Origin of the sequence: Hoeflea sp. (genome assembly GCF_039975035.1) — a bacterium.
In the GTDB taxonomy this organism is placed as follows: domain Bacteria; phylum Pseudomonadota; class Alphaproteobacteria; order Rhizobiales; family Rhizobiaceae; genus Hoeflea.
Genome location: NZ_JBDWHW010000151.1, coordinates 57,386 through 101,978, shown reverse-complemented (window position 1 = coordinate 101,978; position 44,593 = coordinate 57,386). Strand labels below are relative to the sequence as shown.

At 60.1% G+C, this 44,593-nt stretch carries 45 protein-coding genes (1 of these 45 only partly in view); 30 read left to right on the top strand and 15 right to left on the bottom strand.

What is annotated here, in order from left to right; genetic code table 11:
- Positions 1–227, top strand: a 227-nt coding sequence (locus ABJN75_RS13695) for a YbaK/EbsC family protein (protein WP_348440144.1), incomplete at its 5' end; no start/stop codon positions are given.
- A gap of 79 nt (positions 228–306) precedes the next feature.
- On the opposite strand, the gene xseA is transcribed toward ABJN75_RS13695, so the two are convergent.
- Positions 307–1,893, bottom strand: a complete 1,587-nt coding sequence (gene xseA, locus ABJN75_RS13690; protein ID WP_348440143.1) for an exodeoxyribonuclease VII large subunit — start codon at positions 1,891–1,893, stop codon at positions 307–309.
- A gap of 177 nt (positions 1,894–2,070) precedes the next feature.
- On the opposite strand from xseA, the gene ABJN75_RS13685 reads away from it, so the two are divergent.
- The 3 genes from ABJN75_RS13685 (at position 2,071) to ABJN75_RS13675 (ending at position 5,990) form a co-directional block, all read left to right on the top strand.
- Positions 2,071–3,678, top strand: a complete 1,608-nt coding sequence (locus ABJN75_RS13685) for an NAD(P)/FAD-dependent oxidoreductase (RefSeq protein ID WP_348440142.1) — start codon at positions 2,071–2,073, stop codon at positions 3,676–3,678.
- Positions 3,679–3,749: 71 nt separating this feature from the next.
- A complete protein-coding gene (locus tag ABJN75_RS13680) occupies positions 3,750–4,808 on the top strand; it encodes a succinylglutamate desuccinylase/aspartoacylase family protein (protein ID WP_348440141.1) in 1,059 nt (352 codons plus the stop codon).
- 147 nt (positions 4,809–4,955) lie between these two features.
- Complete coding sequence (locus ABJN75_RS13675) at positions 4,956–5,990, top strand: TAXI family TRAP transporter solute-binding subunit (RefSeq protein ID WP_348440140.1); 1,035 nt, start codon at positions 4,956–4,958, stop codon at positions 5,988–5,990.
- 12 nt (positions 5,991–6,002) lie between these two features.
- On the opposite strand, the gene ABJN75_RS13670 is transcribed toward ABJN75_RS13675, so the two are convergent.
- From ABJN75_RS13670 to ABJN75_RS13650, 5 genes are all read right to left on the bottom strand, one after another.
- Positions 6,003–6,914, bottom strand: a complete 912-nt coding sequence (locus ABJN75_RS13670) for a DmsC/YnfH family molybdoenzyme membrane anchor subunit (RefSeq protein ID WP_348440139.1) — start codon at positions 6,912–6,914, stop codon at positions 6,003–6,005.
- Between the two features lie 4 nt (positions 6,915–6,918).
- Entirely contained in the window at positions 6,919–7,665 is a 747-nt protein-coding gene (locus ABJN75_RS13665; protein ID WP_348440138.1) for a 4Fe-4S dicluster domain-containing protein, read from the bottom strand.
- Positions 7,662–10,502 carry a molybdopterin oxidoreductase family protein gene (locus ABJN75_RS13660; RefSeq protein ID WP_348440137.1) on the bottom strand — a complete coding sequence of 947 codons (2,841 nt, stop codon included), beginning with the start codon at positions 10,500–10,502 and terminating at the stop codon, positions 7,662–7,664. The genes ABJN75_RS13665 and ABJN75_RS13660 overlap by 4 nt, the downstream gene beginning before the upstream one ends.
- Positions 10,503–10,728: 226 nt before the next feature.
- Positions 10,729–11,055 carry a metalloregulator ArsR/SmtB family transcription factor gene (locus tag ABJN75_RS13655; RefSeq protein ID WP_348440136.1) on the bottom strand — a complete coding sequence of 109 codons (327 nt, stop codon included), beginning with the start codon at positions 11,053–11,055 and terminating at the stop codon, positions 10,729–10,731.
- A 61-nt stretch (positions 11,056–11,116) separates the two neighbouring features.
- Positions 11,117–12,142 (bottom strand): LacI family DNA-binding transcriptional regulator, encoded by a 1,026-nt coding sequence (locus ABJN75_RS13650; RefSeq protein WP_348440135.1) that lies wholly within the window; start codon positions 12,140–12,142, stop codon positions 11,117–11,119.
- Positions 12,143–12,364: 222 nt separating this feature from the next.
- Between ABJN75_RS13650 and ABJN75_RS13645 the strand changes: the two genes are divergently transcribed.
- From ABJN75_RS13645 to ABJN75_RS13605, 9 genes are all read left to right on the top strand, one after another.
- On the top strand, positions 12,365–13,597 hold the full coding sequence (locus ABJN75_RS13645; RefSeq protein WP_348440134.1) for an ABC transporter substrate-binding protein: 1,233 nt from the start codon (positions 12,365–12,367) through the stop codon (positions 13,595–13,597).
- Positions 13,598–13,681: 84 nt separating this feature from the next.
- On the top strand, positions 13,682–14,587 hold the full coding sequence (locus tag ABJN75_RS13640) for a sugar ABC transporter permease (protein ID WP_348440152.1): 906 nt from the start codon (positions 13,682–13,684) through the stop codon (positions 14,585–14,587).
- Between the two features lie 13 nt (positions 14,588–14,600).
- The gene (locus ABJN75_RS13635) at positions 14,601–15,521 is read left to right on the top strand and encodes a carbohydrate ABC transporter permease (RefSeq protein ID WP_348440151.1); all 921 of its coding nucleotides are present in this window, start codon (positions 14,601–14,603) and stop codon (positions 15,519–15,521) included.
- Positions 15,522–15,525: 4 nt separating this feature from the next.
- A complete protein-coding gene (locus tag ABJN75_RS13630; RefSeq protein ID WP_348440133.1) occupies positions 15,526–16,608 on the top strand; it encodes an ABC transporter ATP-binding protein in 1,083 nt (360 codons plus the stop codon).
- A gap of 23 nt (positions 16,609–16,631) precedes the next feature.
- Complete coding sequence (locus ABJN75_RS13625; protein WP_348440132.1) at positions 16,632–17,384, top strand: sugar phosphate isomerase/epimerase; 753 nt, start codon at positions 16,632–16,634, stop codon at positions 17,382–17,384.
- Positions 17,385–17,389: 5 nt separating this feature from the next.
- Positions 17,390–18,535, top strand: coding sequence for a Gfo/Idh/MocA family oxidoreductase (locus ABJN75_RS13620; protein ID WP_348440131.1), 1,146 nt, complete (start codon positions 17,390–17,392; stop codon positions 18,533–18,535).
- A gap of 2 nt (positions 18,536–18,537) precedes the next feature.
- Positions 18,538–19,581: an L-glyceraldehyde 3-phosphate reductase gene (mgrA, locus tag ABJN75_RS13615; protein WP_348440130.1), complete on the top strand. Its 1,044-nt coding sequence runs from the start codon at positions 18,538–18,540 to the stop codon at positions 19,579–19,581.
- Positions 19,578–21,188: a glycoside hydrolase family 43 protein gene (locus tag ABJN75_RS13610; protein ID WP_348440129.1), complete on the top strand. Its 1,611-nt coding sequence runs from the start codon at positions 19,578–19,580 to the stop codon at positions 21,186–21,188. The genes mgrA and ABJN75_RS13610 overlap by 4 nt, the downstream gene beginning before the upstream one ends.
- Positions 21,188–22,018: a hypothetical protein gene (locus tag ABJN75_RS13605; RefSeq protein ID WP_348440128.1), complete on the top strand. Its 831-nt coding sequence runs from the start codon at positions 21,188–21,190 to the stop codon at positions 22,016–22,018. The genes ABJN75_RS13610 and ABJN75_RS13605 overlap by 1 nt, the downstream gene beginning before the upstream one ends.
- Positions 22,019–22,057: 39 nt before the next feature.
- On the opposite strand, the gene ABJN75_RS13600 is transcribed toward ABJN75_RS13605, so the two are convergent.
- Entirely contained in the window at positions 22,058–22,288 is a 231-nt protein-coding gene (locus tag ABJN75_RS13600) for a SlyX family protein (protein WP_348440127.1), read from the bottom strand.
- Positions 22,285–22,719, bottom strand: a complete 435-nt coding sequence (locus tag ABJN75_RS13595) for a thioesterase family protein (RefSeq protein WP_348440126.1) — start codon at positions 22,717–22,719, stop codon at positions 22,285–22,287. Before ABJN75_RS13595 ends, ABJN75_RS13600 begins: the two co-directional genes overlap by 4 nt.
- Positions 22,720–22,936: 217 nt before the next feature.
- Here ABJN75_RS13595 and ABJN75_RS13590 point away from each other — a divergent pair, with 217 nt between their 5' ends.
- The 7 genes from ABJN75_RS13590 to deoA are packed head-to-tail and all read left to right on the top strand — an operon-like array spanning position 22,937 to position 29,866.
- Positions 22,937–24,472: an ABC transporter ATP-binding protein gene (locus ABJN75_RS13590; RefSeq protein WP_348440125.1), complete on the top strand. Its 1,536-nt coding sequence runs from the start codon at positions 22,937–22,939 to the stop codon at positions 24,470–24,472.
- Positions 24,469–25,602, top strand: a complete 1,134-nt coding sequence (locus ABJN75_RS13585; RefSeq protein ID WP_348440124.1) for an ABC transporter permease — start codon at positions 24,469–24,471, stop codon at positions 25,600–25,602. Before ABJN75_RS13590 ends, ABJN75_RS13585 begins: the two co-directional genes overlap by 4 nt.
- Positions 25,603–25,606: 4 nt before the next feature.
- Positions 25,607–26,578 carry an ABC transporter permease gene (locus ABJN75_RS13580; RefSeq protein WP_348440123.1) on the top strand — a complete coding sequence of 324 codons (972 nt, stop codon included), beginning with the start codon at positions 25,607–25,609 and terminating at the stop codon, positions 26,576–26,578.
- 1 nt (position 26,579) lies between these two features.
- Positions 26,580–26,972, top strand: coding sequence for a cytidine deaminase (locus tag ABJN75_RS13575; protein ID WP_348440122.1), 393 nt, complete (start codon positions 26,580–26,582; stop codon positions 26,970–26,972).
- Positions 26,969–27,778, top strand: a complete 810-nt coding sequence (locus ABJN75_RS13570; protein ID WP_348440121.1) for a purine-nucleoside phosphorylase — start codon at positions 26,969–26,971, stop codon at positions 27,776–27,778. The genes ABJN75_RS13575 and ABJN75_RS13570 overlap by 4 nt, the downstream gene beginning before the upstream one ends.
- A gap of 4 nt (positions 27,779–27,782) precedes the next feature.
- Positions 27,783–28,553, top strand: coding sequence for a deoxyribose-phosphate aldolase (gene deoC / locus ABJN75_RS13565; RefSeq protein WP_348440150.1), 771 nt, complete (start codon positions 27,783–27,785; stop codon positions 28,551–28,553).
- Positions 28,554–28,555: 2 nt separating this feature from the next.
- A complete protein-coding gene (gene deoA, locus ABJN75_RS13560; RefSeq protein WP_348440120.1) occupies positions 28,556–29,866 on the top strand; it encodes a thymidine phosphorylase in 1,311 nt (436 codons plus the stop codon).
- Positions 29,867–29,868: 2 nt separating this feature from the next.
- Here the strand turns inward: deoA and ABJN75_RS13555 are convergent, their stop codons facing one another.
- The 4 genes from ABJN75_RS13555 to ABJN75_RS13540 form a co-directional block, all read right to left on the bottom strand.
- A complete protein-coding gene (locus ABJN75_RS13555) occupies positions 29,869–30,435 on the bottom strand; it encodes a TIGR02281 family clan AA aspartic protease (protein WP_348440119.1) in 567 nt (188 codons plus the stop codon).
- Between the two features lie 173 nt (positions 30,436–30,608).
- On the bottom strand, positions 30,609–31,238 hold the full coding sequence (upp, locus tag ABJN75_RS13550) for a uracil phosphoribosyltransferase (RefSeq protein WP_348440118.1): 630 nt from the start codon (positions 31,236–31,238) through the stop codon (positions 30,609–30,611).
- A 182-nt stretch (positions 31,239–31,420) separates the two neighbouring features.
- Entirely contained in the window at positions 31,421–32,392 is a 972-nt protein-coding gene (locus ABJN75_RS13545; RefSeq protein WP_348440117.1) for an adenosine deaminase, read from the bottom strand.
- The gene (locus ABJN75_RS13540; protein ID WP_348440116.1) at positions 32,389–33,609 is read right to left on the bottom strand and encodes a phosphopentomutase; all 1,221 of its coding nucleotides are present in this window, start codon (positions 33,607–33,609) and stop codon (positions 32,389–32,391) included. Before ABJN75_RS13540 ends, ABJN75_RS13545 begins: the two co-directional genes overlap by 4 nt.
- Before the next feature lie 131 nt (positions 33,610–33,740).
- On the opposite strand from ABJN75_RS13540, the gene ABJN75_RS13535 reads away from it, so the two are divergent.
- On the top strand, positions 33,741–34,685 hold the full coding sequence (locus ABJN75_RS13535) for a PhnD/SsuA/transferrin family substrate-binding protein (RefSeq protein ID WP_348440115.1): 945 nt from the start codon (positions 33,741–33,743) through the stop codon (positions 34,683–34,685).
- 24 nt (positions 34,686–34,709) lie between these two features.
- On the opposite strand, the gene ABJN75_RS13530 is transcribed toward ABJN75_RS13535, so the two are convergent.
- From ABJN75_RS13530 to ABJN75_RS13520, 3 genes are all read right to left on the bottom strand, one after another.
- Entirely contained in the window at positions 34,710–35,282 is a 573-nt protein-coding gene (locus tag ABJN75_RS13530; protein ID WP_348440114.1) for a TadE/TadG family type IV pilus assembly protein, read from the bottom strand.
- 49 nt (positions 35,283–35,331) lie between these two features.
- Positions 35,332–35,961, bottom strand: coding sequence for a TadE/TadG family type IV pilus assembly protein (locus ABJN75_RS13525; RefSeq protein ID WP_348440113.1), 630 nt, complete (start codon positions 35,959–35,961; stop codon positions 35,332–35,334).
- Positions 35,962–36,095: 134 nt separating this feature from the next.
- Positions 36,096–36,509 (bottom strand): pilus assembly protein N-terminal domain-containing protein, encoded by a 414-nt coding sequence (locus ABJN75_RS13520; RefSeq protein ID WP_348440112.1) that lies wholly within the window; start codon positions 36,507–36,509, stop codon positions 36,096–36,098.
- A gap of 370 nt (positions 36,510–36,879) precedes the next feature.
- Here ABJN75_RS13520 and ABJN75_RS13515 point away from each other — a divergent pair, with 370 nt between their 5' ends.
- From ABJN75_RS13515 to ABJN75_RS13475, 9 genes are all read left to right on the top strand, one after another.
- Positions 36,880–37,065 (top strand): Flp family type IVb pilin, encoded by a 186-nt coding sequence (locus tag ABJN75_RS13515; protein WP_348440111.1) that lies wholly within the window; start codon positions 36,880–36,882, stop codon positions 37,063–37,065.
- Positions 37,066–37,327: 262 nt separating this feature from the next.
- On the top strand, positions 37,328–37,513 hold the full coding sequence (locus tag ABJN75_RS13510) for a Flp family type IVb pilin (protein ID WP_348440110.1): 186 nt from the start codon (positions 37,328–37,330) through the stop codon (positions 37,511–37,513).
- Positions 37,514–37,633: 120 nt separating this feature from the next.
- Positions 37,634–38,149, top strand: a complete 516-nt coding sequence (locus ABJN75_RS13505) for a prepilin peptidase (protein WP_348440109.1) — start codon at positions 37,634–37,636, stop codon at positions 38,147–38,149.
- Positions 38,150–38,444: 295 nt separating this feature from the next.
- The gene (cpaB, locus tag ABJN75_RS13500) at positions 38,445–39,254 is read left to right on the top strand and encodes a Flp pilus assembly protein CpaB (protein WP_348440108.1); all 810 of its coding nucleotides are present in this window, start codon (positions 38,445–38,447) and stop codon (positions 39,252–39,254) included.
- 8 nt (positions 39,255–39,262) lie between these two features.
- Complete coding sequence (locus ABJN75_RS13495) at positions 39,263–40,804, top strand: type II and III secretion system protein family protein (RefSeq protein WP_348440107.1); 1,542 nt, start codon at positions 39,263–39,265, stop codon at positions 40,802–40,804.
- Positions 40,805–40,818: 14 nt separating this feature from the next.
- The gene (locus tag ABJN75_RS13490) at positions 40,819–41,520 is read left to right on the top strand and encodes a CpaD family pilus assembly lipoprotein (protein ID WP_348440106.1); all 702 of its coding nucleotides are present in this window, start codon (positions 40,819–40,821) and stop codon (positions 41,518–41,520) included.
- Positions 41,521–41,563: 43 nt separating this feature from the next.
- Positions 41,564–42,850, top strand: coding sequence for a CpaE family protein (locus ABJN75_RS13485; RefSeq protein ID WP_348440105.1), 1,287 nt, complete (start codon positions 41,564–41,566; stop codon positions 42,848–42,850).
- A gap of 26 nt (positions 42,851–42,876) precedes the next feature.
- Positions 42,877–44,376 (top strand): CpaF family protein, encoded by a 1,500-nt coding sequence (locus tag ABJN75_RS13480; RefSeq protein WP_348440104.1) that lies wholly within the window; start codon positions 42,877–42,879, stop codon positions 44,374–44,376.
- Between the two features lie 12 nt (positions 44,377–44,388).
- A protein-coding gene (locus ABJN75_RS13475) for a type II secretion system F family protein (RefSeq protein ID WP_348440103.1) crosses the window boundary here: on the top strand, positions 44,389–44,593 show its beginning. It continues 806 nt past the right edge of the window; only the first 205 of its 1,011 coding nucleotides appear in the window; the start codon lies at positions 44,389–44,391; its stop codon lies off the right edge, out of view.

The window sequence follows — 44,593 nt, the reverse complement described above, 5'->3', positions numbered from 1 at the left end:
CGGCGGCCATGATGAAGCCAGCCGATGCGGAGCGGCTCACCGGATATCATGTCGGCGGCATCAGCCCGTTTGGTCAGAAGAAGCAGGTAGCTGTCGCCATCGAGGAAGCCGCTCTCCTTGAACCCTATGTCTTCATCAATGCCGGTCAGCGCGGGCTGCAACTGCGGCTGGATCCCGCGGATGCACAGCGCGCGCTCAAGGCGGTCGCAGCCAGTATCGTCGTCTGAACTGCCAAGGGCAGGAATGACGCGTTGATACACAGCCACGCCCCAGCGTTTCGGCCCGGATTTCCCGCCGGCTTCAGTTTCAGAACAGGCTGCCCTGACCCGGTTCCGGCGGTTTGGCGGATTTGCTCCGGGTTTGCTTTTTGGGTTTGGACATCGGTTGATCGGCGCTGCTTGCAAATACTGCGACTTCGCCATCGGCGAACTCGATGGCCAGCATGCTTCCGGCATCAATCCCGGCGGCGCGCGACACGACAGTGCGCTCCTGATCGCGAATCACCGCAAAACCCCGGCCCAGAACACTGTGATAAGACAGGGATTGCAGCATCCTGGCTTGTGCGCCCAGCCCCTGCCGTCTTTGGCTGAGCATCTGGGTCACGGCGACGTCGGCCCGGTGATGCAGGCCGGCGAGGCGGTCCCGCTCACGGGTTTGCGCTTCCGCGATCCGGCGCGGAACCGCGCCAAGCACCAGCGCGTAGCGGTCCAGACGGGATCGCCAGGCCTCAAGCCGGCGCTCCTGCGCCCTGTCGGCGCGAACGGTCTTGTCGCGCACCAATTGCCGTTTGTCGCGAATTGCCGAGACCAGCGCCACTGGCGTCACCCGCCCGGCCTGGCGCTCGAAGCTTTGGCGGCGGTTGGCGGTGTTGAGTTGCAATGCCTGGCCCAGCCCCTGACCCGACCGGTCGAGCCGCTGCCGGGGCAGTGCCAGCACGCTGTCGAGCGTCGGCAGCGCCCGCGCCAGTGCCCGGACGGCTTCGCGCCGGCGGTCGAGCCCGCGCGATTGCGCGGATTTGAGCCGTGCCGCCAAACCGGCAACTTGCGCCACCAGATCGGCTTTCACCGGCACCGCCATTTCCGCCGCACCCGTCGGCGTTGGCGCCCGGCGGTCGCTGGCATGGTCGATCAGTGTCCAGTCGGTTTCATGGCCGACCGCCGAAACCAGCGGGATATCCGATTGGGCCGCCGCGCGCACCACCGCCTCATCGTTGAAACCCCAGAGATCCTCGAGACTGCCACCGCCGCGGGCGACGATGATCAGGTCCGGCCGGGCAATGGGTCCGTTGACAGTGAAGGAATTGAACCCTTCGATCGCCCGCGCCACTTCCTGGCCGGATGTTTCGCCCTGCACCCGCACCGGCCAGACGATCACATGGACCGGAAACCGGTCTTCAAGCCGGTGGAGAATGTCGCGAATCACCGCGCCTGTGGGTGACGTCACAACCCCGATCACACTTGGCATGAAGGGCAGCAATTGCTTGCGGGCCTCGTCAAACAGGCCTTCAGCCGCAAGCCTGCGCCGCCGTTCCTCCAGCAGCGCCATCAGCGCGCCGGCGCCTGCGGGCTCGATCGCTTCAATGACGATCTGGTATTTGGACGATCCCGGATAGGTGGTGATCTTGCCGGTGGCGATCACTTCCAGCCCCTCTTCGGGACGGTGCTTGAGCCGCGAGAACACGCCTTTCCAGATTACCGCCTCGATGCGAGCCTTGTCGTCCTTGAGTGAGAAATATGCGTGACCCGATGAATGGGGTCCGCGATAACCGGAAATTTCGCCACGCACCCGCACGAAACCGAAGGCGTCCTCAACAGTCCTGCGGATCGAGCCGGACAGTTCGCTGACGGTAAATTCCGTGGCGTTTGTCGGCGAATCATCGAGTTGATCAGGCATGAGCTATTGCGCACCATGGGATGGCCGCAGTCAAGTGTGACAGGCTGCTTGCAATGCCCGCAATTGCAGTCAAAGCCAACCTTTGGCTGATCTCCCTGCGTCTGCTTGCCGCGCACCATTGCGCCTGTCCCGGCTCCCGGTGCAGGATGAGACCCGTATAGCGCGGGGATAGTCTACATGAAGCAAATTGTCGTGATCGGCGGCGGCCATAACGGCCTGGTCTGCGCCTGGTACCTGGCCGCGGCCGGACACAAGGTCACGGTTCTGGAAAAACGCCAGATTGTCGGCGGGGCCGCGGTGACAGAGGAATTCCATCCGGGTTTTCGCAACTCCCTGGCCTCCTACACGGTTTCGCTGCTCAATCCCAAGGTGATCGCCGATCTCGATCTTTGCCGTCACGGACTGGAAATTGTCGAGCGGCGCATGGGAAACTTCCTGCCGCTGGCTGATGGCCGGGCGCTCGAAGCGGGACCCGGGCGCACCAGAGCATCGGTGGCGCAATTCTCTGAGCGTGACGCCGAAGCGCTCGATGGCTATGACCGGATGCTCGAAAATGCCGCCTCCGTGCTGCGCGATCTGCTGCTGCGCACGCCGCCCAATGTGACCGAGGGAAACTGGCTTTCGGCCATCCCTGACCTTCTCAAAACGGTGTCGCTTGGCAGACGTTTTGCCGATCTCTCGCTGGAAGCACGCCGGGATGTGCTAGATCTCTTCACCTGCTCTGCCGCCGAGATTCTCGATCGCTGGTTCGAAAGCGATCCGGTCAAGGCCCTGTTCGGATTCGATGGCATTGTCGGCGCCTGGGTCAGTCCCCATACTCCGGGTACGGGTTATGTGCTGCTTCATCATTGCTTTGGCGAGGTCAACGGCAAGCGCGGCGCCTGGGGCCATGCCATCGGCGGAATGGGCGCGATAACCGCAGCGATGCAGCGTGCCTGCGAGGAAAAGGGCGTGGTTGTGAAAACCGGTGCTGCTGTGGCGACAATCGAAACCCGCAAGGGCCGGGTCAGCACCGTTGTCAGCGAGAATGGTGACCGGTACGACGCGGATCTTGTCGCCTCCAACATTCACCCGCAACTGCTGGTCGGCAATCTTCTCTCGGAAGCACCGCTGCCAGAGGATTTTCGCCGCCGGATCGGCCATTGGCAAAGCGGCTCAGGCACGTTCCGGATGAATGTGGCGCTCGACCGCCTGCCGAGTTTCACCGCGCGGCCCGGACCTGGCGATCACCTCACCGCAGGCATCATCATTGCGCCCTCGCTTGACTACATGGACCGCGCCTACATCGATTCCCGCGCCCATGGCTGGTCGCGCCAGCCAATTGTCGAGATGTTGATTCCGTCGACGCTCGACACCACCCTTGCGCCCGAAGGCAAGCATGTCGCCAGCCTGTTCTGTCAGCATGTCGCCCCGGTCCTGCCCGACGGGTTTCCCGGCGGGTCATCCTGGGACGATCACCGCGGGGCCGTCGCGGATCTGATGATTGGCACGGTGGACCGGCATGCCCCCGGGTTCAAGGACAGCGTGATTGCCCGTCAGGTGCTTTCGCCGCTCGATCTCGAGCGGGTGCTGTCGCTTGTCGGCGGCGACATCTTTCATGGCAAGCTCAGCCTCAACCAGTTGTTTTCAGCGCGGCCGGTATTGGGCCATGGCGCCTATCGCGCGCCTTTGCCGGGTCTTTACATGTGCGGGTCATCCACCCATCCCGGCGGCGGCGTCACCGGCGTTCCGGGACACAATGCGGCGCGCGAAATTCTAAACGACATCCGCGCCCGGCGGGTGTAAGCGTGAGCCGCAGGGCGGCTGGCGCTGGATGCAAAGACCGGAATCCATTCTTCTTTTCAAGGTGACACGCAATGAAAACCGAGATCGAAAATCTTGCAGGCGAAACCCCTGGCATTGCCTATGAACTGGTTGTTCACCGGCTGGCCGGTCTGGATAGTTCAGCGCCCGACGCCTACATTCAGTCTGCCCTGCACGCCGATGAACGGCCGGGGCCCGCGGCACTGCATTACCTGATCCCTGAACTCGTCAAGGCCGAAGCCGAAGGCCGGTTGCTCGGATCGGTGACGCTGGTTCCCCAGGCCAACCCAGTCGGTGCGGCGCAGCACCTGTTCAGCCAGCACATGGGACGGTTTTCCTCGGGAAACCGAACCAACTTCAACCGCGATTTTCCGATACCCGATGAGCGCGGCGTACGCACCCTTGATCAACCGTCGTCCGCCGTGTTTGCTGACCGCAGGCTCAAAAGCCGGCTTCTGGAACTGGCCGACAACCATCCGATTGTTCTTGATCTGCATTGCGATGACGAAGGCGTGCAGTATCTCTACGTTCCCGAACCACTCTGGCCCGAAATGTCCGATCTGGCGGCGTGCCTGGATGCGCAAGCAGCCGTGCTCTGGAGTGTCGGGTCTGATTGTGCGTTTGAGGAAGCGGCATTCGCGCAGATGCGCGCCAGGGCAGGCGACGGCAACTTCGCAGGGCTTTGCGCCACCACGGTCGAACTTCGTGGCCAGCTTGATGTCGACCCTGTTCTGGCGCGCAAGGACGCGCAGGGGCTGTACCGGTTTCTGGTGATGCGCGGCGTAATCGCCGCGGACGGCTCGGCGCCGGCACAACTCAGTCCTGAGTTCGTCGCCAGGCCGATAGCCAATGTGGAAATGGTGCGTGCGCCTGTTGGCGGCACCATCCTCTATCACGTTGCGCCCGGCGAGCGGGTTGAGACGGGCCAGCTGGTGGCTGAAATCATCGTGCGTCCGGGTGAACCAGATGGGGCAATTGCCGTGCATGCGCCACAATCGGGTTTTGTTCTGACCAGACGGATGCGCCGTTTCATCCGAATGGGAGATGATCTGCTCAAACTTGTCGGCGATGCTGCTTCACCCTCCGCACGTATCGGCGCGCTGGAAGACTGAACCTTAGTCGTCTCTGTCCACCCGATGCTGGTTTTCGAAGATGTCCCCGCTTTGACTTTGGCGTATGAAACCGCGACTTTGACGGCAACATCAGGATGCTGGCGGACGATCCGTGAACGCCTCCGCGACAACAAAAGGGAGAGGCAAATGAGAATTCGGACAACAGTGCTGCTGCGTGCCGTGAAGGTTGTTGTGCTGGCAGCATCCATGGCTTCCAGCCCGGCCATGGCGCAGGATCATGTTGAGGCTCAGGACGTGACCTATTTCAGCATCGGCACAGCCGGGATTGGCGGAACCTATTTCCCACTTGCCAGCGCAATCGCCAGCTCGATTTCCAATCCGCCCGGCTCGCGGGGGTGCGATGAAGGCGGTTCCTGCGGCGTTCCCGATCTGGTTGCGGTCGCACAGTTCTCCCATGGCTCGATTGCCAATGTCAGCGCAATCACGTCAGGAACATTGAGCTCGGGATTCTCCCAGTCCGATGTCGCCTACTGGGCTTATTCGGGCACCGGTACGTTTGAAGGCCAGGAGCCGATGCGGGATCTGCGCGTTATCGCCGCACTGTATGCCGAACACATCCACCTGGTGGCTTCAAAGGCGTCGGGAATAAAATCCGTTGCCGATCTCAGGGGCAAACGGGTTTCACTCGATGAACCGGAGTCGGGCACCTATGCCGATGCGGCGTTGATCCTTGAGGCCTTTGGAGTCTCTGCGACCGACCTTGTCGCCGTTAACCTCAAGCCGGGTCCCGCATCAGACGCCATCCGCAACGGCGAACTGGATGCGTTGTTCTTTGTCGGCGGCTATCCGGCGCAAACACTTGCTGAGCTTGCCTCAAGCGCCGACGTCGTGCTGATCCCGGTCTCCGGTCCTGAAGTGGATGCGATGCTGATCGAATACTCGTTTTTCTCCAAGGACACAATACCGGACGGCGTCTATCAGGGTGTTGCAGGTGTCGATACCGTTGCCGTTGGTGCGCAATGGCTTACCAGCATCAAACAGGACGATGGTCTTATCTATGACATCACCAAAGCTCTGTGGAACGCCAACACCCGCAAACTGCTTGATGTCGGACACGCCAAGGGCAAATCGGTCACCACGCAATCCGCCTTGAATGGCATAGGCATTCCCCTGCATCCGGGCGCAGAAAAATATTACCGCGAAGCAGGCCTGATCAGATAGGACTGCGCCGGTTTACCGGTGCCCGTAGTAAAGCGATACGGCGTGTTCGGCTTCAGCGAAGAACAGCCAGCGCTCGGCCAGCAATCCGGTGAGCATCGACATGGCCGCCACGAGATTGAACAGGACCGGCGCATCGCTGAGCGCCATGATGATCAGAATCGCAATCGGCACACCGCCGCCGAGCACCAGCGCCAGCATGCGCAAGGTCCGCGCATGTTTGCGGCCGATGCGATGGACCATCTCCCTTGTGAGGTAATTCTCACCCGTGTGCGGGGATTCGAGCAGCCGCACCTTGCCGATAAAGCCAAGTCCCGTCGCTGTTTCGGGTGTCGACCCGGCATCTGACAGCCGAGCGCGGCCCGCACGGACCCACCAGGCCCATTTAATTGCCCAGGCGAGACCGACAAAGGCAATTCCCCAAGGTTCGGGTGCTGCATGATTGCCGAAGCCGGAGGCCAGCAGCCACCCGGAGCCGAGTGCGAAACCGAGATAAACCAGCGGCGTCAGCGGCGTTTTCCATTGCGGCACGGTTTTGAGCTGGGCATAGATCATCGATGTGGTGAACACGGTCATCACAGCGCCAAGCGAGACAAGCGCGCCGAGAAGCAGCGGCCTCGCGCCCGTCACCATCCAGACGAGCCCGTAGACCGCGAACAGGATGAGCGTCGCAATGGCCGCAATTCCTTCGCGGGACAACCAGCTTGAGCGCCACTGGCTGAGCGCTCGCCAGGCGCGTTCGGGATGTCCGAGATGGAACGTCGAGGCCAGCAGCCCGGCCACCGCAAGTCCACCGCCGGCAAGGCATATCAGCAATGCACGGCCCGCACCGCCGCCGACCGGAAAGCCCAGCCCGAGCAGAAAGATCAGTCCGAAGCCGGCTCCGGAACTGACGGTAAAAAAGATGACGGAAACAGCAGGGTGCATGGAATTATCCGAGTTTGTCGAGCGCCGCGTCCAGCCAGCCCAGGAAACCCTCGGGTTTTGGGTTGTCCAGACGGGCGGCAAATGCCGGTTGAGCAGGTGCCGGGCGCGTCTTTGGCCGCGGCGGCAGGTACTTGTTGACCGGACCTGTGCCCATCTCCGGCATCAAATCGATGCCGCCGCGTTCCACGACCAGTTGGGAAACGTTTGAATCGGGGTCATTGAAATCGCCGAAATGGCGAGCACTTGACGGGCAGGTGCGTACACAGGCCGGAATCCGGTCTTCCTCGGGCAGGCTATCGCTGTAGATCCGGTCAACGCACAAGGTGCATTTCTTCATCACATTCTCGACCGGGTCCATTTCACGCGCGCCATAGGGACAGGCCCAGGCGCACAGCCCGCAACCGATGCACATGTCTTCGGTGACCAGCACGATGCCGTCCTCGCTGCGCTTGTGGCTGGCGCCGGTCGGACACACGGTCACGCAGGGCGCATCATCGCAATGCAGGCAGGATTTTGGAAAATGCACAATTTGCGCAGGCGCGTCAGCAGGGGTTACTTCGAAGGTGTGGATCCGGTTGAGCCACGCGCCCGAGGTTTCCGCTCCATAGGCGTCGACATCCGACAGCGGCGAAGCACCGGCGCTGGTGTTCCATTCCTTGCAGTTGACGGCGCAGGCGTGACACCCGACACAGGTATCCAGATCAATGACAAGGCCAAGCCTTTTTTCGGTGGAGGCGGGAAGACTGGTCATTTTGAATGCCCCTTGCCGAAGCTCACTGCAAAAGGTGCCGCGCCCACCGGATTTTTCTGGGCGGTTTTGTGCGGCAGGCTTTGCCCGCTGGTCTGGTCGGGGTCCCTGCGGATAGCCACCCGCAGATCGAACCAGGCCGCCTGACCGGTGATCGGGTCGGAATTGGCCCAGCGCCGGCCATCGCCCTTTGGCGGCAGCAACTCGTCAATCAGGTGGTTGAGCAGGAAGCCGCGTGTTGCCTCCGGCGCATCCTTGTCCAGCGCCCAGGCTCCGGACCGCTTGCCGATGGCGTTCCAGGTCCACAATGTCGAGCTGTTGACAGCGTTCATGCGGGCAATCCTGACCCTGATCTCGCCCGATTGCGAGGAGACCAGCGCCCAATCACCATTTACCAATCCTTCCCGATCACAGACATCGCCCGGGACATACAGCGCGTTCTCACCGTGAATCTGTCGCAGCCAGGCATTTTGCGATCCCCAGGAATGGTACATCGCAGCAGGACGCTGGGTGATGGCATGCAGCGGATAGGCGTCTTCTTTCAATCCGTCGTCCGCAAAGGGCGGATACCAGGTTGGCAGCGGATCGAAACAAGACTTGATCCGCTCCCGGTGATGTTCCGGCGGCATCGGTTTGATCTTGCCTTCGGCAGCAAGCTGAAACTTGCGCAAGGGTTCGAGGTAAAGCTGGAAGATGTTTTCCACCGGCCCGTCCTGCAGGCCCTTTTCAATCGCCCAGTCGCTCCATGCCCGGTTGGCATGTTTGAAGTAATGTGCTTCCGTCGGCACATGCACCTGCGAGAAGCCGCCATTTTCGATGTAGCGCTTGAGCTGGTCCGGATTGGGCCCGCCGCGCCCGGTCTTGCCTCCTCTCTCGCCACGCCAGCCCGACAGCGGCCCGATGCCCGGCTTGCGCTGGTGATTGACGATATAGTCGGCGTAATCGGTGTAAACCGGCTTTCCATCCACATCGACCATGCCCGGAAGCTTCAGCCGGGCACCGAGATCGAGCAGCACGCTCTGGAAGCCGCGCACGTCGCGGTCAGGCTCAACCACCGGCCAGCGGATCGAATCGCACATCGCCTCGGGCTCGCTGATCGGCCGGTCCAGGAGCGATATGCAGTCGTGCCGCTCGAGATAGGTGGTGTCGGGCAGGATCAGATCGGCAAACGCCACCATTTCAGATGAATAGGCGTCCGAATAGATGATCTTCGGAATGACGTAGTCGCCGTTTTCATCCTTGTCGGTCAGCATATCCATCACCGACGACGAGTTCATCGATGAATTCCACGCCATGTTGGCCATGTACATGAACAACACATCAATGCCGTAGGGATCACGCGCGTGGGCGTTGGAAATCACCATGTGCATCATGCCGTGCGCCGACAGTGGCGCATCCCAGGAAAACGCCTTGTCGATGCGCTGCCCGGTCTCGCCATCTGCTTCCAGCAGCAGATCCTCCGGCCCGCGCGGATAGCCCAGATGCGGCCCGGCAAGCGCGGTGTCGGCGCAGGCGCCGCCATGCGGGCGCGGCTGACCGGCGACCGGACGCGGATAGGGCGGTTTGAACCGGAAGCCGCCGGGGCAATCGATCGATCCGACAAGGATCTGCAGCATGTGCAGCGCGCGGCAGGTCTGGAAACCGTTGGAATGCGCCGAGATGCCGCGCATGGCGTGAAACGCCACCGGACGCCCGATCATCCGCTCATGGCGTTCGCCTTTCATGTCGGTCCAGGGTTGTTCGATGATCACTTCGCGCTCGAAAGCCGCCTCGGCGATTTCGCCGGCAATGCGCACAATGGTCCCCGCTTCGATTCCGGTCCTGGCGGCCACGGCAGAAGGCGCATATTGCTCATCGAGATATTTTTGAGCGAGCAGTTCGAACACCGGTGTGGCGTGACGCCCGTCCGGCAATTCGAAGCGACCTTTGAGCGCCGGCCTGATCCCCGGTGTGGCAGACGATGTGGCCTTGCCGCTCTCCCGCTCGGCCACCAGGGCTATGCCTTCTTCATCGCGTGCAAACAGGCCATCGTCGGCGCCGCCGGGGTTGTCGATCACCAGCCAGGGTGCATTAGTATAACGGATCAGATAGTCGACATCGATCTTGCCGGTGCGCATCAATTCGTGCACCAGCGCCAGAATCAACAGCCCGTCAGTGCCCGGCGTGATGCCAAGCCATTCGTCGGCGATGGCATTGTAGCCGGTGCGCACCGGATTGACGCCGATCACCTTGACGCCGCGTTCCTTCAGTTTGCCAAGCCCCATCTTGATCGGGTTGGAATCATGATCCTCGGCCACGCCGAAAATCATGAACAATTCGGTCTTCTCCCAATCCGGTGCGCCGAATTCCCAGAACGCGCCGCCCATCGTGTAGATGCCGGCGCCCGCCATGTTGACCGAGCAAAAACCGCCATGAGCGGCATAGTTCGGCGTGCCGAATGCTTGCGCCCACCAGCCGGTCATCGACTGGCTCTGGTCGCGCCCGGTGAAAAAGGCCAGCTTGCGCGGATCGGTGCGCCGCACCTCGCCGAGCCAATCAGCGGCCAGATCCAGTGCCTCGTCCCATTCGATTTCCTTGAATTCGCCGGAGCCGCGTTCGCCGGTTCTCAGCAGCGGCTTTTTCAGCCGTGCCGGTGAGTAATGCTGCATGATGCCCGCCGAACCTTTGGCGCAGAGCACTCCCTTGTTGATCGGATGATTCCTGTTGCCTTCGATGTAGCGGACCTTGCCGTCGGTCAAATGGACATTGATGCCGCAGCGGCAGGCGCACATGTAACAGGTGGTTTTGCGAATTTCGGTCTTGTCGTCGGCGGCGTGTCGCACCGCGTTGGTCTGGCTCATTCATTCCCCCGAATACATGTGGCCCGATGCATTGGCCAGCACCCGGCCTGGTGCCGCGGTTCGGTGGCGAACCTCTGGCCGGTACGCATGCCAAGCGGACCCTCCGGCCAGCCAAATGTCAAGACCGGGGCATAGAACCAGGCTGTCTTATGGTAAGACCAGTTGGGAGAAAATCATGACACGGGGCATCGGCGCACAGGACGATTTCGCCGGTTCACGGAATTGGCTAGCAGACGGTTTTTCCGTTGGGTTTGCAATACAGACGGTGCAATACCTCAAGTACGGCTGAAACTTCCTTGCCTTTGAGCGAATAATAGATTGTCTGGGCGTCGCGCCGTGTATTGACCAGGTCGGCATCGCGCAGCTTGCGCAGGTGATGTGACATCGCCGGCTGTGACAGGCCCGCCATGTCGGCCAGCTTGAGAACGCTGTATTCGCCGTCGAGCAGAATGCACAGAATGCGCAAACGCACCGGCTGCGACAGCATTTCCATCAGCTTTGCCGCGTCGCTCATGCGCGGTTCCATTTCAAGCATATCCTGGGTGTCGAGCATGACCGGCGTTCCATTTCCTGAACATTTAATAACTCTTATATAAAGAGCCTACCTCAATTTTTCAACCATCGATGGCCCTTGTACTGTCGCGCACGATCAATTCCACCTCAAGCACAGTGGTTTCGATCGCCAGGCTGAAATTCGACTGGATATGGCCGATCAGCAATTCCGCAGCAAGGACTCCAAGGCGGGTGCGCGGTTGCCGCAGTGTAGTCAGCGCCGGAATGAAGCGGTCGGCGATATCGATGTCGTCGAATCCGACGACGGAAACATCGTCGGGAACGGAAACGCCATGCCGGACCAGCTCCGACACAAAACCGAACGCCATCTGGTCCGACTGGCAGAATACGCCGCTGGGTCGGTCCGTCAGCTTGAGCCACGCAAGCGCCGCCTGGGCACCGGCGTCGAGGCTGAAATCTCCCGGAAAGAGATGGGAAGGATCAAACTGCAACCCCAGTGCCGCGAGCCGCGCCATCGCGCCCCCGGTCCTGGCGCCGGTCAGCACGTTGTGCCGGGGTCCGGCGATCATGCCGATCTTGCGGTGACCAAGGCCGGCCAGATGGGATATCGCCAGCTCGGCGCCGCGGGCATTGTTGACGCGCACCGAAGGAAACCGCCCTTTCGGCGTCCATTCGCAGGCAAAAATCACCGGTGGGACGCCGGCGCCGGAGTTGGCCGCCGACAGGACCTCGTCGGGCAACGATCCATCGAGCGCGATAATGCCGTCGGCGCGGGTTGCGTGCAGGTACTCCCAGACCAGTTGCGGCTTGGTATGCGCCTGTCTCGTGTCGACGACGAGCATGTTGAAATCTGCATTTGACAGCGCCGTCTCGATGCCCGCCAGAATCTCCGAGAAAAACGGATTGCCCAGATTCGGCATCAGCACGACGATGGCGCCGGTGCGCTGGCGCCGGAGATTGCGGGCAGAGAGGTTGACCCGGTATCCGGTTTGCTCCGCCGCCGCCAGAACCATTAAACGTGTTGATTCAGCAACGGTTTCCGGCTTGCTCAGCGCCCGGCTGACCGTCGCGGTAGACACGCCTGCAAGTCTGGCAACATCGGTGATCCTCGGCGCTCTTGATTCCATGACAGTCGGTATTCCCAGTCTCCCGAAACAGCATTGAAGCGCCGTCGGCAAATATCACTTGACTCCAATTCGCTTCACGGTCAACCTTTATGTAATCGATTGCAGCGGCCTAGTCTCACTCGCAATGTAATCGATTGAAATGGTGTGAGGACACCAGCGAGCCCGGGCTGTTGCTGGAGCGCGACCGGACCGGGAGGAGGAATAATCCTGGGAGGGAAATCGATGAACACACTCAAGCTTTTTCTGGCTGGCGCCTCGACGCTGGTGCTTTCCACCGCGGCCAATGCCGTGGATCTTGAAGTCACCCACTGGTGGACATCCGGTGGTGAAGCCGCGGCCGTCGCAGAATTCGCCAAGGCGTTTGACGCCACTGGCAACAAATGGGTCGACGGCGCCATCGCCGGTTCCGGCGGCACTGCCCGCCCGATCATGATCAGCCGCATCACCGGTGGCGATCCGATGGGCGCCACCCAGTTCAACCACGGCCGTCAGGCCGAGGAGCTTGTCGAAGCCGGCCTGATGCTCGACCTCACCGATATTGCCGAAAAGGAAGGCTGGAAAGACATCGTCAATCCGCCAAGCCTGCTCGACAGCTGCACACTGGATGGCCGGATCTATTGCGTGCCGGTCAACATCCACTCGCAGCAGTGGTTGTGGTTGTCCAACGCGGCCTTCGAGAAGGCCGGTGTGCCGGTGCCCGGCAATTGGGACGAGTATGTCGCTGCCGCGCCGCAGCTTGAAGCTGCCGGTATTATTCCGCTCGCAGTCGGCCAGCAGCCCTGGCAGACCACGTTGGCCTTCCAGGTTCTGCTGGTAGCCCTCGCAGGTCCGGATGCCTACACCAAGATCTTCGGCGAAAAGGATGCCGAACTGGCCGCCGGTCCCGAACTGGCAAAGGTTTTCCAGGCTGCCGACAAGGCCCGGGCAATGTCGGCCGGCTCGAACGTTCAGGACTGGAACCAGGCCACCAATCTGGTGATCACCGGCAAGGCTGCCGGCCAGATCATGGGCGATTGGGCTCAGGGTGAATTCCAGGTTGCAGGCCAGGTCGCAGGCACCGACTATACCTGCCTGCCCGGCCTTGGCGTCAATGAGGTGATCCAGACCGGCGGGGATGCGTTCTACTTCCCGAAACTCGACGATGCAGCCCAGACTGAAGCACAAGGTGTGCTCGCATCGGTGATGCTGTCTCCGGAAACCCAGGTTGCCTTCAATCTGAAAAAGGGTTCCTTGCCGGTTCGCGGCGATGTCGATCTGACTGCCGCCAATGACTGCATGAAGAAGGGTCTCGAGATCCTTTCCAAGGGCAACATCATCCAGGCCCCCGACCAGCTGATGTCACCGGACTCGCTGCAGCAGATCAACGATCTGTTCGTGCAGTTCTTCAACGACACATCGATCACTGCCGAGGGTGCGCAAAAGACCTTTGCCGACCTCGTCGCGTCTGCTGACTGATCTTTAGCCGGATCATCCTTGAAGCTGGTCCCGTCATGGCGGGACCGGCGATTCTCGATATCAATTCATTTGATGAGCAGGAAAGTGGACGCGATGGCGCGAAGCAAACGCCCCTCAAATTGGTTCCGCAACGCCAATGCCAAGATCGCTGCAATCCCGATGATCTTGACCGTCCTGGTGGTTTTCGTTGGCGGTACGCTTTGGACCGTCCTCTATTCATTCACCAATTCGAAATTGCTGCCGCGTGAGAAGTTCGTCGGCTTCGATCAGTATGAGCGGTTGTGGTCGAGCAGCAAATGGCTCATTTCGATCGAAAATCTGGCGATTTACGGCGTGCTCTCATTGATTTTTGTCATGGTCGGCGGCTTCCTTCTGGCAGCGCTGCTTGATCAGAAGATCCGCTTTGAAAACACCTTCCGCACCATCTTTCTCTATCCCTTCGCCTTGAGCTTCATCGTCACCGGCCTTGCCTGGCAGTGGATTCTCAACCCGGATTTCGGCGTCCAGAATGTGGTCCGGTCTTTGGGCTGGACCAGTTTCGCCTTCGACCCGCTCTACAATTCCGACATTGTCATCTACGGCGTGTTGATAGCCGGGCTCTGGCATGAGACCGGGCTGATTATGTGCCTGATGCTTGCAGGCCTGCGCGGCATTGACGAGGATATCTGGAAGGCTTGCCGCATCGACGGCATCCCGACCTGGAAAACCTACATGTTCGTTGTCATTCCGATGATGCGCGGCATCTTTGTCACTGCCCTCGTGCTGGTCACCTCCGGCATCATCAAGGTCTACGATCTGATTGTAGCCCAGACCGGCGGGGGACCCGGCATCGCCTCGGAAGTGCCGGCCAAATATGTCTACGACACCATGTTCCTGTCGCAGAATCTTGGCCAGGGCTTTGCCGCCTCGACCATGATGCTGCTCACCGTGGTCATCGTTGTCGTGCCCTGGGCTTATCTCGAATTTGGAGGCAAGGGACGTCGTGTCTGATTCAATATTTACCATGCCGTCCGGAAACCCCATCAGCCAATCGGTGGTTCCGCTTGAGGGGCCGCGTGGCCGCAAGCCGCGCAAGCGCTTCACCCGGCGCAACATCATGCTTTATGGCACCCTGATCGTGGTGGCGCTGTATTATCTGCTGCCGCTGTATGTGATGGTTATCACCTCGCTCAAGGGCATGCCGGAAATCCGGCTCGGCAACATCTTCTCGCCGCCGGTGGAAATCACCTTTCAGCCATGGGTCAAGGCCTGGTCGGAGGCCTGCACCGGGCTCAATTGCGACGGACTGTCACGCGGTTTCTGGAACTCGGTTCAAATTCTCGTGCCCTCGGTGATCCTGTCGATCATCATCGCCTCGGTAAACGGTTATGCCATGGCCAACTGGCGCTTCAAGGGCGCCGAAACCTTCTTTGCAATCCTGATTGTCGGGGCCTTCATCCCCTATCAGGTGATGATCTACCCGATCGTCATAATCCTGCGCGAGATCGGCCTTTATGGCAGCCTCACCGGACTGGTGCTGGTGCACACCGTCTTCGGCATGCCGATCCTGACACTGCTGTTCCGCAATTACTTTTCGTCGATCCCGGAGGAATTGTTCCGCGCCGCGCGCATTGACGGGGCCGGCTTCTGGTCGATCTATTTCCGCATCATGCTACCGATGAGCCTGCCGATCTTCGTCGTCGCCATGATCCTGCAGGTCACCGGCATCTGGAACGACTTCCTGTTCGGCGTCATCTACACCAAGCCCGACCTCTATCCGATGACGGTGCAGCTCAACAACATCGTCAATTCGACCCAGGGCGTGAAGGAATACAACGTCAACATGGCGGCGACGATCCTCACCGGGATCGTGCCGCTTTTCGTCTATTTCGTTTCCGGAAAACTGTTTGTGCGCGGCATCGCGGCCGGTGCGGTGAAGGGATAACAACATGACCAGTGTATCGGTCCGCGACCTGACCCTGAAATTCGGCGTCCTCGAAGTGCTCAAATCTCTGAGCATCGATATCGATGAGGGCGAGTTCCTGGTGCTGCTCGGTCCATCGGGCTGTGGCAAGTCCACGCTGCTCAACTGCATCGCCGGCCTGCTTGATGTGTCCGATGGCCAGATCATCATCTCCGGCCGAAACGTTACCTGGGAAGAGCCGAGCAACCGCGGCATCGGCATGGTGTTCCAGTCCTACGCGCTCTATCCGCAGATGACGGTGGAGGGCAATCTTGGCTTCGGTCTCAAGAATGCCCGCATGCCGAAGGATGAGATAGCCAGCCGCATAGCACGCGCCGCTGAAGTGCTGCAGATCGAACCGCTGCTCAAGCGCAAGCCGGCGCAACTTTCCGGTGGTCAGCGCCAGCGCGTCGCAATCGGACGTGCTCTGGTCCGCGACGTCGAGGTGTTCCTGTTTGACGAACCACTGTCCAATCTTGATGCCAAACTGCGCGCCGAACTGCGCGTCGAGATCAAGCGGCTGCACCAGAAACTCAAGAACACGATGATCTACGTCACCCATGACCAGATCGAGGCGCTGACGCTCGCCGACCGCATTGCGGTGATGCGCGCCGGCACCATCCAGCAACTCGACAACCCGCACGAGATCTACAACCGCCCGGTCAATCTTTATGTTGCCGGCTTCATGGGATCGCCGGGCATGAATTTCATCGAAGGTGATCTCGATGCCGGCGCCAGCCCCGGCTTCCGCTTCGCCGGCCAGACCATCGATCTGTCGAGCTATCCGTTCTCCGGCCCGGCCAAATCCGGCCCCGGCATATTCGGCATCCGCCCCGAGCATATCGTTGCCGGCGACGCAGCCTCGTCCGAGCGCTATTCGGCTGAAGTCGAGGTCGATGTGGTGGAACCGATGGGCGCCGATACGCTGGTCTGGTCGATGCTTGATGGCTGTGAAGTCCGCTTTCGCGTCGACGGCCAGACCAGCATGCGCGTCGGCGATCATGTCCGCATCGGCTTCGATCCGGCGCGCGCCTGCGTATTTGATGCAGAATCCGAACTCCGTCTCTAATTCCCGTACAGAAAGACAACGCCATGACCTATTCGTTCCAGCTTTACAGTGCCCGCGACTTCCAGCCCTGGCAGGACGTCCTGAAGATGCTTGCCGAAGCCGGCTACACAATGGTTGAAGGTTTTGGCGGCATCTATGAAGATCCGGCAGGCTTCCGCGCGCTCATGGATGCCAATGGCTTGTCCATGCCGTCGGGCCATTTCTCCATCGATGCATTGGAGACCGATCTCGATGGCGTCTTCGCCAAGGCGAAGGTTTTGGGCATCAAGACCATCTATTGCCCGCATCTGGTCGAGGAATTGCGCCCTGTCGACCGCGCTGGTTGGGAGGATTTCGCTGCCCGGCTCGAGGCAGTCGGCGTCAAGGTTCGCGCCCATGGTTTAAACTTCGGCTGGCACAATCACGCCTTTGAATTCGTCGCCCTGGCCGACGGCACAGTGCCCATGCAGGTTATTCTCGACCTGGCGCCCGACATCGAATGGGAAGCCGACATCGCCTGGATCATCCGCGGCGGCGGCGACCCAGCCGACTGGATCAGGCGATATGACAGCCGCATCACTGCGGTTCACGTCAAAGACATCGCGCCGGAGGGCGAGTGCGAGGATGAAGACGGTTGGGCCGATGTCGGCCACGGCACCGTCGACTGGACTGCACTGCTCAGGCAGTTGCGCGCTTCGCCGGTGAAACGCCTCTATATCATGGAACACGACAAGCCGTCGGATACGACCCGTTTTGCCAAGCGCTCGATCGCCTGGCTTCAGGCCAAGGGAGAGTAACTGTCATGGCAAATGTTCTTGGCGTCGGCATCATCGGCTGCGGCAATATTTCAACCTCCTATCTCAAGCTCGCGCCATTGTTCAAAGGCATCGAGGTCCGTGCCTGCGCCGATATCAATGCTGACGCTGCAAAGACGCGGGCCGATGAATACGGTATCCGCGCCGAAAGCGTTGAGGGACTGCTCGCCGCGTCCGACATCGACATGGTCGTCAACCTGACCGTTCCGGCCGTGCACTACGCGGTGTCGGCCCAAGTGCTCGACGCCGGCAAACATGTCTATTCGGAAAAGCCATTCGTGCTCTCGGTTGAGGAAGGCCGGGATCTTGCCGAACGCGCTGCCAAACAGGGCGTCAGGGTCGGTTCTGCGCCTGATACGTTCCTGGGCGGCGCCCATCAGCTGGCGCGTCATCTGGTCGACACCGGTGCGGCCGGACGGATCACTGGCGGCACCTGCCATGTGCTCAGCCCGGGCATGGAGCACTGGCATCCCAACCCGGATTTCTTCTTCAAGCCCGGCGGCGGCCCGATTCTCGACCTTGGCCCCTATTACATTTCCAATCTGGTTCAGCTGATCGGCCCGGTCGTGCGCGTGGCCGCCATGACCTCGGTTCCCAGCCCGGAACGCAAGATCACCTCCGAGCCGCGGTTTGGTGAGATGATCAAGGTCGAGACGCCAACCACGGTGCACGCGGTTCTCGAATTCGCCAATGGTGCGCTTGTCACGCTTGGCGCCAGTTGGGACGTCAAGACCCATGGCCATCGCCCGATGGAACTCTACGGCACCGACGCCAGCCTGATCGTTCCGGATCCGAATTTTTTCGGCGGAAAGGTGGAGCTGATCGGGTCCGATGGCAAGGAGGGCGAGCTGCCCGCATGGGATCATCCCTTCAGCGTGCCCAATCAGGAACACAAACAGGGCATGATGGCCAATTATCGCACCGCCGGCCTGGCCGATATGGCTCTTGCCATTCTCGAAGACCGGCCGCACCGCTGTTCGCTGGAGTTTGCGCTGCACGTGGTGGACGTGATGACTGCGATCCTCCATTCTGGGGAAACCGGCGAATTCATTCGTCCCTCCACCAGCTGCGAGCAACCGGCACCTCTCGGTATTGAAGAGGCGGCGGCGCTCCTCAACAAGAAAGACGTCTGACCATGTGGACACCTGCTCCCGACCGCTATGACACCATGAGCTACCGACGTGTAGGCCGGTCCGGCCTGAAGCTGCCGGCGATCTCGCTTGGTCTGTGGCACAATTTCGGCGAGGATACCCCGCATCAACTCAAGCGAGATCTGTGCCGCACCGCCTTCGACCTCGGCATCACCCATTTCGATCTGGCCAACAATTACGGCCCGCCACCCGGTTCGGCCGAAACCGCCTTTGGCGAAATCCTCAGAACCGATTTCCACGGCCTGCGCGATGAGCTGGTGATCTCGTCGAAGGCTGGTTACGGCATGTGGCCCGGACCCTACGGCGAATGGGGCAGCCGCAAGTATCTGGTCTCGAGTTGCGACCAGAGCCTCAAGCGCATGGGTCTCGACTATGTCGATATCTTCTATTCGCACCGCTTCGATCCCGAGACGCCGCTTGAGGAAACCATGCTGGCGCTGGATCATATCGTGCGTTCAGGCCGGGCGCTCTATGCCGGGATTTCGAGCTACAACTCGAAGCGGACCAAGGAAGCCGCCGCGATCCTCAAGCAGCTTGGCACGCCGTGTCTGATTCATCAGCCTAGCTATTCGATGATCAATCGCTGGGTCGAGGATGATGGTCTGCTCGACACCCTCGAGGAAGAAGGCATCGGCTCGATTGTCTTCTCGCCGCTGGCCCAGGGCATGCTGACCGGCAAATATCTGGGCGGTATTCCCGAGGACAGCCGTGCCGCACAGCACAAGTCGCTCAATGCCGGTTTTCTCAACGAGCGCAATCTCGGCAACATTCGCGCGCTCAACGAGATCGCCAAGCGCCGCGGCCAGACGCTGGCGCAGATGGCGCTTGCCTGGGTGCTTCGCGGCGGTCGCGTCACCACGGCGCTGATCGGCGCCAGCAAGCCGCAGCAGATCATCGATTGCGTCGGCGCGCTGGCCAATCAGGATTTCACCGAGGCCGAGCTCGCTGAAATCGATACCTATGCCCGCGACGCCGACATCAACCTGTGGGCGGCATCCTCCGAGCGCAAGGGACCTGCGAGAAAATGATCATCAATCCGATCCTGCCCGGCTTCAATCCGGACCCTTCGATCTGCCGGGCAGGACCGGACTATTTTATCGCCACTTCCACCTTCGAATGGTATCCCGGCGTTCAGATCCATCACTCGACGGATCTGGTCAACTGGCGGCTTGTCAGCCGTCCGCTGACCCGCGCCAGCCAGCTCGACATGCGCGGCAACCCCGATTCCTGCGGCATCTGGGCGCCGTGCCTGTCTTATGCCGACGGTCTTTTCTGGCTGGTTTACACTGACGTCAAACGGCTCGACGGCAATTTCAAGGACGCGCACAATTACATTGTCACCGCCCCGGATATTGCCGGACCGTGGTCGGATTCGGTCTACGTCAACTCGTCGGGCTTCGACCCGTCGCTGTTTCACGATGATGACGGCCGCAAATGGTTCCTCAACATGGTCTGGAACCATCGCACCGATTCGGTTGGCGGAAACCCGAAGCACCCGGCTTTCGCCGGTATTCTGGCGCAGGAATACGATGGCAGTGCCGGCAAGCTGGTCGGCGAGCCGGTCAACATCTTTGCCGGCAGTCCGCACGGGCTGGTCGAGGGCGCGCATCTGTTCCGGCGAGACGGATGGTATTATCTGACTGTGGCTGAAGGCGGCACCGGTTATGATCATGCCGTCACCATGGCGCGCTCGCGCGCATTGGCCGGACCTTATGAACTGCATCCCGACATCTTTGTGATGACCTCCAAGGATGCGCCGGAGGCGGTTTTGCAGCGCGCCGGCCATGGCCAGATGGTCGAGACGCCTGATGGCGCGGTCTACCACACCCATCTCTGTTCGCGGCCCTTGCCGGGTCTCCACCGCTCTCCGCTGGGCCGCGAAACTGCCCTGCAGAAATGTGTCTGGGGCGAGGACGGCTGGTTGCGTCTGGCCCAGGGCGGTCTGATCCCTGCGGTCGAGGTTGCCGCCCCCGATCCCACGAGCCGCAAATTGCCCGACGAAGTCATCCACCGCGATTTCAACGGCGCCACGTTGCCGGAGGAATTCCAATGGCTCAGGACACCCTGTCCTGAGCGGATTTTCTCCATGACCGGGTCAGCCCTGCGCTTGCACGCGCGCGAATCGATCGGCAGCTGGTTCGAACAGGCACTGGTGGCGAGACGCCAGCAGCATCTGGGCTTCCGTGCCGAAACGTCGGTGTCCTTCTTGCCGCGCAACTTTCAGCAGGCCGCCGGACTGGTGCATTATTACAACCGGCACAAGTTCCATTTCCTGGCCGTGACCTGGCACGAAGATCTGGGCCGCGTTCTCACCATCCTGAGCTGCCCTGGCGACTGGCCGGATGGCAAGCTGGAGTTTCCGCTCGACAATCCGGTCACCTTGCCCGGGGATGGCCCGGTTGATCTGGCCATGAGCGTTGATGGCGCGGACCTGCAGTTCCACTGCCGGCTGTCTGGCGAGGACTGGAAACCTGTCGGACCCGTCCTCGACGCCAGCGTGATCTCGGATGAAGGCGGGCGTGGCGAACATGCATCCTTTACCGGAGCCTTCACCGGCATGGCTGCCTTTGACACCTCCGGCAGTGTGATCACGGCTGATTTCAAGCAGTTCACCTATATCCCCGGGGACGCGTGATGCGCAGCCAGTTGTGCATCTATGAGCTCGCCAGCGGCGCGGTGGAACAGGTGCTGGCAACCGACCAATTGATCGAGGCGCCCAACTGGACGCCGGATGGCGCGGAGTTGATTGTCAATGGCGATGGCCGCATGTTCCGTGTTCCGCTGGATGCGCCGGAGCTTGTTTTGATCGACACCGGCCCCGCGGTTCGCTGCAACAATGATCACGGCGTCTCCCCGGATGGAACGCGGCTGGTGATCAGCGATTCCACCGGCACCGGTCAGTCCTGTATCTGGGTTCTGCCGATCACCGGCGGCATTCCGCGCCGCATCACCGCTGAGGTTCCCTCCTGGTGGCATGGCTGGGCGCCCGACGGCAGCGTGCTCGTCTATGTCGGTCGCCGCGATGGCAGCTTCGGCATCTATACAATCGGCGTTGATGGCGGCCCCGAGCGGCAGCTTATCAGCGGCGGAGGGCATTATGACGGTCCGGATTATTCCCCGGACGGCGTCTGGGTCTGGTTCAATTCCGACCGTGGCGGCAGCATGGATCTGTGGCGGATCCGATCGACAGGAGGTGCACCGGAGCAAATGACTGCCGACAGCCGGGTCAACTGGTTTCCCCATCCCGCACCCGATGGCCGGTCGGTGCTCTATCTCAGCTACGAGCCGGGAACCGAAGGCCATCCGCGCGATTGCGAGGTCGAATTGCGCCTGGTGGATATGGTGGATGGTTCTGTGCGCACATTGCTGGCGCTGTTTGGCGGCCAGGGGACGATCAACGTGCCGTGTTGGTCGCCCGATGGCGGCCGCTTCGCCTTTGTCCGCTACCGGCGGAACGGTGCATAAAGGCTTTGTGTAAGCCTCGAGGTCTTTCGTGTGGCCGGCTTACCAGTGCGGCGGCGGCTGATTGGCCGGAGGGCTTCCGGTCTGGTCTTCCATATCCTGAAAGCGGTCATTGAGCCGCGCCAGTTCGACCCGGAGTTTCTCGCTCTGCTTCCAGCCTTCCGTCAATTGACGTGACAAATCCTCGATTGCCGCCTGTTGATGCGCCACCAGTTCTTCAAGCCGCACCAGCCGGGATTCAACATCCATGTCTGCACCATCTTTCCGGGTCATTGGCTGATCTCTCCCAGTTTCGCGCGCCAGGGTTCGGGCAATTGCACCGGCCGCCGCGTCGCGCGGTCAACATAGACATGAACGAACTTGCCATCGGCGAACGCGGTATCTTCATCATTGCGAAACAGCGCGATAGTGTAGGTTACCGACGATCCGCCAAGCCGGAACACAGCAATACCGGCGACGATCCGGTCCGGAAACATCGCTTCGGCGTGGTAGCGGCAACCGGTTTCGACCACCAGTCCGACAATACTCCCGTTCAGTGGATCTAGCAGGCCGGCTTCAATCAGCCATTCATTGATGGCGGTATCAAACAGCTGATAATGCACCACATTGTTCATGTGGCCATAAATATCATTGTCAGCCCAGCGGGTCTGAAGGCTTCGAAAAAGCTTGAAACCGGTTCGAACGGGAGGTGGAGTGCGTGTCATTGACGGCATTCACCACGAAGAATCGCGGTTGGCAAGCCCCTCGGTCACCGCCGTGCCGCCATCATCAAGCAGCCTTGCGATTATGTTGAAAACAAGGGGCTGTACAGTTCTCTTCCCAAATGATTCTGGACTTTGCATCCAGAACTGTCGAGACTACGCCAAAGGTCGCGACCGTGAGAGGGGCGGCGATGGCCAACCTTGAAAATGACGAGGTGACATGAACGACATTGCCATTGAACTCAAGGGGATCGACAAGAAGTTCGGCCTCGTTCACGCCAACAAAAACATCAATCTGAGCGTCCGCAAGGGCACCATTCACGGCATTATCGGCGAGAACGGCGCTGGCAAATCAACCTTGATGTCGATTCTCTATGGCTTCTACCAGGCCGACAGCGGCGACGTTTTCGTCAATGGCAAGAAAATCGTGATCAAGGATCCCGATGCCGCTATCGGTGCCGGCATCGGCATGGTCCATCAGCACTTCATGCTGGTGGAGAACTTTACCGTGCTCGAGAATATCATGCTTGGCGCCGAGGGCAGCCAGATCCTCAATGCAGGCATTGCCAAGGCGCGCCATGAACTCAAACGGCTCGAGCATGAATATGAACTCGAGGTCGATCCGGAGGCGATCATTGAAGAACTCCCGGTCGGCCTGCAGCAGCGGGTCGAGATCCTCAAGGCGCTGTATCGCGGCGCGGAAATCCTGATTCTCGACGAACCCACCGGTGTGCTGACCCCGGCTGAAGCCGATCACCTGTTTCGTATTCTCGAGCAGCTCAAGGCCCAGGGCAAGACCATCTTGCTGATCACCCACAAATTGCGCGAGATCATGGCGGTTACCGACGAGGTATCGGTGATGCGGCGCGGCGAAATGGTGGCGACCCGGACAACATCGGAAACTTCCGTGGAGGAACTGGCCGAACTCATGGTCGGCCGCCGTGTGCTGCTGCAGGTCGACAAGAGGCCCGCTTCGCCCGGCGAGGTGCTGTTTTCGGTTGATAACCTGACCGTGCGCGACAGCCGCGGCGTCGACATGGTCAAGGATGTGTCCTTCCAGGTGCGCGCCGGCGAGATCGTCGGCATAGCAGGCGTTGCGGGCAATGGCCAGTCCGAACTGCTGCAGGCCATTTCCGGTATTCGCCGTGCGGTCAAGGGCAAGGTGTTGCTGAAGGGCGAGCCGATCAATGTCACCGGAAAAGCCGATGCAGCAGAGTTGCGGCAACGGGGTTTGGCCCATGTCCCGGAAGACCGCCAGCATATGGGCCTGGTGCTGAAGTTCGATGAAAGCGAAAACTCGATCCTCGGCTATCACGACGATCCGAAATATCTCAACGGCGTGTTCCTCGACATCGACGCGATCCGCAAGGATGCCGTCGAGAAGATCGAAAAATATGACATTCGCCCGCCCAACCCGCGATTGAAGACGGCGAATTTCTCCGGCGGCAACCAGCAGAAGATTGTGCTGGCCCGCGAAATGGAGCGCGATCCAGCTGTTCTCATCATTGGCCAGCCGACTCGCGGCGTTGATGTCGGCGCCATTGAATTCATCCACAAGCGGATCATCGAGATGCGTGACGCCGGCAAGGCGGTGCTGCTGGTCTCGGTCGAGCTTGACGAGATCCGCTCATTGTCGGACCGGGTTCTGGTGATGTTTGACGGCCGCATTGTCGGCGAGCGCTTGCCCGAGACGGGCGAGGCTGAACTGGGCCTTCTGATGGCCGGAGTGGAAGACGCCAAGGAGGCGGCGGAATGAGTGCACCCTACGCAAAACTGCCCGCGTGGGTGGACTACGGCCTGATCCCGCTGATCAATCTGGCGGTGGCTTTCCTGGTCGCGGGCCTTGTGGTGCTGGCAGTTGGTCAGAGTCCGCTGCGCGCCGCAAGTCTAATGGTCGAAGGAGCGTTCGGTTACGGTGAAGGCATCGGTTTCACGCTCTATTACGCCACCAATTTCATCTTTACCGGCTTGGCCGTCGCGGTTGCGTTCCATTGCGGCCTGTTCAACATCGGTGGCGAGGGTCAGGCCTATGTCGCCGGTCTCGGCGTGGTGTTGCCCTGCCTCTGGCTCGACCAGTTTGCGCCCTGGTATGTGATTTTTCCGATCGCCATTCTCGGCTCCGCCCTGGCTGGCGGCGCCTGGGCCCTGATCCCGGGATGGCTGCAGGCCAAGCGCGGCAGCCATGTGGTGATCACCACGATCATGTTCAACTTCATCGCCTCAAGCCTGATGGTCTATGTGCTGGTCGATGTGCTCAAGCCGGCGGGCTCGATGGCGCCGCAAACGCGCAAATTTGCCGAAAACGGCCAATTGCCGCGAATGGATTGGCTGTTGTCACCCTTCGGTCTCGATATCGGTGGCGCACCGTTCAACCTGTCGTTCCTGCTGGCCCTGGTCGTGGCTTTCATCGTTTGGGTGGTGATCTGGCGCACCAAGCTTGGCTATGAAATCCGCACAATGGGTCATAGCCCGACGGCTGCGGTCTATGCGGGCATTCGCGAACACCGCATCATCATCATCACCATGATGATGTCCGGCGCGCTGGCAGGCATGATGGCGCTCAATCCGATCATGGGCGACCAGCACTCCATGCAGCTAGATTTCGTCGGCGGGGCCGGATTTGTCGGGATCGCCGTGGCGCTGATGGGCCGCTCGCATCCGGCCGGCATCATTCCTGCGGCCATTCTGTTCGGCATGCTCTATCAGGGCGGCGCCGAGATCTCGTTCGAGATGCCGGAGATTTCACGCGACATGATCACCATCATCCAGGGTCTGGTCATTTTGTTCGCCGGCGCGATGGAAAACATGTTCCGGCCTGCCATCACCACGTTTTTTGCAACCTTGGGGGCGGTTCGCGCCGACCGGCCCCAGCCGGCGGCGGAGTAAGCACATGGATTATTTCGATACGCTGATCGTCATTCTGCAATCCACCGTGCGGGTTTCCGCGCCATTGATACTGGCAGCACTTGCCGGGCTTTACTCCGAGCGCGCCGGAATCTTCGATATCGGGCTCGAGGGAAAAATGCTTGCCGCGGCCTTTGCCGGCGGCGCCGCCGCTTCGGTCACCGGATCGGCCTTCCTCGGACTCTGCGCCGCAATTCTGGTGTCGGTGTGCCTGGCGCTGGTGCATGGCTTTGCGTCCATCACCCAGCGCGGCAATCAGATCGTCTCGGGCGTGGCGATCAACTTCATCGCGCTTGGCGCCACGGTGATTCTCGGTCAGGCCTGGTTCCGGCAGGGCGGAAGAACCCCCCAGCTGGGCGCGGGCGAGCGGTTTACCACCGTTGAATTGCCCTTTGCCGCGGAAATTGCCGATATCCCTGTGTTCGGGCCGATCTACTCCAATCTCCTGTCAGGCCATTTTCTGCTGACCTATCTGGCCTTCGCACTGGTTCCGTTCACCTGGTGGGTGCTTTATCGGACCCGGTTCGGGCTTCGCCTGCGTGCGGTGGGCGAAAACCCCGGCGCGGTCGACACCGCCGGCATTTCGGTGATCTGGCTCAGATACCGGGCGGTGATCTGCTGCGGCATCCTGTGCGGCATTGCCGGAGCTTATCTATCGATGGCCATGACCGCCGGTTTTGTCAAAGGCATGACTGCCGGCAAGGGCTTCATTGCGCTTGCGGCGTTGATTTTCGCCAAGTGGAAGCCGGTCAACGTCATGTTTGCCTGCCTGTTGTTCGGCTTCCTCGACGCCATGTCGATCCGGATGCAGGGCAACGAGTTGCCGGTCATCGGGGTGGTGCCGGTCCAGTTCATGCAGGCGTTGCCCTACATGCTGACTGTGATCCTGCTGGCCGGCTTTATCGGCAAGGCCATCCCGCCGCGCGCTGGCGGCGTGCCTTATGTCAAGGAGCGATGATATGACCCGCGATCTGTTTGAAGCCGCCCGCGACGCCATGGCAAGGTGCCATGCTCCCTATTCGAAATTTCCGGTCGGCGCCGCCATTCGCGCCGATGACGGATCGATCCATGCCGGAGCCAATATAGAGGTGATTTCGTTTCCGGAGGGCTGGTGCGCAGAAACCACCGCAATCAGCCATATGGTCATGGCCGGCAGAACCCGGATCCGAGAAGTCGCGGTGATCGCCGAAAAGCTCGATCTCTGCACCCCGTGCGGCGGCTGCCGGCAGCGGTTGGCGGAATTCGCCGAACCCGGCACACTGGTGCATCTGTGCGATGCCGAAGGGATCAGGAAAACGCTCAGGATGGATGAATTGCTGCCTTACGCCTTCGAAACAGAGGTTATCGGATGAGTGCCGTCATGGATGTTCTGACAGACCGTTTGCGTGGCCGGATGCCGCGCCATGCGATTGTGCTGGGTTCCGGCCTGGGCTCGCTGGTCGAGACCGTGCAGGATCCGGTGCGGATCGCCTATGGCGATCTGCCGGGTTTTCCCCAAAGCGGTGTTTCCGGTCATGCGGGCGAGGTTGTCGCCGGACATATTGGCACCACTCCGGTGATCATGCTGTCAGGCCGGGTGCATTATTACGAGCATGGCAAGGCAGATGCCATGCGTGTGCCGCTCGAGGCCTTGCAGGGCATCGGTGTGACAAGCCTGATCCTGACAAATTCCGCCGGATCCCTGCGCCAGGACATTCCGCCCGGATCGGTCATGAGGATTACCGATCACATCAATTTTGCCAGTGCGAATCCGCTGTTTGGCGAACCCAGTGACCGGCGCTTTGTCGGCATGACCAACGCCTATGACGCCGATCTTGCCGAACGCATGAAAGCGGCGGCCCACGCCACCGGAACCCAGTTGCATGAAGGCGTCTATATGTGGTTCTCGGGCCCGAGCTTCGAAACACCGGCGGAAATCCGCATGGCGCGGACCTTGGGTGCGGACGCTGTCGGCATGTCGACGGTTCCCGAAGTCATTCTTGCCCGTTTTCTCGGCATGAAGGTGGCAGCGGCCTCCGTGATCACCAATTACGCTGCCGGAATGACTGGAGGCGAACTCAGCCACCAGGAAACCAAGGACATGGCCCCCATTGGCGGCAAGCGGCTCACGTCCATCCTGACTGCAATGCTGGACAAACCGGACCTTTCTCATGGCTGAAGCAATTGATCTGAACTCATCCAAATCCGTGGCTGCGGCAGCGCTGGCCTGCCTGGATCTGACCGAGCTTGGCGATACGGCGACCGAGGAGGCAACTCTGGCGCTGGTTGACCGGTCAACCAGTCAAGCGGGCTCAACCGCAGCTGTTTGCATATGGCCGAGATACGTTGCTGCGGCCCGCCTGAGACTTGGAGCGGGCTCGCCGGTCCGAATTGCGACGGTGGTCAATTTCCCCTCGGGTGATTTGCCGGTGGATGAGGTGGTGCGTGAGACCAGTTGCGCCATTGCAGACGGCGCCGATGAAATCGATCTTGTCATCCCCTGGAAGGCGTTTATCCGTGGCGATGAGCAGGCTGTGCGGGCGATGATCAGCGCGGTCCGTGCTGCGGTGCCGGCCAGACTCAAGACCATACTGGAAACGGGGGAACTCAAGGATCCCGGACTGATCGCCCGCGCTTCCGATATCGCACTGGAAGAAGGCGCGGACTTCATCAAGACATCGACCGGCAAGGTCGCCGTCAACGCAACGCTTGAGGCGGCCCGCATCATGCTCACGGCAATCCGCAGATCGGGCCGGAAAGCGGGTTTCAAACCGGCGGGCGGCATCCGCACCGTCGATGATGCCCGCGCCTATTTTGCGCTGTGCCAGGAGATCATGGGTCCTGGCTGGGTTTCGCCCGAGACCTTCCGTTTTGGCGCGTCCGGGTTGCTCGGCGATATTCTTTCCACGCTGGGGAATGGTTCACCCGCGTCGGATCAGGAAGCGGGGTACTGACGATGCTCACCCAGGAAATCATCCGGACCAAGCGCGACGGCGGCAAGCTGGAGCCCGCCGATATCGCCGCCTTTGTCCGCGGCCTCACCGATGGAAGCGTCACCGAGGGACAGGTCGCGGCGCTGGCCATGGCAATTTTCTTTCAGGGCATGAGCCGCGAAGAGGCAGTGGCCCTCACTCTCTCGATGCGCGATTCGGGTGAGGTTCTGTCCTGGCCCGAACTGGACCGGCCTGTGGTCGACAAGCATTCGACCGGCGGCGTCGGCGATAATGTTTCCCTGATGCTGGCTCCGATCGCGGCGGCTTGCGGGTTGGCCGTGCCCATGATCTCGGGCCGGGGACTTGGCCACACCGGCGGAACCCTCGACAAGATGGAATCCATCCCCGGTTACACCGCGATGCCGGACAATGCCCTTTTCCGAAGGGTTGTGGGTTCCGCGGGGTGCGCGATTATCGGCCAGACCGGAAACCTGGCGCCCGCCGACAAGCGTTTCTATGGCATTCGTGATGTAACCGCCACGGTCGAATCCGTCCCCTTGATCACCGCGTCCATTCTGTCGAAAAAGCTTGCCGCCGGACTTGGAGCCCTGGTGCTGGATGTCAAATGCGGCAACGGCGCGTTCATGGACAATCCCGATCGCGCGCTTGAACTGGCCCGGTCCCTGGTCGAGGTGGCCGTTGGCGCAGGCATGCCGACAACGGCTCTGGTGACCGATATGAACCAGCCGCTGGCGAGTGCGGCCGGCAATGCGGTCGAAGTTACGAATGCAGCCGACTTTCTCACCGGCGCCGCGCGCGACAGCCGCTTGCAGGAGGTCACGCTCGCCCTAGCCGCGGAGATGCTGGTATCGGGCGGGCTGGTTGCGGGTCCGGATGAAGGCAGGGCTCGCGCGCTCGCGGCGCTGGAAGATGGAAGTGCCGCCGAGACGTTCGACCGGATGGTTCGCGAGCTCGGCGGACCGAAGGACTTTCTTGCAGATCCCGGCAGGCATCTGGACTCTGCGCCGGTCGTCGCGGACTGCCTGGCCGGACGGGACGGATATGTTACCGGGTATGACACACGGGGCATCGGGCTTTGCGTCGTGGCGCTCGGGGGCGGCCGCACCCGTCCGGGAGATCCTGTCGATCACGCGGTGGGACTGACGGGGTTGCTGCCCATCGGCGCCAGGGTCGAAAAGGATACGGCGATCGCTCTGGTTCATGCCAGAGACGACAATCAGCTGGCGGCGGCGCGGGACCAATTGCGCCTGGCGGTGAGAATCGGGGACGCTCCGCCAAAACCGTCCCAGGTGATCCTGAGCCGTCAGGATTGATCCTAATTGACCAGCTCGAGCGTGTTGTTGGTGACCCGGTAGGATTGCAGCTTTGACATGAAGCTCATGCCGATCAGGGTCGCGGAAAGCGCCTCGTCGTCAAGCACGAAGGCCTGGACATTGTTGACCGAAATCGAACCGATTTCGATGCGGTCTATCGTGACAAGCGCGGCATTTGTCAGGCCGTTGGCGGTGCGGACCTGTTGATTGAAATCCGAATTGGCCAGCCCGATACCGAGATTGCGCGCGGTCGTCCGGTTGACGGCCACATAGGTAGCCCCGGTATCGATCAGCCCGCGCACATAACGGCCGTTGATATGGAAATCAGAGGTAAAATGGCCGTCACGGCTCATCGGTATGCTGGCCGCCCGGATTCCGGTTGCATAATGTGCCAGGGGCTTGGCGGGGACAGCTTGAACCGAAGCAGCCACTGGCTGCGGGGATACGGATTCCACTGGAGCGTGCCTGGGCGCATCCCTGGACAGAAACGCCGAAATATCCTGCGCATAATAGGGCAGGCCCGACACAACCAGCACCGTGCAGCAAATAAGGAACAGATTCTTGAACATGCCGGTACTCCCGAAACTACCGGCCCAATAAACAGGCATGGCGCTAACAGCGGATGAATCCCGCGCTTGCTCGCGCCGAAAATCGCGGGATTGGTTAAGGAGCTCCAAATCTCCGGGCTGCTGGGAGTCTGCCGCTCACATAGGTAGTAAAGCGGTCGATGGAACCAGCACTCCTACTTGGTGCCGTACATCCGATCCCCGGCATCACCCAGACCGGGAACGATATAGCCCAACTCATTGAGATGGCTGTCGATGGAGGCCGTAAAGATCGGCACATCGGGATGTGCCGTCTGGAAATTGCGGATCCCTTCCGGTGCCGCAAGCAGACACAGGAACCGGATGTTGCGCGCGCCGCGTTCCTTCAGCTTTTCAATCGAGGCGATGGAGGAATTGCCGGTGGCGAGCATGGGATCGACCACGATCACCAGCCGGTTGGCGATATCTTCAGGGGCCTTGAAGTAATACTCGATCGCTTCCAGCGTCTCGTGGTCACGGTAAACCCCGATATGGGCGACCCGTGCCGAGGGAACCAGATCCAGCATGCCTTCCAGCAGGCCGTTGCCGGCGCGCAGGATCGAGGCGAACACAAGCTTCTTGCCTTCGAGTACCGGAGCGTCGATTGCGGTCAGCGGCGTTTCGATCCGCTCCATCGTGAGTTCAAGATCGCGGGTGACCTCATAGCACAGCAGCGTGGAAATTTCCCTCAACAGCCGCCGGAAACCTGCCGTTGAGGTCTCCTTCTTGCGCATGATGGTGAGTTTGTGCTGCACCAGCGGATGATCGATAACTGTGACGCCGTCCATGTTGCCCTGCCTTCAAGCTATGACCGGACACCGCGTTGATCACCAGAACCAATGCACGGATAAAGTCCCGCCTGTAAAACCATCATCACCGGCTCCAACCTGGAAATTCTCCGGGAGCGCAATGCAAATTCATCCTGATTTAGACACCGATTGACTGGTTCCGGCAACCGCCCAAGCCCATTTCAGTCAAGCTGTCCCAAGAGAATTGCGCGTGTTGGTTCATCAACAAAGGCCGCTTCAATGGAAGTCCGGGTTATCGAGGTCAATTGTGCTGCGGTGTAACCCCAAGTCTCCGCCGCCATCCGGTACTCCCGGCCTATGGAAGATCCGAAATGAGGCGGGTCATCAGAGCTCAGCGTCACTTTCACGCCAGCGCGCAGCAACCGGTCAAACGGGTGCCGGGACATGTCGGGATAGAGGTTGAGCGCCAGATTGGACCCGGGACAGACTTCCAGAACAACGTTATCCGCAGCAATTCTCCTGACCAGCGCCTCGTCCTCGATGGCGCGAACCCCGTGACCGATCCGCGCCGGCCGGACTAGATCAAGCGCGTCGCGCACGCTTTCCGGACCGGCAAGTTCCCCGGCATGGATGGTGAGGCCAAGTCCCGCGTCCCGGGCAATATCAAAGGCGCGGGCAAAATCGGCGACCTTGCCGAAACGTTCTTCGCCGGCCATTCCGAATCCGGTAATCAGCGGGTGCGGCCGCGTGCTTGCCAACTGGGCTGCCGCTTCGACCTTTTCGGCACCCAGATGCCGTACCCCGACGATGATCATCCGGCACTCGATACCGGTTGATGCCTTGGCCTCGGCGATGCCTTCAGCCAAACCGTCAAAATAGGCAGAAGGGGACAATCCCCCGGCGATGGCATGATCCGGTGACACGAAGATCTCGGCGTAGATCGCATTTTCCGCGGCAATTCCCTCAAGGTAGCTGCGCGCCAGCAACGCATAATCCTTCTCGTCGCGAAACAGCGAAGCCGCACCGTCATAAGCGGCAAGAAATTCCGTGAAGTCGGACCAGATATAGCTGTCGCCGGAAATGAAACCGGACACATCGGCATTGTATTTCCGGGCTTGAGCCTTGACCAGCGCAGCGGAAGCCGCCCCTTCGATATGGCAATGCAACTCGGCCTTTTTGACTGCTCCGGTCACAGGAAACTCCGCCCGCTTGCGCCCGCGGCCAGGCCCAGATGCCGCGCCAGCGTTGCTCCGATATCGGCATATGTCGTGCGCACAGCTATGTTGCGCGCCGCCACTCCGGGACCGAAGCCCAGAATCGGCACGCGTTCACGAGTATGGTCCGTTCCGCGCCAGGTCGGGTCGCAGCCATGGTCCGCGGTCATCAGCACAAGGTCGCCAGGTTTCAGCAGTTTGGCAAAACGCGGCAACATGGCGTCGAACGCTTCCAGCGCCGCGGCATATCCGGCGACATCGCGGCGATGACCGTACAGCATGTCGAAATCGACAAAATTGGTGAATACGAGATCGCCATCCCCGGCGTCTTGCGTGGCTTTCAGTGTCGCCTCGAAAAGCGCGGCATTGCCGCTGGCCTTGCGGACGTCGGTGACGCCCTGATGAGCAAAAATATCGCTGATCTTGCCGACGCCAAAGACGCGATGACTGCTGTCCTTGACGTGGTCGAGCAATGTTGGCCCCGGTGGAGGTACGGAAAAATCCCGGCGGTTGCCGGTGCGGTCGAAGCCAGTTTCCGCCGACCCGACAAAAGGGCGCGCAATCACGCGGCCGATATTCAGCGGATCGACCAGCTTGCGCACGATCTGACACAGATCGAGCAACCGCTGCAGCCCGAAGCTGTCCTCGTGCGCGGCGATCTGAAACACCGAATCCGATGACGTGTAGCAAATCGGCTTGCCGGTCCTGATATGCTCGGCACCAAGCTTTGCGATGATTTCGGTGCCGGACGCGTGACAATTTCCCAAGATCCCCGGCAGGTTGCCCTCGGATATGACTGCGGCGACCAACTCATCGCTGAAAGCCGGCCCCTCATCGGGAAAATAGCCCCAGTCGAACATCACCGGTTGTCCGGCCATTTCCCAATGTCCCGATGGCGTATCCTTGCCATGGGAGACTTCGCTGGCCGCGCCGTATATGCCGCGCGGCCGGGCTGCAAGCGCCCATCCCGAAGGGATATTGCCTGATGCAGCCAGCGCCGCTTCGGCCAATCCGAGCGATTGCATATGCGGCAACGACAACGGTCCCTCGCGCAGGCCCGGGCGGTCGGCCAGGCCCCCGGCGCATTGCTCCGCGATATGGCCTAGCGTGTTGGCGCCGAGATCGCCGTAAGCCTCCGCGTCCGGCGCCCCGCCGATGCCAAAGGAATCAAGAACAAACAGGAATGCACGCGCCATGTGAGAATCTCCAGATCACCCGCAAGTTAGCCGGATTCGGCCGGCACCGGAAGGGTCAGGCCAATCCTGGCATGGTAACCTTGTTTTCACCATATCCGCGCAACTTGGCGCAGCCGTGATATGAGTTGACCATGATTGTGATGAAGCTTGCCGCCACGTCTTTGGGCTTTCTCCGGACGCTCTGCTGGGCGGCCATCGGAATGGCCATGTTCATGGTGTCTCCCGCGCGCGCGAATTACCGCGAATCTGTCCCGGTCTTGCGGATCGGCCTTGTCGAGGCTCATGTCGCCGCGGTTGACCCCGCCAAGCTCGAAGCGGTTCGTTCCGCGTTTGCTTCCGCGCTGGGAATTCCGGTGGAAATCATCAAGCTGGGCAGTTATGCAGCATTGATTGACGCGCATGCCAGCGGTCGTGTCGGTTACGCCATTCATTCAACCCGCTCATATGCCGCCACCGATGCGGTGTGCGGTTGCGTTGAGGCGTTTCGAAGTCCGGTTGCCGCCGATGGTTCGACCGGTTTCAGGTCCGTGCTCGTGGTTCGCGACAGCGTCAACAAGCCGGTTGCCGATCTCAAGGTGGCCTATTCCCGGGAAGATTCGTTTTCCGGCTGGCAGATACCGCAACAGGCAATTCGGTCTGGCGGACTTGACGCGCCGCAATTGGTTCGCGCCGGCAGCGTCGGGTCGGTGATCGCGCTGTATCAGGCTGGCGATATTGACGGGTTTTTTGCCTGGATACCTGACAGGCCCGGAGATGCTGGCCTGAACGTAAAGCTGCTTTATGGTGGCTGGAACCAGTCCGCGATCATGAGCTCCGATCCGCTCCGGATGCTCTGGTCGTCCCAGCGCATTCCCTATGGTCCGCACGCGGTGCTCCGGTCGCTGCCCGACGATCTGGTCGATGCCCTGGGGACGTTTCTGGATCAGATGCCGGCCACGGCTCCCGGTCTGCTGGACATTTTCGAACCCGTCTATGGCGGGGGGTATGCCACCCCTGGTCCGGAAGACTACCGCAATGTCAGGGGTCTCATCGAAGAACTGCCCGACAATGAGGCGGCGGTACTTTCCGGACGCTGATTGTTTTGACCCGGCAAGCGCTGCCTAACAGTCGGAACAACTCACGCTGCTACCGACACGCTGACGAAGGTGGTAGGTTTTCTTCATGTGGATCGTCCGCATGTCGATGTCCTGAATACCCGGCATGACCAGCAGCAGATCGTGATCGAATTCGATCTCCGTACGCACCAGAAACGTATCCGGGATCGCCAGATCGGCCGGCAGGGATTGCGTGGATCCGACAGTGTAGGGCCGCGTATTGTCTTCCTGCCACGACCATGAGGCCGTGCCGACACCGGCATTGTTGATCGAAATTCCGGTGATCTTCACCTTTATGCCATCCGAACGGAATGGCGTCATCACGCTTTGCGCCACATTGAACATGGATTTGAGAAAGGTCTTGTTGACGGTCTCGTCCTGGGTCACGAGGTCGGCGACGGTGCTGGTGGCGCGCGCCAGCTTCTTGTTGACCGACATTGCGACGGAAACTTCCAGCGACCCCATGTACAAAACGATCAAAACCGGCGCGATAAGTGCAAATTCGACCGCACCGACGCCTGACCGGTCTCCGCGAAGCTTCAAAGCTGCGTGTTTCAGTCCAATCAGTATTCCCGTCATGACCGTGTTCCCTTGTGTTTACCGCCGGCTTCCAAGTTCGGATCGTCTCTCACGGGTAGTTTTCGTTGCGGAATGCGGCGGTCGCGACCATCAGGTAGTCACGCGGCATTTCGCCATCCTTACGGATGTTCGTGATGAAAGGCCTGACCAGATCCGTCGTCACTTCCCAACGATAATAGGCCCGGACAATATTGATGGTCTTGGGCCCGCCGGGGCTGTAGGCGAAACCGGTAGGATCCAGATCCGAGAACTGGTCGTTGCTGGTTTTTGGAATGTAGTTTGGAATGGCCGCAAAGCTCGCGAATTGCCGGACGTCGAGATAAAGCTTCTGGTTATCAGGGTCTTCGGTGGCCGCGCAGGTGATCATCAGGCTGATCTCGCCGCAGAACTTGGTGCGGAACTGGTCCGCTGTCAGGTCCGTGGAGCGGCCCAGGCCGAAAGTGATCTGACCGGTCCGGACTTGCCGGCTCATGGTGTCGACGGCATTTTCCAGCAATTGCTCACCGGCAAAGGCAATGAACGCCTCGATGGTGGCGAAAATCAAAAGGAAAAACGGAAAAGCCAGCAAGCCGAATTCGATAGCGGCGGTTCCGTCCTTCGAACGCCGGAAATGGCCAAGTATTCGCCGCACCCGCCACCGGGACGGCTGCCTTCGATTTGCTTGATCGTCGAGATTCATCTTCGGACTCCCGGACATGGATTGCCAAGGATCGACGCTAGAACAAACTAGTTGAATTTTCGTAACGCGAACGCGGACAAGACGCGGTGCCTGGTTAATCAAACCTTAACCGGTAGCCGTCGCGCCAGCCGGATTCAGGGGCTGGCTGTGGTGGTCGTCACGTGCTCTTCGCAGGACGGAGAGCAGGAGTATACCGATCGGGCGGTCTGTTTGAAGACACGCAGCGTGTTGGCTTCATCAACAGACACCAGAATGCGCTCGTCAACGATAGCGTCACCGGCCTGGTCGAGGATCACAAGGTTTGTCGTACCGTAGGATTTTCCGGTGAGCACGATTGTCTGCGGATCCGATACGGTGACATCGGCGACATTGGCGTTGCCGATAATGACCTTGCTGACCATACGGTCGAGTTTGAGAATGCGCGCATGATCCATGAACACCCGGATGACATCTTCCGTGGCATGCACCGGAGTTGACGACACTGTCGCCAGAACCAGGCCGCATGCGACATGCAGAAGCCGGCGTCGAACAGGGATGGGGTAGGTCATGCCGTTTCCTCGGGATTGCGGATATGGCCCCTAAAATCGCGCGGATTGGTGAATGAAGCCTTAAGAAGAGCCGGATCGAGGGAAAATCCGCCGCAGCCGATTTGAAATTGCCCCCGGACGACCAATTTTTGTCGGCCAACTGGCCGCTGGGAAGGCCCGTCGGATATCGCCTATTATAAAGTCACGGGGGTCGGGACGCCCATCGCGAACGTTGATCTTGTTAACCAATCGGGCAACCGCGGCATGGCAAGATTTTGCTAACCACCTTCCTTAAGCAGATTGAAAAGACCTCGCTGTAGGTTGTCATCATCTGATCAACGGTAACGGTTGACGGAGTGCTGAAACCACTATGTGGATTAAGGAGTATCCCATGAAGAATATTATTGAACGTTTCGTCAAAGACGAATCCGGCGCCACCGCAATCGAGTACGGCCTCATTGCAGCTCTGATTTCGGTTGCCCTCATCACCGGCGCCACCACGCTGGGCAACACGCTGAACGACCAGTTCCAGAGCCTGTCGGACAAGATGAACACCGCCGGAACCATAAATCCATAAGCCCAGGCTTTATGGTCATTCGAATTTCGAAAGCCGCTCTTCGGGGCGGCTTTCTCTTTGCCGTTTTGCATCTATCGCGCGTCAGTCGTTCAGGCTTTCTGTTTACATCCCATTCACCAAAATCCTATCATCCGCCGCACAAGAGTTTGCTAACCTTGTTTTTTAAGCGGTTTGAAAAGGCCCTCTTTTACTCTTTTCGCATCCGACCAGCCGAACGAGCTGGCGGAATGCTGAAAACACGAGTGATTGAAGGAGCAAACCCGTGAAGACCCTTTTTGAACGTTTCGTCAAAGACGAATCCGGTGCCACCGCAATCGAGTATGGCCTCATTGCAGCTCTGATTTCGGTTGCCCTCATCACCGGCGCCACCACGCTGGGCAACACGCTGAACGACCAGTTCCAAAGCCTGTCGGACAAGATGAACACCGCCGGAACCATAAATCCATAAGCCCAGGCTTTATGGTCATGCGAATTTTGAAAGCCGCTCTTCGGGGCGGCTTTTCTTTTGACGCGTTGCTGTTTTTTAAGGACTTCCGGTTAATCTCGGATCAAATTCAGGAGCAAGCCCATGGTCGAGGCCGCAATTTTTGTCATTCTGCCGCTTTGCGTAGCCATGGCGGCGTTCTGCGACATCATTTCGATGAAAATCCCGAACCGCGTTTCGGTCATTCTGGCCGTGTCTTTCTTCGTGGTTGCTCCGTTCAGTGGCATGGATCTTGCCACATTCGGGTGGTCTCTGGTCGCGGCAGCGAGTGTTTTTGCCGGCTGTTTCGCCTTGTTCGCTCTCAATATAATGGGTGGTGGAGACGCCAAGATCCTCAGCGCCGCCGCACTCTGGTACGGCTTCAACATTGATCTGGTCGCACTGCTTGGCTTCACCGGAATATATGGCGGCTTTCTGGCGCTGTTCGTGTTGATGATCCGCGCCAATCAGAACGTGCTTTTGATCTCGCCCATTCCTATTCCAATGCATTTCTTCAAGGATCGCGCCGGGATTCCCTATGGCGTAGCAATCGGAGCGGCGGCATTCTCCACCTATCCCGACACCGCAATTTTCAAGCAGGCGCTCAGTCAGCTGTTGTAACGAGCGTGGCATGTGGCCGCCTCGGCTCGCCCACTCCACGATTTGTCCTTGTCTATGCCGCTCGCCAGCTTTGGTGGGCGGTTTTTGCGTTTTTGACGAAGCCGGGTCCGTGAATCATTTCCCGCGCCATGCCTCGATGCGAGATGGGCCGATCGGGGTCCACCCGGGCCCGTGTGCTGCCCCTGTCATGGCAATATTGCGTTAACCCTGTTTGCTTCCGGCTTATTAACCATAATTACACGATTGCACATGCATGCTGCGGCGAGCGTATCCAATACTCGTTTGAGGAAACAGCATGAAACCCGCCCGCGTCGTCATCATGGCAGTGGCTGTCCTGGCAGCAGGTCTAGCCGGGTATCTGGCCATGAACCTGACCTCTCCCACTGTGCAGGTCAATGAAATCTCCTCCGCGCCGGTCATCGAGAAGATGCCGACCATCGATGTGCTGGTGACAACCTCCAGCCTGCCGGTCGGCTCGCGCCTGAACGACGAGACGATGCAGTGGAAAGGCTGGCCCGAAGATGGTGTGATCGAAGGATTGATCCGTCGTGATACCCGCCCTGACGCGATAGCCGAACTCACCGGTTCGGTCGTTCGTCTGCCGATCTTTGCGGGTGAGCCGCTCCGGCGCGAAAAAATCGTCGACTCTTCCTCCCGGATCATGTCGTCGCTGCTTCCTGCCGGCAAGCGCGCTGTTGCCACCGAGATATCCGTCGCCACCAGCGCCGGTGGCTTCATCCTCCCCAACGACCGTGTGGATGTCATCATGGTTCGCCGTAAATCCGGAGCCGACGGCTTTCTCACCGAGGTCATTCTGTCCAATATCCGGATTCTGGCGATTGATCAGCGCATCGAGGAAGACGCGGACGGCAACCGCACCGCGGTTGGAACCACTGCGACCCTTGAGCTGACACCCGAACAAACGAAGATCATTACCGTCGCGCAGCAGATGGCCGATCGGTTGACCCTTGCCTTGCGCAGCATCGCCGACGTTCAGGAACCTGACGGCGACGGTGCAAAATACCTACTGAGCGGCGAAGACGGCACCACCGCCATCCAGCTGATCCGCTCCGGCACCATAACCAAAGTTGGCGCCACCAACTGAAGCGGAGAATGAACGTGCGTCATAAAGCAAAATCGCTCCTGTCATCCATCGCAGCCATCGCTCTGGCAGGTACTGCCGTGATCGCGGGCTTGGGTCTGGATCCGTCCAGCGGCCGGTTTGTATCCGCCGCGCAGGCATCTGAAAGCGTCATCAAGATCAAACAAACCGGTCCCGGTGTCAGCAAGCGGGTCAAGCTGGGTCTGAACAAGGCCATCGTGATTGATCTGCCCACCGATGCTCACGATATCCTGGTCGCCGATCCCAGCCTTGCCGATGCGGTTACCCGCACCTCGCGCCGGCTTTACCTGTTCGGCAAGACGGTCGGCCAGACCAATATCTTCATTTTCGGCCCAAGCGGCGAAGAGATCGTCGCCATCGATCTTGAAATCGAGCGCGACGTGTCCGGCCTTCAGGCCCATCTCGCCCGGTTCCTTCCCGATTCGGACATCAAGGTTGAAATCATTTCCGACAACATTGTCCTTACCGGTTCGGTGCGCACTCCGCAGGATGCGGCTCAGGCAGCCAGGCTGGCTGAAATATTCCTCACCGGCGGTGAAGCAACGACACGGGTGACCACGGCGACCAGCGAAGGCGGCGATGCCGCGATCAGCGCCGAGGACCGCCAGAAATCCCAGATTGTCAATTTGCTCAAGATTGATGGCGAAGACCAGGTGACCCTCAAGGTCACCATTGCTGAAGTCAGCCGGCAGGTGCTCAAGCAGCTTGGATTCAATTCGAGCATCACCGGAAGCTCGGCGTCATTCGTTAATTCCAATCCGGCCAATCTCGGGACCCTGTCGACAGGCCTGAACTATGCTTCGCTGGCCAAGACCATTGGCGGGGCCAGCATCAGCGGCTACGTCAATGCAATGGAACAGGCAGGCGTGATGCGCACCCTGGCCGAACCCAGCCTGACGGCCATTTCCGGGGAAAGCGCAAAGTTCTACGTCGGTGGCGAATTTCAGCTCCGCGATCAGGTCACGGTCGATGAGGATACCGGCAAGGTAACATATACCGATCGCGAGGTTGAGTATGGCATACGCTTGAACTTCACGCCGGTTGTGCTGTCGCCCGGGCGCATATCACTCAAAGTGCTCACCGAAGTGTCGGAGCCGACATTCGAAGGGTCAACGTCGGTTCAAGGCGCTGGCGGCAGTCCGGGAATGACCCGCCTCTCCATCAAGCGACGTGAAGCGGAAACCGCGGTCGAGCTACCTTCCGGCGGATCGATTGTGCTTGCCGGTCTGATCAAGGATGACGTTCGCCAGGCGATGTCGGGCTATCCGGGACTGTCCAAGGTCCCGATTTTCGGAACGCTTTTCCGCAGCCGTGATTTCGTCCGCAATGAAACCGAACTGGTCATCATTGCCACCCCCTACATTGTCAAGCCGGTTGCCCGTAACGAACTCGCTCGGCCGGACGACAATTTCAATGCGGCCGGTGACGGCGCTGGCTTCTTTCTGGGCAAGGTGAACCGCGTCTATGGCCGGATGGAAACCAAGCTGCCACCCGGTCGATATCACGGCGTCGTCGGCTTCATCTACAAATGATCAGGAATCTAACAATGTCGAGCAAGATCCCAGTTCCCGCAAATCCTGATCTTTATCCGTTCAGGGCTGCAGTTGCCCCTCTGCTGATTGCTGTCTCGCTGCTGTCTGGTTGCGCGGGCTGGCCCGGCCGCAGCGTTACCGTGGGTGCCGTTCCGGATGACTACCGCACCAATCATCCCATCATCGTGGCGGAAAAGGAGCGCACCGTCGACCTTCCGGTCTCGACCGGTGACCGCAAACTCACCATTTCGATGCGGGAAACCGTTCGCGGTGCGGCAAATAACTATCAGTCAAGCGCATCCGGCGTCATCCGCATCATGGTTCCCGTAGGCTCCGCCAATGCCGGCGCGGCGTCGGTGCTCTCAAGCCAGGTTGCCGATGTGCTGCGCGAGGAAGGCATTCCCGGCGATCGCATTCTTTCCTCGCCCTATCATGTGTCCTCGCCGAATGACGCGGCGCCGATCCGCATCGCATTCATGGCCATTACAGCGTCCACCAATGAGTGCGGCCGCTGGCCCGAAGACGTGCTCGCCAACTCAACGGAAAACAAGCATTACGCCAACTTCGGTTGCGCGACGCAGAACAATCTGGCCGCGCAGATCGCCAATCCCGGAGACCTTATTGCGCCGCGAGGCATGACATCGATCGACGCAGAGCGGCGCTCGGCGGTGATCGAGACTTATAGAGCAAGCGGCGCGGGCCTTGTAGGCGAATGAGCCCAATGACCCGCCACGCGCCCTTTGAAGCAGGACAACGTCAATGACCAACCTTGATTACGAGATTGAACAGGAAAAGCAGCCCGAGCAGGGAGATCCGGCCCCCGAGCGCGGCGATTTTGATCGAATCCGCCCGCTGCCCCGAATCTCGGTACATGCCTTCGTCGAATCGGAGGGCTTGGCAAAGACCATGGAGCGCTGTTCCCAGGACAGGCGCATGGCCAAGGTCAATCTGCGGATCAATTCCGGCGGGGTTTCAGCCGCCGCCAATATGTTCGCAGGCTCACCGACCCCCAATCTGCTTATTCTCGAAACCCGAGCCGACGCACAGACATTGCTCGAAGAGCTCGGCGATCTTGCCGGTGTGTGTGACCCGGATACCAGAGTGGTGGTGGTTGGCCACGTCAATGACGTCTCCCTGTACCGCGAACTGGTCCGCAATGGTGTGTCGGAATATATCGTCGCGCCGGTTTCGATGGCCGATGTGATCGGGGTGATTTCCACCATCTTCGTCGATCCCGACGCCGCACCGCTCGGACGTTCGATCGTCTTTGTCGGTGCCAAAGGCGGTGTCGGCTCGTCTACACTTGCGCACAATTGCGCGTGGAGTATTTCGAGCCTGTTCTCCAGCGAAGTCATTCTGGCCGATCTCGATCTTGCGTTTGGAACGGCAAACCTGAATTTCGACAACGATCCGACACAAGGCATTGCCGAAGCGGTTTTCTCACCCGATCGTCTGGATGAAGTCTTCCTGGACCGGTTGCTGACCAAATGCTCGGAACACTTGTCCATGCTCGCCGCGCCGTCGATGCTGGACCGGACCTACGATTTCGCCGGCGACGTGTTTCTCCCGATCATGGACATCATTCAGCGCAATGCGCCGGTTTCGGTGATCGATTTGCCGCATGTGTGGACCGACTGGAGCCGGAAGGTGCTTTGCGCGGCAGACGAGATTGTCGTGACCGCGACCCCGGATCTCGCCAATTTGCGCAATACCAAGAACCTGTTCGATACGCTGCGCAAACTGCGGCCCAATGATCGTCAGCCATTGCTGGTCCTTAACCAGGTCGGAATGGCCAAGCGTCCGGAAATCGCTCCTGACGTGTTTTGCGATCCGCTTGAAATCGAACCCCTTGCCATCATTCCCTTCGATGCGACGCTGTTTGGCGAAGCGGCCAATTCCGGTCTCATGATTGGCGAATCCTCGGCCAAATCGCCGGTCGCCGAATCGCTGTCTCAAATCGCCCATGTCGTCACCGGCAGAGCCGAAGTGAAAAAGCGGAAGAAAGCCGGATTGTCGTCTCTGATGGGCCTGCTGGGTCGCAAGTAAACTGTAAGTCTGGAGTGGAACACAACATGTTCGGCAAACGCAGCAACGATGGATCAGGCAAGCCGCCGGCCGCCCCGGTGGCCAGACCTCTCGTCCATGCCGAAACCCGGGATGCTTCCGCGCCGGAACCCAAGGTGTCAGCGCCGGCCGCCGCCCCGGTGGCCGCGCCGCCTGCTGCCAAATCCGCGCCACAGGCCGCCCCGCGCCGGGAGGAGCCGCCGGCCAAACGCAAATCGTCCCGCAATGAAGCCTATTACGATACCAAGAGTCAGGTTTTCTCGGCTCTGATTGACACCATCGACCTTTCGCAACTGGCCAAGCTTGACGCCGAAAGCGCCCGCGAGGAAATTCGCGATATCGTCAATGATATCATCACGATCAAGAATTTCGCATTGTCGATCGCCGAGCAGGAAGAGCTGCTTGACGATATCTGCAACGATGTCCTGGGCTACGGCCCGCTGGAGCCGTTGCTGGCACGTGACGACATCGCCGACATCATGGTCAATGGCGCCGGCAAGACCTACATCGAAGTCTCCGGCAAGGTGCAGGAAACCGATGTCCGTTTCCGCGACAACAGCCAGCTGTTGTCGATTTGTCAGCGTATCGTCAGTCAGGTCGGCCGCCGCGTCGATGAATCAAGTCCGATCTGCGATGCCCGCCTTCCCGACGGTTCACGTGTCAACGTGATTGCTCCACCCCTGGCGATTGACGGCACAGCGCTGACCATTCGTAAATTCAAGAAGGACAAGCTGACGCTCGATCAGCTGGTCAAGTTCGGCGCGATAACTCCCGAGGGCGCTGCGGTGCTGCAGATCATCGGACGGGTGCGCTGCAACGTGGTGATTTCAGGCGGTACCGGCTCCGGCAAGACCACGCTGCTGAACTGTCTGACGGCCTATATCGACACTGACGAGCGGGTGATCACCTGCGAAGACTCCGCCGAGCTTCAGCTGCAGCAGCCACATGTGGTGCGGCTTGAAACGCGTCCGCCCAACATCGAGGGTGAGGGCGAAATCACCATGCGCGACCTGGTCAAGAACTGCCTTCGCATGCGCCCCGAGCGAATCATCGTCGGTGAGGTGCGCGGACCTGAGGTGTTTGACCTCTTGCAGGCCATGAACACCGGCCATGACGGTTCAATGGGCACCATCCACGCCAACAGTCCGCGTGAGTGTCTGAGCCGCATGGAATCCATGATTGCCATGGGCGGGTTTACCCTGCCGGCCAAGACGGTGCGCGAAATCATCTCCGGTTCGGTGGATGTGGTCATTCAGGCGGCCCGTCTGCGTGACGGCTCGCGCCGCATCACCCACATTACCGAAGTCATCGGCATGGAAGGTGACGTGATCATCACCCAGGATCTGATGAAATATGACATGACCGGCGAAGATGCCAACGGCAACATCATCGGCCAACACCGCTCCACCGGTATCGGCAGACCGCATTTCTGGGATCGTGCCCGCTACTACGGTGAGGACAAGCGTCTGGCCGCGTCGCTCGACGCCATGGAAAAAATGACCTCGTAAGGAGAAAACCGCGTGTTTGGTGTGGATACAGTCGTACTTGCCATCATCGGCCTGGCTGCGCTTTCAGCCGGCGCGCTGGGGTATGGCGTACTCTACAGCCGGATCGAGGTCGATCGAAAGGCGGAAAGCCGCGTCAAGCGGGTCAAGGCGGCTGAAACCGACCGGTCCAAGGCAACGGCGGCGCGCGACAGGCTCACCGAAGTCAACAAGCGGCGCA

Excerpts from the sequence above, each read along its gene's own strand:
- ABJN75_RS13665 (WP_348440138.1), bottom strand. The coding sequence starts at position 7,665 with ATGACCAGTCTTCCCGCCTCCACCGAAAAAAGGCTTGGCCTTGTCATT.
- ABJN75_RS13575 (WP_348440122.1), top strand. The coding sequence starts at position 26,580 with ATGACCCGCGATCTGTTTGAAGCCGCCCGCGACGCCATGGCAAGGTGC.
- ABJN75_RS13675 (WP_348440140.1), top strand. The coding sequence starts at position 4,956 with ATGAGAATTCGGACAACAGTGCTGCTGCGTGCCGTGAAGGTTGTTGTG.
- ABJN75_RS13680 (WP_348440141.1), top strand. The coding sequence starts at position 3,750 with ATGAAAACCGAGATCGAAAATCTTGCAGGCGAAACCCCTGGCATTGCC.
- ABJN75_RS13480 (WP_348440104.1), top strand. The coding sequence starts at position 42,877 with ATGTTCGGCAAACGCAGCAACGATGGATCAGGCAAGCCGCCGGCCGCC.
- ABJN75_RS13590 (WP_348440125.1), top strand. The coding sequence starts at position 22,937 with ATGAACGACATTGCCATTGAACTCAAGGGGATCGACAAGAAGTTCGGC.
- mgrA (WP_348440130.1), top strand. The coding sequence starts at position 18,538 with ATGTGGACACCTGCTCCCGACCGCTATGACACCATGAGCTACCGACGT.
- ABJN75_RS13530 (WP_348440114.1), bottom strand. The coding sequence starts at position 35,282 with ATGACGGGAATACTGATTGGACTGAAACACGCAGCTTTGAAGCTTCGC.
- ABJN75_RS13485 (WP_348440105.1), top strand. The coding sequence starts at position 41,564 with ATGACCAACCTTGATTACGAGATTGAACAGGAAAAGCAGCCCGAGCAG.
- upp (WP_348440118.1), bottom strand. The coding sequence starts at position 31,238 with ATGGACGGCGTCACAGTTATCGATCATCCGCTGGTGCAGCACAAACTC.
- cpaB (WP_348440108.1), top strand. The coding sequence starts at position 38,445 with ATGAAACCCGCCCGCGTCGTCATCATGGCAGTGGCTGTCCTGGCAGCA.
- ABJN75_RS13605 (WP_348440128.1), top strand. The coding sequence starts at position 21,188 with ATGCGCAGCCAGTTGTGCATCTATGAGCTCGCCAGCGGCGCGGTGGAA.
- ABJN75_RS13535 (WP_348440115.1), top strand. The coding sequence starts at position 33,741 with ATGATTGTGATGAAGCTTGCCGCCACGTCTTTGGGCTTTCTCCGGACG.
- ABJN75_RS13625 (WP_348440132.1), top strand. The coding sequence starts at position 16,632 with ATGACCTATTCGTTCCAGCTTTACAGTGCCCGCGACTTCCAGCCCTGG.
- ABJN75_RS13595 (WP_348440126.1), bottom strand. The coding sequence starts at position 22,719 with ATGACACGCACTCCACCTCCCGTTCGAACCGGTTTCAAGCTTTTTCGA.
- ABJN75_RS13630 (WP_348440133.1), top strand. The coding sequence starts at position 15,526 with ATGACCAGTGTATCGGTCCGCGACCTGACCCTGAAATTCGGCGTCCTC.
- ABJN75_RS13555 (WP_348440119.1), bottom strand. The coding sequence starts at position 30,435 with ATGTTCAAGAATCTGTTCCTTATTTGCTGCACGGTGCTGGTTGTGTCG.
- ABJN75_RS13620 (WP_348440131.1), top strand. The coding sequence starts at position 17,390 with ATGGCAAATGTTCTTGGCGTCGGCATCATCGGCTGCGGCAATATTTCA.
- ABJN75_RS13645 (WP_348440134.1), top strand. The coding sequence starts at position 12,365 with ATGAACACACTCAAGCTTTTTCTGGCTGGCGCCTCGACGCTGGTGCTT.
- xseA (WP_348440143.1), bottom strand. The coding sequence starts at position 1,893 with ATGCCTGATCAACTCGATGATTCGCCGACAAACGCCACGGAATTTACC.
- ABJN75_RS13660 (WP_348440137.1), bottom strand. The coding sequence starts at position 10,502 with ATGAGCCAGACCAACGCGGTGCGACACGCCGCCGACGACAAGACCGAA.
- ABJN75_RS13635 (WP_348440151.1), top strand. The coding sequence starts at position 14,601 with ATGCCGTCCGGAAACCCCATCAGCCAATCGGTGGTTCCGCTTGAGGGG.
- ABJN75_RS13495 (WP_348440107.1), top strand. The coding sequence starts at position 39,263 with ATGAACGTGCGTCATAAAGCAAAATCGCTCCTGTCATCCATCGCAGCC.
- ABJN75_RS13505 (WP_348440109.1), top strand. The coding sequence starts at position 37,634 with ATGGTCGAGGCCGCAATTTTTGTCATTCTGCCGCTTTGCGTAGCCATG.
- ABJN75_RS13650 (WP_348440135.1), bottom strand. The coding sequence starts at position 12,142 with ATGGAATCAAGAGCGCCGAGGATCACCGATGTTGCCAGACTTGCAGGC.
- ABJN75_RS13600 (WP_348440127.1), bottom strand. The coding sequence starts at position 22,288 with ATGACCCGGAAAGATGGTGCAGACATGGATGTTGAATCCCGGCTGGTG.
- ABJN75_RS13585 (WP_348440124.1), top strand. The coding sequence starts at position 24,469 with ATGAGTGCACCCTACGCAAAACTGCCCGCGTGGGTGGACTACGGCCTG.
- ABJN75_RS13610 (WP_348440129.1), top strand. The coding sequence starts at position 19,578 with ATGATCATCAATCCGATCCTGCCCGGCTTCAATCCGGACCCTTCGATC.
- ABJN75_RS13540 (WP_348440116.1), bottom strand. The coding sequence starts at position 33,609 with ATGGCGCGTGCATTCCTGTTTGTTCTTGATTCCTTTGGCATCGGCGGG.
- ABJN75_RS13670 (WP_348440139.1), bottom strand. The coding sequence starts at position 6,914 with ATGCACCCTGCTGTTTCCGTCATCTTTTTTACCGTCAGTTCCGGAGCC.
- ABJN75_RS13685 (WP_348440142.1), top strand. The coding sequence starts at position 2,071 with ATGAAGCAAATTGTCGTGATCGGCGGCGGCCATAACGGCCTGGTCTGC.
- ABJN75_RS13580 (WP_348440123.1), top strand. The coding sequence starts at position 25,607 with ATGGATTATTTCGATACGCTGATCGTCATTCTGCAATCCACCGTGCGG.
- ABJN75_RS13515 (WP_348440111.1), top strand. The coding sequence starts at position 36,880 with ATGAAGAATATTATTGAACGTTTCGTCAAAGACGAATCCGGCGCCACC.
- deoA (WP_348440120.1), top strand. The coding sequence starts at position 28,556 with ATGCTCACCCAGGAAATCATCCGGACCAAGCGCGACGGCGGCAAGCTG.
- ABJN75_RS13490 (WP_348440106.1), top strand. The coding sequence starts at position 40,819 with ATGTCGAGCAAGATCCCAGTTCCCGCAAATCCTGATCTTTATCCGTTC.
- ABJN75_RS13655 (WP_348440136.1), bottom strand. The coding sequence starts at position 11,055 with ATGCTCGACACCCAGGATATGCTTGAAATGGAACCGCGCATGAGCGAC.
- ABJN75_RS13520 (WP_348440112.1), bottom strand. The coding sequence starts at position 36,509 with ATGACCTACCCCATCCCTGTTCGACGCCGGCTTCTGCATGTCGCATGC.
- ABJN75_RS13570 (WP_348440121.1), top strand. The coding sequence starts at position 26,969 with ATGAGTGCCGTCATGGATGTTCTGACAGACCGTTTGCGTGGCCGGATG.
- ABJN75_RS13525 (WP_348440113.1), bottom strand. The coding sequence starts at position 35,961 with ATGAATCTCGACGATCAAGCAAATCGAAGGCAGCCGTCCCGGTGGCGG.